This window comes from Paractinoplanes toevensis (assembly GCF_018332695.1).
Taxonomy (GTDB): Bacteria; Actinomycetota; Actinomycetes; order Mycobacteriales; family Micromonosporaceae; genus Actinoplanes; species Actinoplanes toevensis.
Genome location: NZ_BOQN01000058.1, coordinates 57,423 through 113,641 on the forward strand (window position 1 = coordinate 57,423; position 56,219 = coordinate 113,641).

The window sequence follows — 56,219 nt, forward strand, 5'->3', positions numbered from 1 at the left end:
GGCCGGGGCTGGCTGGCCGCCGTCGGCTTCGTGATAACGCTGGCCGCGGTGATAGGCCTGACCCGCTACGCCGAGCCCCAGCACCACCACGCCACGGCCCCGACCCGCCGCCCTGACCCGACAACGCCCTTGCGCACCGCCGCCACCGGCCGCTGACGCGCCCCACCGGCCCGCCGCGCCGCCGCGCAGCGCCGCCCCGCCGCGCCCTAACGCCCCGCCGCGCCCACCCGGGGCCGGTCGCGCCCCACCGGGCCCGCCGCGCCCCACCCGGCCCGCCGCGCCCAGCCGTGGCCGGTCGCGCCCAGCGGTGGCCGGTCGCGCCCAGCCGTCACCCTCGGCCCGCCGACAATGAGCGGATGCCTGGTCAGTTAGGGTGCCGGCCGGCTTCGCCGCCCGATCCATCCCCGCCATGCCCTCCCGCCGATCTTGATGATTTGACGTCCGCTGCGCGCAGCAACTCGACACTCTCGCGAGAGTTCCAGCAGCAGCGGGCGGATATAGGCGGCATGTCGGTTCCTGGGCGGCCGGAGTCTGCGTTGTGGGGGCCGGAAGCGGCGCCTTGCGCGATAGGCGCGTCGCGGGCTGTTGTTGCAGGTGGTCGCGCTGCTCGGTGGGGCGGGGTGGGCTTGGCGGGGCGGGGATCGCCGTACCGGAGAAGGGTTTGATCTTTGGGATTGATCCTCCTGGGGCGTGCGGGCGTAATCGTGCATGAGAGCAGGGGGGCTGGGTACATCTCGACCATGCCCATCAGGCGCTTATGTCCCGATTGACGGGAAGAGTGCGGGGAAAGACGGGGTGGGTCCTCGACGCGTGGAAATGCGAAGTGGGGACGTCTTATGCACAATGGAGCGATCATGTCGAGCGACGTCCGGCACCGGGTGGACAGCGCCGGGCCGTTTCCGCTGGTTCGGCTGGCCGGGGTGCTCGATGCCGGGAGCGCGCCCAGCGTGCGGTCCGCGCTGCTGGACGTGCTGGCCGGGCAGCCTGAGGCGATCGTCGTCGACGTCGGTGAGCTCGAGGTGCTCGACCGGGATGCCGTTGAGGTGTTGCGGGATCTGCATCGGGACACCGCGGACTGGCCGGCCGCCCGGCTCGTGCTCTGCAACCCGGGCGACCCGGTCGTCTGGCAGGCCGCCGAATGGCCGCTGCTGGCCGACCGGGAGAAGGCGTTCGCGCAGCTCGGGCCGCCTTCGGTCGATCATCGGGTGAGTATCGGCATGGAGCCTCTGGTCGGGGCGGCGCGGCGGTCGCGGGAGCTGATCAATGATGCCTGCACGCGGTGGGGTCTCGAGGAGGTCGCCGGGTCGGCCTGCATCGTGGTGACCGAGATGGTCAACAACGTGGTGCAGCACGCGCACACCTCGATGGTCGTGCTGCTGGCGCCGCATGACACGAGCGGGCTCAGCGTGGCTGTCCGGGACCGGTCGGGGACGATTCCGTCGTATACCGGAGCGCCCGCACCCACCTCCTACGGCGGCCGGGGCATGCTGCTGATCGATTCGGTGGCCAGCCGGTGGGGCAGCCTTCCGCTGTCCGACGGCAAGGTTGTGTGGGCGCTGCTCTCGGGGAGCATGACCGACCCGTTACGCGGGTAGATTGCGACCATGCGAGACAACGACTACCCGTCCGAGGTGTCCGACCCGGAAGCGTCCGGTCTTCCGGGGACGGCGGACGACGATTCCAACGCCTACGACTCCGTCGACAGCACCCGGTGGGCCGACGGCGCCGATCCGGCCGCGCTGCCCGGTGTCGGGCCCGGCGGGTCCAATCGGTTCGGCGACACGGCCGAGGAGGCGCGCGAGGGCGAGTCCCTCGACTACCGGCTCAGGCAGGAGACGCCGGACGTCGGCGCCGAAGATCCGCTGCCGGCCGCCCGCGACCCGTTCGACGAGACCGTCGACAGCTCCGAGCAGCGTGACTTCGACGCCGACGTGTGGGGTGCGAGCCCGACGTCGGACCCGAAGTCGCAGATCTCCCTCTACGACGACGGCCAGCTCGACGACGACAACCCGGAGTCGGTGGGCCGCCTGGTGGCGCCGGACGAGGGTTACGGCTTCGACGACGAGGCCGACAGCGTGGCGTACGACGCGGGTGCGGCCGGCGGCGGCGCGAGCGCCGAGGAGCTGGCCATGCACGAGACCAACGCCCCCGACTACGACTGAGAGCTCAGTCGATTCCCTGCTCGATCGCATAGCGGGTCAGCTCGACCCGGTTGTGCAGCTGAAGCTTGCCGAGCGTGTTCTGGACGTGGTTCTGCACGGTGCGGTGGCTGAGCACGAGACGCTCGGCGATCTGCCGGTAGGACAGGCCTTTCGCGACCAGCCGCAGCACCTCGGTCTCACGCTCGGTGAGCTTCGGCGCGGTTTCTTCCGGCTTTTCCTGGGAGAGCCGGCGGAACTCCCCGAGCACGAGGCCGGCCAGGCCGGGCGTGAAGACCGTGTCGCCGGCCGCCGTCCGCTCCACCGCGTCCACGAAATCCGACAGCGCCGCCGATTTCAGTAAGTATCCGTTCGCGCCGGCCTTCATCGCGTCGAGCACGTCCTGCTGCTCGCCGCTGGCCGACAGCATCAGGATGCGCACGGCCGGAAGCTCGGTCCGCAGCCCGTTGATCACCTCGACGCCCGAGACATCGGGCAGTTGCAGGTCGAGGATCACCACGTCGGGGCGGGCCGCGGCGGCGATCCGCACCGCCTGCCGCCCCTCGCCGGTGGTCGCGACCACCTCGTAGCCGGCCGCGGCGAGATCGCGGCTCACTCCCTCGCGCCACATCGGGTGGTCATCCACCACCATCACCCGGACCATCAGGTCAGCCTAGTCACCGTTATCTCCACCTCGGTGCCCTGGCCGGGGGCTGAAACGATGGTGACCGTGCCGCCCAGGTCGGTGATGCGGCCGCGGATCGACTGGGCCACGCCGAGCCGGCCCTGCGCCTCGGCCTGCACCAGGCGGTCGGGTTCGATGCCGCAGCCGTCGTCGCGCACGGTCACCACCACCTCGTCCGGCGTGTCCTCCACCAGGATGTAGACCTTGGTGCCGGGGTCGCAGTGCCGTTCCACGTTGTCCAGGGCCGCGGCCACGGCCGCGGCGATCTCCCGGGCCGTCCCGGCGGGCAGCCGGACCGGTTCGGCCGGGCCGGAGATGGTCACGTCGGGTGACTCGCGCGCACCCAGGAGGGTCATCAGGTCGGCGCCGTCCACGATCGGCACCGACCGGGCGGCGACCAGGCTGCGCAGTTTCGCCTCCTGCTGCCCGGCCAGCCGGGCCAGCTCGCCGGCCTCCCCGTCGAGCCCGGCCCCGCGCCGTTTCACCAGCGCCAGCACCTGCAGCACGGAGTCGTGGATGTCCCGGGCGAGCCGCTCCCGCTCCCGGGTGGCCGCCTCCAGCTCGATGGCGCGTTGCAGCCGTTCCTGGGCGACCTCGGCGATCCGCACGAGATAGCCGACCGCGATGGCTGCCAGCAGCATCAGCACCGAGCCGGTGAGCGCGGCCTGGTCCCAGTGGGCGCGCACGGTCAGGTCGGTGACCCCCATGGCCAGCGCGGCGGCGATCCCGCCACGGCGGCCGCCGGCCACCGCCCAGGCCAGCACCGGCGCCACGTGCCAGGCGACGGCGAGGGTGGGCTTGCCCTCCTCGAGCGCGATCCGGCCGACGACCCCCACGCTGGCGGCCAGGGCCGCCGCGGTGATCAGGAGGTCGGCGACCAGGAGGAGCGGGCGGCGGCGGGCCGGGTTGGCATAGGCGTAGGTCGTGAAAGCCGTCCAGCCGAGCATGACCGCCAGCACCGGCCAGGCGAGGACCGGTCGCGCGTAGTGGGCGACGTTGTTGATCACGAGGATCGTCGCGTACGTCAGTGCCGCGATCCGGTACACCGCGATGGCCCGCCACAGCGGTGCCTGAAAGCCGCTGTCCCGCATGCGCCGACCTTTCCACATCACACCGACCGGGCGAGCCCCGCCCTGCGGAAAGATCGGACGTCGCCTACGGTCGAGACATCAGCACCGAGGTTCTGCTCACCGAGATGTTCGACCGCAGCTCGATCACCGCGCTGCGGCACGCCGTCGCGTCCCGCGCCGCCGACGCCGGCCTGGGTGGCGACCGGCTCGACGACTTCGTGGTGGCCGTCAATGAGCTGTTGACCAACGCGGTCCGGCACGGCGGCGGTCTGGGCCGGGTCGCGCTGTGGTGCGCCGACGACGCGGTGGTGTGCGAGGTCAGCGACACGGGGCTGGGCCTGACCGACCCGGTGCCGGAAAAGCCGGTGCGACCTGCGACGACTCAACCGGGTGGCTGGGGTCTCTGGCTGGCCGAGGAGTTGACCGATACCTTTCAGTTGATCACGGGCGCCGGTGGGACGACGGTTCGGGTTTCCAGTCGGGTTTCCTTAAGGGAGTCTTAAAACTGCTGCCCCGATCTTGCGGGATCGGGCTCGTGTCAACAAAGTCGTGCCTGCTGTTACCTGAAGGGGAGTTCATGGTGCACGAGGCACGTCATCGGTCCAGTACGCCGGCGTGGATGTCCCGGCCGAGGACCGTGGCGGTTCTGGCGGTGGCTGCCGCGGGTCTGATGGCGGCCGTCTGGCTGCCCTCGCAGAACGACGTGGCCTCGGCCGACACGCACCACCGCAACCCCGCGCGCTACGGCCGGAGCTCGTTCTCCGACGACTTCACCAGCGGCGGCCTGGACATGTCGAAGTGGGCGCTGCTCAAGAACAACGGCACCCCGGTCGGCGACGGCGCCTCGATCTCCGACGGCGAGGCCCAGGTCACCCGGGTCCTGCGGTCGAAGCAGACGTTCACCGACGCGTTCGGGCACGCCGAGGCGCGGATCAAGGTGCAGCGCAGGAACGGCGTGTGGCGGGCGTTCTCGCTGCTGGACGCGGACGGCCGGGTGCCACAGGGCACGATCGAGACGATCGAGGGCGGCATCGACCCGACGTCCGGGCGCAACTTCCACACGTACGCCCTGGACTGGTCGCCGGAAGAAGTGGTCTGGACCGTCGACGGCAAGCCGAGCCTCCGGCTGGTGCGGCAGGACGACGGCGGGCCGTTGACGCTGGTGCTCAACCTGGCCAGCGACGGAGATTCGGCCGGGCGCATGGAGATCGACTTCGTGCAGGTCTTCACGTCGCCGAGCGGGCCGCCCACGGCTTCGCCGTCGGGGGAACCGACGACCGAGCCGACGACCGAGCCGACGAGCCCGCCGACCGAGCCGACCGCCGAGCCGACGACCCCGCCGAGCACTGAGCCGACGCCGACGCCGCCGACCGAGCCGACCACACCGCCGGCCACCACGACGCCGCCTCCGCCGGCCGAGACCACCCCGGCCGCCGCCGAGTGGGCCACGTTCACCAAGTACTCGGTCGGCGACCTGGTCCTCTTCGAGGGCGTGACCTACCGAGTGCTCGAGGCGCACACCTCGCTGCCCGGCTGGGAGCCCACGAAGCTGCCCAATCTCTTCGAAAAGGTGTAACTAGGGGCCGATTCCGCCGAAGCGGCTTGACCGACGACCGTCTATCTATAAAGACTGTTGCCGGTAACGCACGCCTCTTCCCCGGAGGAATCCCCCATGCGTAAGACCCGTTTCCTTCTCGCCGCGGCCGTGGTCGCGACGACACTCACCGCCGGTCTGTGGGCCGGCACCCGCAACGACACCGCCGAAGCCGCGGTCGGCCCGGTTACCTGGTCGGACGAGTTCAACGGCGCGGCCAACACCCCGGTCGACTCGTCGAAGTGGAAGTTCGACATCGGCGGCAGCGGCTGGGGCAACAACGAGCAGGAGTACTACACCAACTCGACCAGCAATGTCCGCCAGGACGGCGCCGGCCACCTGGCGATCACCGCCCGTAAGGAGAACCCGGCGAACTACCAGTGCCACTACGGCACCTGTCAGTACACATCGGGCCGCATCCTGACCGCGGACAAGTTCTCGCAGACCTACGGCCGGTTCGAGGCCAGCATCAAGATCCCGAAGGGTCAGGGCATCTGGCCGGCGTTCTGGATGCTGGGCGGCAACAACTGGCCCACCACCGGCGAGATCGACATCATGGAGAACGTCGGCAACGCGCCGAACACGGTCTACGGCACGGTGCACGGGCCCGGTTACTCCGGCGCGGGTGGCGTCGGCGGCAACCGGACGATCGGCTCGGCACTCGGCGACGCCTTCCACACGTACGCGGTGGATTGGTCTCCGAATCTGATCGTCTGGTATTTGGACGGTTCCGAGTACTTCCGGGTCACGCCGTCGAACGTCAGCGGCAACTGGGTCTTCGACCACAACTTCTTCATGATCCTGAACGTCGCGGTCGGCGGCTACTGGCCCGGTTACCCGGACGCCAGCACGGTGTTCCCGCAGACCATGCTGGTCGACTACGTCCGCGTCTCGGCGTGGAACAACGACAACGGCGGCGGCGGTACGGGCACCGGTAACGCGCTGAAGAGCAACTTCAGCGGCCGGTGCATCGACATCCCGGGGGCCAACCCGGTCGACGGTGCCCGCCTGCAGACGTACGACTGCAACGGCACCGCCGCCCAGAAGTGGACCGCCAACAGCGACGGCACCCTGCGGTCGATGGGCAAGTGCATGGACCCGGCCGGCGGTGCGCTGACCAACGGCACCCCGATCCAACTGGTGACCTGCAACGGCAACCCGGTGCAGCGGTTCACCCTGTCGGCGGCGGGTGACCTGGTCAACGTGTCGGCCAACAGGTGTGTCGACATCAAGGACCGGAACAGCGCGAACGGCGCGACCCTGCAACTGTGGGACTGCACCGGCGCGACCAACCAGAAGTGGACCAAGGCCTGATCGCTGCGATCGCCGCCGGCTTCTAGTCGGCGGCGATCCGGTACGCGTCGCCGTAGACCCGCCAGTTCAGCGGGCCCACCAGATCGAGGTTGCTGCGCTTGAGGAACTGCCGCTGGGCGGTGTCGACCCGGGTGGTGTCGCGATGCGCCTCCTCGGTGCGCATCTCGTCGGTCCGCGCGTCGAGGAACGCGTTCAGGTAGGTGATCTCGTCACCGCCCAGCTCCGGCGCCTGGCTCTCGCGCAGCGCCGCGGCCCGGATGCCGCGCAGCCCGGAGACCCCGTGCATGACCGCCGCGTCGAAGTAGGCGAACTGGCCGAGCGCGCGCAGCCCGTCGGCGTGGGCCAGGCGCATGGCCGGTTCGAAGTACATCCAGTCCCGCTCGTCCTCCTGCACCTTCTGGAAGATCGGGTCGCGGGCGGCCTGCTTCCAGGCGGCGGTGAAGCCCGGGTCGAGCCCGGCGTGTGAGTCCGAGCCGTCGACCGTGCGCAGCGCCGGAAGGTACGCCGACAGCACGTTGCCGGGCTTGCGGCGGGTGTACTCGTTGACCACTTCCAGCATGTCCGACGTGCCCGAGCAGAAGCCGACGATGCCGGCCGTGTAGCCGCGCCCGTCGCCGAGGTCCTCGATGTAGGCGTACTGCTCGCGCCAGCTCAGCGTGGAGTTCTCGGCGCTGGAGATCAGCTCGAGCGCGGTCTCCTTCTTCCGGCCGTCGTCCAGGCCGGCCGCCAGCGAGCCGCTCGCCGGGGTCACCGCGCGCAGCGGAGTGGCCTTCGGCCCGTACGCCTTGACCTCGAAGAGCGAGTAACCGCCCCGGTCGCGCCCGCGCTGGGTGGCCAGCACCCGGACGTACCGCCCGGAGCCGTCGAGCCGTTTCAGGTCGTCGGTGCCGCCGTCACCGGAGCGGGTGACGTAGACGTCGTTCCAGTTGGCACCGTCCACCGAGGTCTGCACGCGGTACGACTTCGCGTACGTCCGGTCCCACTTCAGCCGCACCCGATCGACCGCCTGCACCGCCCCGAGGTCGACCCGCACCCACTGGGTGCCCGGACCGTCGGTGCTGGCCCAGCGGGTGGACGAGTCGGCGTCGGTGGCCTTCCCGGCCACCCAGGCCGCGCCCCGGACCGAGGAGGCGATCGCGGCCCGGTCGCGGGAGATCAGGACGTCGTTGTTGGCGCTCGCGGCGACCGAGATCCCGAGCGGCACGCACAGCACGACCGCGATGCCTCCGCCGAGCGCGAGCGTCCTCCGGCGTATCCGCATCCTTCAACGCTAGGTCGGGCTCGCGGCCGACCGCCGCCTCTTTGCCGAAAATCAGCCCTTCTTCCGCCGCCCCCGGGCGATCAGGACGATCGCCAGCACGATTCCGGCGACCACCAGCAGGCAGCACAGGCCGCCGAGGAAACCGAAGAAACCGAACCCGCTGCGCCGCCGGCGGTACTTCGCCGCCTCGATCGCCACATCGGCCACACCATTGCTCGCGGCCCACGCGTGCACCGGAACCACCAGCGTGAGCACCGCACCGGTCACCGCCGCGGCGGCCCGGGACCACCATTTCACTACTGCAGACATGCGGTCCATCGTGCCCGACCTGCGCAAGTGCTTCACAGGCTGTCCGAATTGAGAACGATCGGGCAGGGTAAGAGAGCAGGCGGAACCGAGCAAAGGGGTACGGATGGACGCCGATCTGGTGGCATTGGCCGAGGAACACGGGGTGGCCACCTGGTACGAGGACTGGCACCGCAAGCGCAAGGACGTCGCCGCGGAGTCGGTCGTCGGCGTGCTGGGCCTGCTGGGAGTCGACGCCACCACGCCCGCGGCGATCCGGTCGGAGCTGGCCGCGGTCCGCGAGCGGGACGGGCTGGGCCGGTTGCCGGGGACGATCGTGGTGCGCGAGGGCTCCGGCCGGGAGCTGCCCGGCACCGGCACGATCGAGCTCGAGGACGGCGGCCGCCGGGAGGTGACCGGCGGTGTGCCGGACGACCTGCCGCTGGGCTGGCACCGGCTGCACCTCGGCGGGCAGGACGTCACGCTCGTGGTGGTGCCGGCCGAGCTGCCCGCCGCGCCCGAGACGTGGGGCTGGATGCTCCAGCTCTACGCCCTGCACTCGGACCGGTCGTGGGGCATCGGTGACCTCGGTGACCTGCGCACCTTCCTCGGCCATTCGGGCTCTCCCGGGCTCGTGCTGCTCAATCCGCTGCACGCGATCACGCCGACCCTGCCGGTGCCGGCGTCGCCCTATTCGCCGTCGAGCCGGCGCTTCGCCAACCCGATCTACCTGCACATCGAGGACACGGCCGAATACCGCCGGGCCGATCCCCCGCTGCGCGCCAAGGTCGACGCGCTGAAGCCGGCGCCGGGCAAGCTGATCGACTACAGCCGGGTCTGGCAGGCCAAACGGGCCGCGCTGGAGATCCTGTGGCCGCTGGCCGGCGAGATCGACCTCGAGTCCGATCCGGGCCTCACCGACTTCGCCCGGTTCTGCGCCCTGGCCGAGCTGTACGGCGCGAACTGGCAGGAGTGGCCGGCCGAGTTCCGCCGCCCGGACAGCCCGGCCGTGCGGGCCTTCCACAGCGACCGGATCGCCTTCCACGTCTGGCTCCAGCGGCTGCTGACCGAGCAGCTCACCGCGGTGAAGGAGACGGCCGCGGTGCAGGGCATGCCGGTCGGCATCGTGCTGGACCTCGCGGTCGGCACCGACCCGGCCGGCGCCGACGGCTGGCTGCTGCAGGACGTGCTGGCGGCCGGCGTGCACATCGGCGCGCCGCCGGACGCGTTCAACCAGCTCGGGCAGGACTGGGGACTGAGCGCCTGGCGGCCGGACCAGCTGATCGAGACCGGCTACGCGGCGTACCGGGACATGCTGCGGCGGATCTTCCGGAACGCGGGCGGCCTGCGCGTCGACCACGTGGCCGGGCTGTGGCGCATCTGGTGGGTGCCGCCGGGCATGCACGCCAGCGCCGGGACCTACATCCACTACGACCCGGAGGCGATGCTCGGCATTCTGGCCCTGGAGGCGACCCGGGCCGGGGCGGTGGTGATCGGCGAGGACCTCGGCACGGTGCAGCCCGCGGTGACCGAGGGTCTCGAACGGATGAACATGCTCGGGTCGGCGGTGCTCTGGTTCACCCGCGACTGGAAGGACCCGGACCAGCCCTTCTACCCGCCGGAGGAGTACCCGCGCAACGCGCTCGCCACGGTCTCCACGCACGACCTGCCGACCGCGGCCGGCTTCCTGGCCGGCGAGCAGGTGAAGGTGCGGGCCGAGCTGGGCCAGCTGGCCGGCTCGGTGGAGGACGAGCGGGCGAGCGCCGAGGCCGACCGGGCCGCGCTGAAGGCGGCGCTGCGGGCCGAGGGCCTGATCACCGCGGCCAGCACCGACGACGAGGTCGTGGTGGCGATGCACGAGTTCCTGGCCCGCACCCCGTGCCGCCTGATCACCGCGTCGCTCTACGACGTGCTGGGCGAGCTGGACCAGCCCAACCTGCCCGGCACCTACGAGGAGTACCCGAACTGGCGCATGCCGCTGCGGCTTAGCCTTGAGCAGATCGCCGCGGACCCGCGCATCGAGCGGACCGCCGAGATCCTGCGCACACGTTCGACCAAGGAGACCCGATGAGCTTCATGGACAAGGCCAAAGACTTCCTCGACAAGCACGACGAGCAGGTCGACCAGGCCCTCGAGAAGGTCGGTGACGAGGTCGACAAGCGCACCGGCCACAAGTACTCGGGCCACATCGACAAGGGCGTCGACGAGGCGCAGAAGCGCACCGGCGAGGGCGACACCCGCCCCTAGCCGGCTAGCCGGCCAACGGCTCCGGGCCCGGGTCGTCGTCCACGGCGAACAGCATCGGGTGCAGCGGGAGGAACTGATCGCGCTGCCGGCACAGGGCCGGTGGCAGCAGCGAGGAGCGGTGTTCCGGGTGTTCGCCACAGTGGCGCATGGCCCGGGACACCGCGTCGGTGTGGTGCCGGCCACCGCCGTACTCGCCGCAGCCCAGGCAGTCCCAGCGCCAGAAGAACTGGCCCTCCTCGGACTCGTAGCGGCGGATGCGCAGCGGCGCACCCGCCTCCTCCTTGGCCGCGGCCAGTATCGCGGGCATCGCACCGGTCGGTGGCGGCCCCGACGGGCGGCGCGGCTGATCGCCGATGATCTGAGCCAGCACGTTGCTCGTGGACAAGGCCTACCTCCGTACTCAAATAAGCTTTTCTCAGTTTAAAACGGTCTTCTGGTCGTTTTTGGCGGAATCGGGATGTTCGTGGGGCAGCGGAGAAGATCGGACCGGATCGTGGAGACGGTCGCGTCCGGAATCGCCGAGTTGATCCCGGACGCCGACCGGCCCGAGTCGTTCACGCTGCTGCTCGACGGCGCCCCGCAGTCGCACGTCGACCTCACCGACCCCACCCACCTGGAGTTCGAGTACATCCGGCGGATGGCCGCGGCGATCGACCTGATCGCCCCGGCCGGGCAGCCGTTGCGCGCGCTGCACCTCGGCGGCGGGGCGCTGACGCTGCCCCGCTACATCGCGACGACCCGGCCCGGCTCACCGCAGCGGGTGGTGGAGATCGACGGGCCGCTGGTGGAGATGGTCCGCCGCGAGCTTCCGCTCCCGGCGAAGGCCTCCATCCGGGTACGGGTGGGCGACGCGCGCGAGGCCGTCGAGGGCATGCGCGAGGCCGGGTACGACCTGGTGGTGCTGGACGTGTTCGCCGGCGCCCGGACCCCGGCCCACCTGGCGTCGGTCGACTTCATCCGGCAGGCGGCCCGGGTGCTCGCCCCGGACGGCCGGCTGATCGCCAACGTCGCGGACGGCCCGCCGCTGCGCTACGCCCGCGCCCAGGTCGCCACCATTCGCGCCGCCCTGCCCGAGGCCTGCCTGGTCGCCGACGCCGCGGTGCTGCGCGGCCGCCGTTTCGGCAATCTCGTGGTGCTCGCCGGCCGCACCCCGCTGCCGATCGCCGAACTCACCCGGCGAGCGGCCGGCGACTGGTTCCCGGGGCGGGTCGAGACCGATCTGGACCGATTTGCCGGAGGCGTGGCACCGGTCACCGACAGTAACGCCGTCGCGTCACCGATCCCGCCGGCGGGACTTTTCAGTAGCAGAAAGTAACCAAACGTCGGCCGAAGGTGCAGCAATTTCCGGCCTGTCGTGTAGTCGTCAACAAAACCGGTGTGAAACGCGGCCAGTGACTTGTCGCGGCCGATGTTACTCGGCTGTAATCGGTCCAGCCGCGTTCCACTCGCGGCCGCCGACTGGGGGGTAGGCGCATGACCGAGAAGTATTTCCTGGCCGCGCCGGGCAGCGCGACGACCGGCGTCGACGCCGGCTCCAGAGTGCTGTGGACCGGCCGCTGCGCCGTGGCGGAGTATGCGTTCGAGGAGCCCAGTTCGCTGCCGCGGTGGACTCTGCCGGAGGAGACCGAGGTCGTCATCACCGACGACCGGGTGATCTACCGGGACGTCGTCACCGGCGCCACCGGCGAGCTGCGCTGGCCGTGGCCGCAGCACCTGCGGGTGCAGCCGGGCAACCGGGACACCGGCCGGTCGGCCACCGTCACCCAGATTCAGCTGGTCTGCGCCGGCCCGGGCGGCACGTTCCCCGCGCTGGTCTTCGCGGGCGGCGACATCGCGACGGTCGGTGACGCCGACCGCCTGGCCAACGTGTTACGCCAGACGATCGCGCGTTACCGGGTGGAGCACGCGGCCGAGCTCGGCATCTCGGCGCCGCAGGGCCGCATGCTGTCCCGCCTGGTGATCGGCCCCGAGTTCAGCAACTACCAGGGCGGCGAGGGGCAGACCGTGACGCTGCTCGGCGCGGTCTCGGTCCAGGAGCCCGCGCCCCAGCCCCGCCCGCGCCCGGCCTACGCCGCCTCGGCGTCGGTGCCCGCCCAGCCCGCCGGCCTGCCGATGGCCGGGCACGCCGACTTCGGCACCACGCCACCGCAGATGCTGCGCCCCGGCTTCGACGACGACACCCGGTCCCAGCCGGCCCGCCCGGCCGACCACGCCACCCTGCACGGCACCCCCGACCTGGCCGCCCGCGCCGCGGACCTGGCCGCCCGGGTCGCCAACCTGGTCAGCGGCGGCCTCGGTCCGGCCGAGGCACAGACCGCCAACCTCAACGCCTACCTGGGCGGGCCGGACGACTCGGGCGACCGCGCCGAGCAGATCCGGCGCACCGGGGCCCGGCTCGCCGCCAACTCCGGCCGCGGCCGCGGGGTCGCCCCGCGCCGCCCGATCGACGACGAGATCGGCTCACGCACCCGCAACATCTGACCGGGCGGCGGCCGGGGTGTAACAGCGCCCGTCCGCCACCCGCTCGGTGTGCTCTGCGTGGGCCCGGTGGAGCAGCGCCATCAGCTCCTCCTCGGCCCGGATCTTCGCCCGGTACTTCTCCGGCAGGGCCTTGATGTTCGCCTCCTCGTCGAGCAGGCGGTGATAGATCTTGTCGCAGTACGTCGGGTCCTTCTCGATGTCGAGGAACTCGGTCGCGTGCCGGCGGGCCGCTGCGACATAGGTCTGGGCGCGTCCCTTCGGGCTCAGCAGCGACGCCACCACGGTGAGCAGCAGAATGCCGACGATCAGCCCGAGCGACAGGCCGGTGGAGATCTCGGCGGTGTGGATCGGCTCGCCGTCGTTGATGAACGGCACGTTGTTCTCGTGCATGGCGTGCAGGATCAGCTTCACGCCGATCAGCGCGAGGATCGCCGCCAGGCCGTAGGACAGGTAGACCAGCCGGTCGAGCAGCCCGTCGATCAGGAAATACAGCTGCCGCAGCCCGAGTAGGGAGAACGCGGTAGCAGTGAAGACCAGGTACACGTTCTGGGTCAGGCCGAAGATCGCCGGGATGGAGTCGAGCGCGAACAGGATGTCGGTCCCGCCGATCGCCACCATCACCAGGATCATCGGGGTCAGCACCCGGCGGCCGTTCTGATAGGTGAAGAGCTTGTCCCCGTCGTAGTCGTCGGAGGTGCGCAACACCCGCCGGGCCAGCCGGATCACGAAGTTGTCCGGCGACTCGTCGTCGTCGCCGCGCTGCTCCCGCAGCAGGTTGCCCGCCGTGACCAGCAGGATCAGCCCGAACAAATAGAACACCCAGGCGAACGAGTTGATCAGCGCGGCACCCAGGAAGATGAACCCGGTGCGCGCCACCAGCGACACGGCGATGCCGACGAGCAGCACCTTCTGCTGATCGGCCCGCGGCACCTTGAAGCTCGACAGCAACAGCAGGAAGACGAAGAGGTTGTCGACCGACAGCGCTTCCTCGGTGACGTAACCGGCGAAATACTCCGCGCCCATCTGCCCGCCACCGAAGATCGTGACGCCCAGACCGAACAGCAGCGCGATGCTCACGTAGATCGCCGTCCACCGGGCGGCCTCGCCCAGCGTCGGCACGTGCGCCTTGCGCACATGGAAGAAGAAGTCGAAAAGCAGCAGACCGACAATGCCCAGAACGGTCAGCAGCCACAGCATGCGCACATCCTAGGGAGTAGTGACCGCCGCGCGCAGTTGTGATCTTGTGAGAAACAGAGCATCAGCCAGGTTCGCGCCGCGCAGATCGGCCCCCCGCAGGTCCGCCCCGGTGAAGTCGGCCCGCCGCAGATCGGCCTCGCGCAGGTCGGCCCCGATCAGCAGAGCGCCGCGAAAGCTCGCGCCACGCAGGTCGGCACCACGCATCTTCCGGCCGATCAGGTTGGCACCCCGATGATCCTTGCGGGGCGTGCCGGCCCGCGCGAGATGACTGGCCTTCTGCAACAGCGGGTTGACCTTCCGCCGCTGCGCCTCCGCGTCTTCCGACGCGGGCGTTCCGCCCGCCAGGTGGTCGATCTCGGCGAGAGCCGCACGCAACTTACTGTGTACGGCGACCGCAGCGTCAATCTTGAGCGCCTCGGTCAGCAGCCACATCAGCTCATGCAGCTGCCGCATCGTGGACAGGTCGGCCCCGGGGTTCTCCTGGGTGATCCGCTGCCCCGCCCCGAAGCAGTCGAAGACCACGCAGCCGTGGAAACCCTTCTGGTCGAGCCGCTCGTGAATCCCGCAGAGGAAGTCAGAACCCAGGTTCGGACAGGGTTTCCCGGCCTCTTTGGTGATCGCAAAGTCTGACGATTTAACGAATGCCGGGACAATACAGCAGAGCCCGGCGCAGTTTGCGCAGTCCGCTTCAAGCACCCGTTCGCCCACCTGGCCCAGTCTCCCAGACGGCGTCCCCGGTGGGCGTCTTGGGACCGGAGATGCACTAGCACTGCCGGGGTAACGGGTGAGCCGGTTCACGCGAAATTCCCCCAGGAAATTGCCAGAAAAACCGCTCCAACCCTCAGGGGTCAGGGACCGGCGACCGATTCATCAGGTGTCAAGCGGTGAGCACGGAAGCCCACCGCACAAGAGCCGCGAGGGCGACAATCCGGATGGCTACGAAACAGGGGGAAATGATCCTATGCGTTCTCTTGGCATGCTTCAGATCGCCGGTGGAGTCGTCGCAGCTGGTGTTGTCGCCGCTGGCGCAACCGCAATGACCGGTTCCGGTGTCACGTGGGGTGGCTCCAACGGCGCCACTGCTTCGCAGTTCATCGGTGGCACGGTCGTGCAGACGGTGTCGGGCGCAAACATCACCAACGTCACCTACAACCGCGACGCCACCGGCGCCCAGACCAGCTCGATCGCCATCACTCTGACGTCGACGGTCGGCAAGGTCGTGACCATTACGCCTGCCGGCGGCGCCTGGAGCGACACGACCAACGTCCCCGCTGACGCCGCGGACGCTGACGAGTGGAGCTGCACCGACGGCTCGACCGTGGTCCTGCACGCCACCGCCCCGGCGTTCACGCTTGCCACGGCTACGTCCACCATCACCTGTTCAGCGGCTGACAGTGGAACCGGCGATGCGATTCAGGGCTTCAAGCGTGGGCTCACCGGCCTGTCGATTCAGGTCGCCTAACAGCGCGTAATCAGCGCGTCCGGCCATCCCGGGTGCGAGGCTAGCGATAGCTCATCGCACCTGGGGGAAACCGATTCAGCGTTCTCTACGCACGTACCTCGTGGCCGCCATCCTTGGGATGGCGGCCATCGGTGCTTGGGCGATCATGACGGAACGCGTCGGCTATGTCGTGACCCATGGCACCAGCATGAACCCCGTCTATTACCAGGATGACCTCGTCTTCGTCATGAAGGCCGATTCGTATCATGTCGGGCAAATTGCCGCCTACCATGGGGAAAGTCCCGGCCAGCGGGTCCTCCATCGCATCATCGGCGGGGACGGCTCCGCGGGATTCGTGATAAAGGGAGACAACAACGAGTCGGTCGACCCGCTGACCCCGACCACCGAGGACATGATCGGTCGTGCCGTCCTGCACATTCCCCACGGGGGAATTTGGCTCAAACCCCTGCTGGGCCCGAGCGGCCTGGGAATGCTCAGCTTTCTTGTCATCGGCGGCAGGGCCGCGACGGCACGAACGCGGCGGGAGATTCCGCGGGGACGCCGGAAGAAGAAGGTGAAGGCCATGTCGACGCGCCAGGGAGGCTCGTGGGCGACCGTAGTAACGGCCGTGACGGCGGTCAGACGGCTCTCCCTCATGCTGCGCGCCGCCGCGGTGGTCGCCGCGATCTTGACCTTGTGCGCCCTGACACTGGGAGTTCTCGGCTGGATGAAGCCTCTCGTCGAGACTCGGCCCGCCGCCGCGCCGGCACCCAGTCGATCGATTACCTATTCATATTCCGCGAAGGTGCCGAAGTCGGCCGCCTACGACAACACGACGGTCAACTCACCGGATCCCGTCTTCCGGAAGCTGGCTGACCGAGCCAACCTGAACGCCCGCTACGAAGGTCCGGCCGGTAGGTTCAAACTCGGTGCGACACTGACAAACGGCACTGGCTGGCACACGACCATGACGCTGGTGAGCGAGACGTCGTTCACCAGCACCACCTTTGATGCGACCGTGCCGCTCGATTTCTCCGCCCTGGTCGATCGGGCCGACAACGCCTCAAGAGCCATCGGCGCGTCCCCCACCGGAGCGGTGACGATCGCGCTCACCGCTCAGGTCTCGTCGCCCGGCTTGGCGACGTTGGCAGCCCCGCTTCAAATCGGCATCAACCGCTTCGCGATGACGCTCAGCGAGGGCAAATTCAAGACCGAGGCGGTGGCTGCAGTGGCACCGGACACCGTGGTGCCACGCGAGATAAGTATCTTGGGTCATTCATTCATGACGGCGTCGGTGGCTCGCTCCCGAGCTATTTTGCTCCTGATCGCCGCAGCAGCAGTCGCCGCAGCAGTCGCTCTTGCCGCTCTTCGTCGCTTGCCGGTTCGGACCCGGGCCGAGATCGAGCGCCGCTATCCCAACCTGCTGGTGCAGGTGGAACCGATGGCCAGTCCACCCGGTAAGCCGGTAGTCAACGTCGACAACTTCCCGGCTCTGGTGCGGCTGTCCGAGAAGTACGGTCAGATGATTCTCACCTGGCGGCGGCCGGACGCCGACGACTTCGTCGTGCGGGATGAGGGGATCACCTACCGCTACCGGGTGCCGCTGGATGACGAACCGACACTGCAGAACGTCGACTTCATCAATCGGACCACCTCGGGCACACATCGGCACAAGGCGCCCACTCAGGCCTCTTGACCGTCCCGGCAGACTGGGCCGGTGAAGCGGGCGCAACGACAGCAACTCATCGAGATCGACGAACGGCTCTCCGAGGAGGATCTGGCCGATCGTGCTCTCGTGCACTCCATGGTCCAGGCCGAGTGGTATCGGGCGCAGATGCGCCGTACGCATCAACGTTATGTTTTCTCGGAGTCCGGCGCGCTTCTCCTGGCCGGTGCCGCCACCGTGCTGGCGGCCTTGGACGCTCCGCCCTGGATCACCGCGATCGTGGCCGGGCTGGTCGCCTTTCTCGCCGGGCTGCGCCGCATCGTGTCCTGGCACGACGACTGGCTGGCCGCCTCCGAGGCGCGCGCCAAGGCCACCGCCGAGATCAGCCAGTACCGCCTGCTGCCGGTCGCCGAGCGCACCCCGCAGCGCCAGCGGGAGCTGGTCGCCGCCATCGACGCGCTGGTGCTGACCGAGACGCGCAGCTGGGGGCGTCGCCGACGGGAGAAACTGCAGACCGAACCGGCCGCGTGAACCGGCGGCCTACCCGGCCGCCTCCAGGCTCAGGATGAAGATCGAGCCACCGGCCGGGCCCGGTTCGTAGCGGATGTCGCCGTGGTTGGCCTGGGCCAGGCCGCGGACGATGTAGAGGCCGAGCCCGGCGCCCCGGACGGCGGTGGCGTCGCGGGCGGCCCGGGTCAGACGTTCGAAAAGCCGACTGCGAAATTCTTCGCGGGCACGGCCGCCGGTTCGGCACCAGCAGAGCTTGACGGTTTGTAGATCCGGCCCTCAGCAGCGCGTTTCAGCATCGGGCTCACGCGAACCCCGCAGAAAGCGAGTGGGCCGGATGCACACCCGAGGTACTCCCGCCAAGAATTGGATTTCGGCGACTCTACGCACGTTCTGGGACGGAATGATCTTCGCGGGCGCTTTCCACTTCGGGGTGGCGCTCAGCCGGCAGAGCCAGGGCTGGCAAATCTTCTCTCCGCCCTCGGAGCCCCTCGCGGCGCAACGAGAACGGAGATCCGATGATCATTAGCGCGGTGCACCCTCCGGTGGGCCTACTCGCCCCGGAGTCTGCCCTGAATCTGTTGCTACAGGTTGCCGTCCTGCTCGCGCTGGCCCTCGTGCTGGGCCGGCTCGCCGTTCGGGCCGGGCTGCCCGCGATCGTGGGTGAGCTGTGCGCGGGCGTCGTGGCCGGCCCGTCGGTTCTCGGACATCTCGCGCCGGCCCTGTGGAACAGGCTATTCCCGCAGGTGAGCGAGCAGTTCCACCTCCTCGACGCGATCGGGCAGGTCGGCGTCATCCTGCTGGTCGGCCTCACCGGCATGGAGATGGATCTCGGGCTGGTTCTCCGGCGCGGAACGACCGCGCTCCGCATCGGGGGCTTCGGTCTGATCGTGCCCCTGGGTCTCGGCGTCGCCCTCGGCCTCGTACTCCCCGCGGCTCTGCGCGGAACACACGTCGACCGCTGGAGTTTCGTACTCTTCATGGGCGTGACCATGTGCGTCAGCGCGATCCCGGTCATCGCCAAGACACTCGGCGAGATGGGCCTGACCCACCGCAATGTCGGTCAGCTCACCCTGGCCGCGAGCACCATCGACGACATCGTCGGCTGGCTGCTGCTGTCGATCGTCTCGGCGATGGTCACGGCCGGTATCAGCGGCGGCGCGCTCGCGCTCACCCTGGCCCGGCCGTGGCTGCTGATCGCCGGCGCGGTTCTGGTCGTCCCGCTGCTGGCGCGGCTGGTGCGGCGCTTCGACCGCAGACCGGGCGACGTCGTCCCGACCACCACCGGCGTGGTGACCATCCTGGTCGCCACGGCCGCCGCGGCACAGGCGCTCAAGCTCGAGGCCGTGTTCGGCGCGTTCGTGGCCGGCATCCTGATCGGCACGTTCGGCCGGATCGACCCACGGCGGCTCGCCCCGCTGCGGACCGTGGTGATGGCGGTGCTGGCACCGCTGTTCTTCGCCACCGCCGGGCTCCGCATGGACGTGGCGTCCCTGGCAACCCTGCCGGTCGCGCTGGCCGGTCTGGCGGTCCTGCTGGTGGCGATCGCCGGAAAACTGGGCGGCGTCTACGCCGGCGCCCGGCTGAGCCGGTTGAGCCCGGCCGAGTCGCTCGCGATCGGCGCCGGGCTCAACGCACGCGGCGTCATCGAGATCATCGTGGCACTCACCGGCCTACGGCTCGGCGTTCTCACCCCCGCGGCTTACACGATCGTGGTGCTGGTGGCCATCGCGACGTCGGTGATGGCGCCGCCGCTGCTGCGGGTCACGATGCGCCACGTGGACGAGTCCGCGGAGGAGGTGCTGCGCGCGCAGAACCGGGGCATCACCGACCCGGCAATGAGGTCTTGACTCCTCCGCCCGCGCGGCCCGGGTGGTTCCACCGGAACCACCCGGGCCGCCCTCGGTCACGCGGGGGACGCGACCGAGGCGAGGGGCAGGCCGCACCGGAAGACGTCGTCCCGGTCGTACGCCTGCTTGACGGAGGCCAGGCGGGCGTGACCGGCCTCCCCGAAGATGCGCCGCACGTCACCGGCTGTCTCGGTGCCGGTGACGAAGTTGACGTACGGGCCACCGGTGCCGTGCCGGCCGAGGCGTGTCCCGACCAGTTCGGCCCAGCTGTCCAGGTCGGCCGGGTCATCCGGCGCGGCGAGGGCGTGGGCCGCCACGTGGTGAGCCGCCCAGCGGTACGGCACCGCGCTCGCCGACGCGTCGACGTCGGCGATGGCGCCACCCATCAGCTGAATCTGGATCATGCTGAACGGTGACGGCGCCGAGCCGGCCGCCTCGATCAGATCGGCCACCAGTCCGTCGCCGAGGCCGGTGACGAACGCGCTGCGCCCGCGGGCCCGCTGCCGCCGCGGCACCCGGCCGGCCGGTTCCTGCAGTTCGGTGTAGCGGAGGGCCCGCGACAGCCGCACGATCGGCTCGCCGATCGCCGAGAGACCGTCGAGTTCAGCGGCGGCGTCGCCGAGGGCGGCCGCGACCACCATCAGAACCGGGCGGAACCGCCATGGCTCCGGCACGAAGGGGGCGGGTGGCGCGCTGCCCAGTGTCAGCCGAACCGCGACGGAGCGGGACAGGGTGGCGCATCGCACGGCGTACTCGTCCAGCCAGCTCTGCGCCCGGTCGAGCGGGTGCAGAGCGATCAAGCCGGTCAGCCGGCGCAGCGGATGGACGCGCAGCTGTAGGCCGGTCACGACGCCGAAGCTGCCACCGCCGCCACGCAGCGCCCAGAACAGATCAGGGTGACTCGCACGATCGGCCCGTACGGCGGTGCCGTCGGCCAGCACCACCTCGGCCTCGAGGAGATTGTCCGCCGTGAGTCCCGCGCTGCGCTGCAGCCAGCCGAGACCACCGCCGAGTGCGGTTCCGGCCACCCCCACCTCGGGCACGTCCGCGCCGGTGACGACCAGTCCGGCGGCTTGAGTCAGCTCGTCGACCGCTCCCCACCGGACGCCACCACCGACCCGGATCGAGCGGCCGGCCGCGTCCAGGCCGACGTGGGACAGCTCGCTGAGGTCGATGACCACCGCGTCGTCGGCCACGCCGAACCCGGCGTGGCTGTGCCCGCCGCCGCGGACCGCCACCGCCAGGCCGTTCGCGTGGGCGTGGCGGACCACCGACGCAACCTCGCCGGCGTCGGCCGGCCAGGCGATGAGAGCGGGGCGGCGGTCCACGTCGGCGTTCCACGTGCCGCGCCCCGCTTCGTAGTCCGGATCGCCTGGAGCGGCCAGACGGCCGTTCAGAGATTCGCGGAGCCGGGCCAGGCCGGCCGGTCGGGAAGTCACGATGGCACCTCTTACCGGAAATCGTCGGAACAATCGGCCAACGGACCCTAATCCTGATCGCTATAGAAGCGGTCAAATTCAATGTGTCCAGCACTGAAGAACTCCTGAAGGACCGCTGTAGCAAGCCGGGGTTGACCGCGGAGCGCAATCCGATAATCCTTGTTCCATAGCCGCCGCGACATTGAAGAACCGAGAAAAGAATGGGTGAATTCAAGCTCGACGAGCTGCTGGACCTGACCCGTAATCATGCGGGCGAACCCGATGACGTAGATCTTGACGAGCGCATCGTGGACGTGATGTTCGAACATCTCGGATATGACTCCGTCGCGCTTCTCGAGGTTCTGAGCCAGATCCGGTCCAGCTACGGAATCGATCTTTCCGACGACGTCATGAACCGGAACCGAACGCCGCGGGAAGTGCTCGACGCGGTCAATGCCGTCATCCAACGGAGGGGAAAATGACGCACCCGATACCGGACGACCTGCACGCCCAGCACCTGATCCTGCTGGCTTGCTCGAACCGGCTGTCCCAGATCGTCGAGGCCCTGGTTGAGCTCGACGTGGCCACCCTGCTCGCGGACGGCCCGCTGCCGATCGCGACGCTGGCCGAGAAGACCGCCACGCACGAACTGTCGCTGTACCGGCTGCTGCGCTGCGCCGCCGCGGTGGGCATCTTCGCCGAGGGCCCGCAGCAGGTGTTCGCCCTGACCCCACTGGCCGAGGGTCTGGTCGCCACCAACCCACAGGGCGTGCTCACCCTGGCCCAGTACAACCGGTCGGAGCTGACCAACGCCCCGTACCGGCACTTCATGCACAGCATCCGCACCGGCGAGGCGGCCTTTCCCCGGGCCTTCGGCATGCCGTTCCTCGAGTACCTGCACACCCATCCCGAGGTCGACGCCGGCTACGACCGGTTCATGTCGCACTGGAGCCGGCAGTTCGCCGAGGAGGAACTGCGCGAGTGGGGCTTCGACCGGTTCTCCAGCATCGCCGACCTGGGCGGCGGCGACGGCTACTTCCTCAGCCAGGTCCTTGCCCGATTCCCGCAAATGCGGGGTCACCTGATCGAACTGCCGTGGATCGCCGAGAAGGCGCAGACCCTGCTGACCGCCGAGGGCTTCGCCGACCGGGTCACCGTGCAGCATGCCGACCTGCTCGAACAGGCTCCCCCGGCCGGGTTCGACGTCTACTTCCTGAAGGCCGTCCTGCACGACCTGAACGACGAGGACGCCCGCACGGTGCTGGGCAATGTCCGCGCGGCGATCGGCGACTCCGGCGCCCGTCTGCAGGTCGTCGACTCGGTGCTCGATCCGGGCAACGGCTGGGACCACGGCAAGTTCCTCGACCTCGACATGCTCGTGCTGCACGGCGGCCGGGAACGGACCCTCGACGACTGGAACACCCTTTTCAGCGATACCGGGTTCCGACTGGTGTCGACGCCGATCTACCACTGGACCCTGCTCGAATGCGAAGCGATCTGAACGGAGGCGGAAAATGACTGCCCACACTGTTTCACGGGCCGACATCAACCGGATTCTCGAGGTGAATATCGGACTAGAACCCGATGTCATCGCGGACGCCGGCAGCGCGTCGCTGACCGACCTCGGAGTGGATTCCATCGGCATCATCGAACTGGAGAAGGTCCTTCTCGACGAATTCGGGATCGTACTGCCGGATGAAATTCCGGCGATGAGTATCGCCGATGTCCTGGCCCACGCGCAGAAAACGAAGGAGGAAGTCTGATGGCCGGCAGCACCGACAATTTCGTCATCATCGACGCGCCACTCGACGTCGTCTGGAAAATCACCAACGACGTCCGCGGCTGGCCGAACCTGTTCACCGAGTACGCCAGCGTCGAGGTGCTCGGCGAGACCGCGAACAGCGTGCGGTTCCGTCTCACCATGGTGCCCGACGACGACGGCACCGTGTGGAGCTGGGTCAGCGAGCGGGTGACCGATCCCGACCAGCACACCGTCTCGGCCCACCGGGTCGAGACCGGCCCGTTCGAATACATGTGCATCGGCTGGGACTACACCGCCGAGGGCGAGTCGGCCACCCGGATGCGGTGGCGCCAGCGTTTCTCCGCACGGCCCGAGGCTCCGTTCGACGACGAGGCGATGACCAAGCGCATCAACGACAACACCGTCATCCAGATGGCCGCGATCAAGGAGAAGATCGAGCGGGCCACGGCATGAAGACCCTGCACCGCTGGTTCGCCGACAGCGTCGACCGCGATCCGGAGGCGGTCGCGCTCGAGCTGTCCGGCGACCGGCTGACCTACCGCGAACTGGACGCGCTCGCCGCCGCCATCGCCGCCGTCCTGCGCGGCGGCCACCGGATCGGTCTGCACGCCAACCGCTCGCTCACCGCCTACGCGGGTTACCTGGCGATTCAGCGCCTGGGCGCCACCGTGGTGCCGATGAGCCCCGCGTTTCCCCCGGCCCGGCTCGACGCCGTGGTCGCCGCGGCCGGCCTGGACGCGGTGCTGACCGACGATCCCCGGTTCCGCTCGGCGGTGCCCGTTCACCTGGTCGACGACCCGCGCCGGCTCGGACCGAGCGAGTCGCCGGCGCTCGACGCGGACCTCGAGGACGACGCCTACATCCTGTTCACCTCGGGCTCGACCGGAACACCGAAGGGCGTGCCGATCCGGCACCGGCACATCTCGGCCTTCCTCGAGCACGTCATCGACCGGTACGAACTGGGGCCGGGCGCCCGGGTCTCGCAGACCTTCGACCTGACCTTCGACCTGTCCATGTTCGACCTGTTCGCGGCCTGGGGCTCGGGGGCGACGCTGGTCGCCGCGACCCGTGGTGACCTGCTCGCCCCGGCCCGGTACGCCGAACAGGCGCGGCTCACCCACTGGTTCTCCGTGCCGTCGGCCGTCTCGACGGCACGGCAACTGGGCCGACTCAAGCCCGGCTCGATGCCGACACTCCGGTGGAGCCTGTTCTGCGGCGAGCAACTGACCCTCCAGCAGGCGCAGGCGTGGCAGGCCGCGGCGACCGACAGCGTCCTGGAGAACCTGTACGGCCCGACCGAGCTGACCCTGGCCTGCACGCAGTACCGCCTGCCGGACACCGTGGAGGTGGTCACCCCGAACGGCACGGTGCCGATCGGCGAGCCGTACCCGGGACTCGACGTGCTGATCGTGGACGCGGACGGCCACCCGGGTGACGAGGGCGAGCTGTGTGTCCGCGGGACACAACGGTTCGCCGGCTACCTGAACCCGGCCGACAACGATGGCCGGTTCCTCCACCTCGACGCCGGCCGCGCGACCTCGGCCGGCCCGCTGACCACGGTGGACGCCGATCTCTGGTACCGCACCGGCGACCTGGTGCGTCGTTCCGGCACGGGCCTGGTCCACCTCGGACGGCTGGATCATCAGGTCAAGGTCCAGGGCTACCGGGTGGAGCTGGGCGAGATCGAGGCGGCCTTGCGAGACATCGCCGGGGTACGGGATGTGGTCGTCCTGGCCCGAACCGCCCCGGGCGCGCCGACCGTGCTGCACGCCGTCTACACCGGCGTCGAGCTCGACGACGCACTGCTGCGGGAGACCCTGCGCGGACGGCTGCCGCATTACATGGTTCCCCGCTCCACCGAACACCGCGAACAGCTTCCGCTCAACGCCAACGGCAAGTTCGACCGGCGGAAGCTGGCCGAGCTGACCGCCGCACGCTGACCACGACAGGACCGCCACCATGCAGCGCGTCATCTTCATCGACCGGATGCCGACCGACAACGCCGCCGCGGTAGCCGACGCCTGGAGCGAGCACGACCGCACCGATCTGCCCCGGCTCATCGGGGTCCGGCGGCGCTCGCTCTACGCCTTCCACGGTCTGTACGTCCACGTGGTGGACGGCGCCGAAGGGCTGGAACAGGACCTGACCGAACGGATCCTCAGCTCCCGGGCCGACCCGTCGTTCGTCCGGATCCGCGACCGGCTGGGGCGGCTGCTCACGCCGTACCGGTCCGACACCCGCAGCCTGGCCGACACCCGGGCCGAGGAGTTCTACCGCTGGGAAGCACCGGAGGAGTTCTGATGACCGTACTTCGCAAGGTCGCCATGGGCGAGATCGCACCCAGCCGCCGCCTCGGCGCGGAGATCCGATTTCTGCTGACCGCCGGCACGGTCGGAGCCCGCAGCGGGTTTCTCGGCACCATGTCGATCCGGGACGGCGAGTTCGTCGCCGCCCACCTGCACCCGTACTCCGACGAATTCGTCTTCCTGGCCGACGGCTCGCTGCGGCTGACCCTCGACGGCGAGGAGTACACCCTCGAGCGGCACGAGGCGATCCTCATCCCGAAGGGCACCGCCCACCGCATGCACAACGTGTCCGGCGGCCCGGCCCTGGTGGTCTTCGGTGTCACACCGCTGGCCCCCAGCCCCGAGCAGGGTCACGTCGAGTTGGAGGCCCTGCCTGATCCGGACGCGGCGCCGCCCCGGGTGGGTGCGTAACCATGCGACGAGCAGTCATCACCGGCATCGGCGTGATCGCGCCCGGCGGCGTCGGCGCCAAGAACTTCTGGGACCTGATCACGTCCGGCCGGTCGGCGACCCGAATGGTCACCATGTTCGACGCTTCCCGATACCGGTCCCGGATCGGCGGCGAGGTCGACTTCGACCCGCTGGCCGCGGGCCTGACCGCGGAGCAGTCGTCCGGTCTGGACCGGATGATTCAGTTCGCCCTGGCCGGGCTCGGCGAGGCCTGGCAGGACGCCGGGCTCGACGGCACGGCTCCACCCGCGGGCCGTACGGCGGTCAGCGTCGGCACGGCGGTCGGCTGCACGATGGGCCTGGAGAGCCAGTACGCCGCGGTCAGCGAGCACGGGCAGCGCTGGCTGGTCGACCACACCAGGGCCGCCGATCACCTCTTCGACTTCTTCGTACCGTCCTCGCTGGCCCGCGAGGTCGCCTGGGCGGCCGGCGCGGAAGGCCCGGCGGCGGTGGTCTCCACCGGTTGCACCTCCGGTCTGGACGCCGTCGGTTACGCGTTCGACCTGATCAAGGACGGACTCGCCGACATGGTCGTCACCGGGGCCTCGGACGCACCGCTGTCGCCGATCACCTACGCCTGCTTCGACGCCCTGCGGGCCACCTCGCCCGACAACCACGACCCGGCCGGCGCCTGCCGCCCGTTCGACCTGACCCGTAACGGCTTCGCGCTCGGCGAGGGCTCGGCAATCTTCATCCTGGAGGAGCTGGAACACGCCCGCCGCCGACAGGCATCGATCTACGCCGAGCTGACCGGTTTCGCGACCCGCTCGAACGCCTACCACATGACCGGCCTGCGGGCCGACGGACAGGAGATGGCCGAGGCGATCACCGCGAGCCTCGATCAGTCCCAGCTCAACCCCGAGGACATCGACTACATCAACGCTCACGGATCGGGCACCCGGCAGAACGACCTGCACGAGACCAACGCGTTCAAACGCGCGCTCGGCCACGCCGCGTACGGCATCCCGATCAGCTCGATCAAGTCGATGATCGGGCACGCGCTCGGCTCGGTCGGATCGATCGAGATCGCCGCGTGCGCCCTCGCGATCCACCACGGCACGATCCCGCCGACGGCGAACCTGCACGAGGCCGACCCCGAGTGCGATCTCGACTACGTGCCCCTGATCGCCCGTACCGGCCGGTACGACTCGGTGCTCACCGTGGGCAGCGGCTTCGGTGGCTTCCAGAGCGCGGCCGTGCTCCGGCGTTACACCGGGGGTGCCTCGTGACCGTGGTGATCACGGGGATGAGCGCGATCGCGCCGAACGGGCTCGGTACCGACGAATACTGGGCGGCCACGCTGCGGGGACGCTCCGGTATCCGCCGCATCAGCCGATTCGAGACCGACTCGTACCCGGTGAAGCTGGGCGGCGAGATCACCGACTTCCAGCCGCGCGAGCACGTCCCCGGCCGGCTCGTCCCGCAGACCGACCGGGTCACCCAGTACGCCCTCGCCGCCACCGGCTGGGCCCTGGCCGATGCCGGCACAGAACCCGAGGAGACCGACCCGTACGACTTCGGGGTCCTCACCGCCAGCGGTTGCGGCGGCTTCGAGTTCGGTCAGCGGGAACTGCAGAAGCTGTGGAGCGAGGGCCCGCACCGGGTCAGCGCGTACCAGTCCTTCGCCTGGTTCTACGCGGTCAACACCGGCCAGATCTCCATCCGGCACGGCGCTCGCGGGCACAGCTCGGTGCTGGTCACCGAGCAGGCCGGCGGCCTCGATGCGCTTGCCGCTGCCCGACGCCACCTGCGCCGCGGCACGATGCGCACGGCGATCAGCGGCGGCCTGGACGCACCGCTGTCGCCGTGGGGTCTCACCGCGCAGATCCCGAACGGCCTGCTGAGCACCGCGGACGACCCGGCCACCGCGTACCGGCCGTTCGGGTCCGGAGCCGGCGGTTACGTGGCCGGCGAGGGCGGAGCCATCCTGGTCCTGGAAACCAAGGAGACCGCCCGCCGCCGCGGCCGGGACGGCTACGCCGAAGTGGCCGGGTACGCCGCCACCTTCGACCCGTCGCCGCGCTCGGGCCGGCCGTCGAATCTGGCGGCCACCATCCGTGGCGCGCTCGACGACGCCGGATGCGCGCCCGGCGACGTGGACGCGGTCCTCGCCGACGGGCTCGGCACCACCGGTGGGGACACGGCCGAGGCCGCGGCGATCACCGAGGTCTTCGGCGACCACCGCGTTCCGGTCACCGTCCCCAAGACGCTCACCGGGCGGCTGTACGCCGGCGGCGCGGCGCTCGACGTGGTCTGTGGGGCACTGATGCTGCGCGACCAGGTCATCCCGGCCACCCACAACGTCACCGAGGTACCCGGCGAATACCGCATCGACCTCGTCCGCGGATCGCACCGTGAAACCCCGGTCCGCAGTGTGCTGGTACTGGCCCGGGGCCACGGCGGATTCAACTCCGCGCTCCTGCTGCGCGCGGTCCCGACCGCTCACTGAACGGAGACTCGCATGGGCACCATCCGGATCGACGACGACTACTACACCCTGATCAACATCTTCCGGGTGAAACCGGGCGACCAGCCGCGCATCTATGCCGAGGTCCTCGGCGCGACCGAGATCATCCAGCACTTCCCCGGCTTCGTCTCGGCCAACGTCCACCTCGGCGACGACGGCACCACCGTCGTCAACTACGCCCAGTGGCGCAGCAAAGAGCTGTTCGACGCCATGCAGCGGCACACGTCGGTGCAGGAGCACTTCCGTGCCTGCCGGGAGATCGCCGAGATCGACTCGGTCTTCTGCCGCGCCCGCTACACCCACCAGCGGGAGGCGGCGCTATGACCGTCACCGACCGGCCGACCCGCCGCTGGATCTCCCGTTTCGGCGGGAACGACGACAGCTGGGTGCGCTGCGGCGGTTGCCACCACTCGATCTATCAACGCCGCCTGGAACGCAACACCATGGTGTGCCCGGAGTGTGGCCACCACTTCCGGCTCACCGTGCGGCAGCGCCTCGACACTCTGCTCGACCCGGGCAGTTTCGCCCGGTTCGGCGCGGACGTCGCCGCCCACGACGTGCTGCGGTTCCACGACACCAAGCCCTACTCGCAGAGACTGGCCGAGAGCCGGCGCCGCACCGGCAACCAGGCCGCCGTCGTCTGCGGCACCGGCGCGATCGAGGACCATCCGGTGGTCGTCGCGATCCTCGACTTCGGATTCCTCGGTGGCAGCATCGGCACCGCCGGCGGTGAGCTCATCTGCATGGCCGCTCGGGAGGCGCTCCGGCGGCGGCTGCCACTGCTCATCCTGGCCGCCTCCGGGGGTGCCCGGATGCAGGAGGGCGTGCTGTCGCTCATGCAGCTGGCCCGCACCAGCCAGGAGCTCGCCCGGCTGCACGAGGCCGGCATCCTGGTAATCAACATCAACACCGATCCGACGTACGGCGGTTCCACCGCCTCGTTCGCCTCCCTCGGTGACCTGATCATCGCCGAGCCGGGCGCCCGCATCGGCTTCGCCGGACCCGCCGTGATCAGCCAGACCATCCATCAGGCCCTTCCCGCGTCCTTCCAGACCGCCGAATACCTGCACCGCAACGGGCAGATCGATATGGTCGTGCCGCGCGAGGCGCTGCGCCCGACGCTGGGCCGCCTGCTGCGGATGCACGCCACGTCCGTTCCCGTCCCGGCGACGGGCCAGTCGGATACGGTGCTGATCACCGACGCCGCCCGCCTGTCGCACCGCACGGCGTCCGACGTCGTTGCCCGGGCCCGGGACACCGCCCGCCCGACCACGCTCGACCACTGCGCCGGCATGCTCGAGGACTTCGTGGAGCTGCACGGCGACCGGCTCGGCGGCGGCGACGACCCCGCCATCGTCGGCGGCCTCGGCCGGCTGGCCGACCGGACCGTTGTGGTCATCGGCCACCAGAAAGGCCACGACATCGCCGAACTGACGCGGCGCAACTTCGGGATGCCGCAACCGTGGGGTTACCACAAGGCCCTGCGCCTGATGGAGTACGCGGCCCGCTTCGGCTTCCCGCTGGTCACGTTGGTCGACACACCCGGCGCATACCCCGGCGTCGAAGCGGAGCAGCGCGGCCAGTCCTACGCGATCGCCCGGTGCATCCAGCGAATGACCACGCTGCCGGTACCGGTCGTCACCGTCGTCACCGGGGAGGGTGGCAGCGGTGGCGCACTCGCCCTGGCGGCGGGCGACCGCTTGCTGATCATGGAGAACGCGTACCTCTCGGTGATCAGCCCGGAGGGCTGCTCCACGATCCTGTTCGGCGACGCCTCCTCCGCCGCCCGCGCCGCCGGCCTGCTCGGCCTGACCCCGGCCGACCTGCTGGCCGCGCGGCTGGTCGACGGCGTCATCCCGGAGACCGGCGAGTCCACCGGCCCAACGCTGCGGGCCGCCGTCATCGCCGCCCTCGACGATCTCGCCGGTCTCGGCCCCGCCGAGTTGCGTGACGCGCGCTACCGCCGGATCGCCGCCTTCGACGGCGGGCTCGGCACCCGCTGACCCATTGCCCGCTAGCGAAGAAAGGCCCGCGCATGGAGCCGTTAGCAGAACTCGGGAAGATCGCCGAAATGGTCGTCGACCGGCTGCCGCCCGGAGTCACGCGGCTGAGCGTCCGCTCCGGCGACTGCCAGATCGATGTCGACTGGGAGCCCGGCCAGTCCCGCCCGGAGTCGGTGGTCACGCCCGCGGCCCCCGCCGAGCCGGCTCCCGCGCAGACCGGCCTCAGCACGCTCAAGGCACCCATGGTCGGCACCTTCTACGCCCGCCCGGAACCCGATGCCGCGCCGTTCGTCTCGCCCGGCGACCGGGTGAAAGCCGGTACCCAGGTGGCCCTGATCGAGGCGATGAAGCTGTTCGCCCCGGTCGCCGCGCCGGCCGACTGCGAGATCGTCGCGATCCACCCGGCCGACGGCGACATGGTCGAGTACGACGAGGTCCTGATGGACTTCGTCACGCTCGAAGGCTGAGGCCACGATGTTCGAGCGCCTGCTGATCGCCAACCGCGGTGAGATCGCCGTACGCGTCATCCGCGCCTGCCGGGAGTTGGGCATCAGCCCGATCGCGGTGTACTCCGCCGCCGATGCCGACTCCCTGCACGTCGAGCTGGCCGATGACGCCGTGTGCATCGGGCCGGCCGCCGCGAAGGCGTCCTACCTGCACATCCCGAACGTTATCGGGGCGGCGGTGAAGTCCGGGGCACAGGCCATCCACCCCGGGTACGGGTTCCTCTCCGAGGACCCGTACTTCGCGGAGATCTGCGCCGAGAACGGCATCGTCTTCATCGGGCCGCCGCCCGACGTCATGGAGTCGGCGGGCGACAAGGCGATCACCCGGCGGGTGATGATCGAGGCCGGCCTGCCCGTGCTGCCCGGTACGAGCGAGGCCGTCGCCTCCCTCGACGAGGCGCTCACCATCGGAGGCCGCATCGGCTATCCGGTGGTCGTCAAGGCAGCGGCGGGCGGCGGCGGCCGCGGTATCGCGGTGGCCCGCGACCCGCACCAACTGCGAACGGCCTACCTGGAGACCCGCCGCAACGCCCAAGCGATCTTCGGCGACGGGCGGGTATATCTGGAACGGTTCCTCGACGGCCCCCGGCACATCGAGGTCCAGATCCTTGCCGACGACTACGGCAACGTCATCCACCTGGGCGAACGCGACTGCTCGGTGCAACGGCGGCACCAGAAGCTGATCGAGGAGGGGCCGTCCCCGGCCCTGACCGCCGACCGGCGCGCGGAGATCGGCACGGCCGCCGTCCGCGCCGCCGAGGCGATCGGTTACCGCGGGGCGGGCACCGTCGAGTTCCTGCTCGAGGACGACGGCCAGTTCTGGTTCATGGAGATGAACGGCCGCATCCAGGTCGAACACCCGGTCACCGAGGCGATCAGCGGCGTCGACCTGGTGGCCGCGCAGATCCGGATCGCGGTGGGCGAGCCGCTCGCGCTGACCCAGGAGATGGTCAGCCTGACCGGGCACGCGATCGAATGCCGGATCAACGCCGAGGATCCCGGCCGGGACTTCGCCCCGACCCCCGGCGTTCTGACCGCGTACCGGCCACCGGACGGGCCCGGCATCCGGGTCGACTCCCACTGCCGGCCGGACGCCCGGATCTCGCCGCACTACGACTCCATGATCGCGAAGCTGATCGCCTGGGGGCCGGACCGGGACACCGCTCTGCGCCGTATGCGCCGGGCCCTGGACGAGATGCGGCTCGACGGCCCCGGACTCCGCACCACGATCGACTTCCATCGCGGTGTCCTGGACGACCCGGTCTTCTGCCGCGGCGAAGCGCACACCGATTTCCTCACCCGGCGACGGCCCGCATGATCACCGAGAGCGCCACCGGCCCCGCGCTGCCCGGCGGGCCTCCCGCGGCAACCGCCCGTCACCTGCTGTTCTGCCTCCCGCCCGCGGGTGGCGGCGCGACCGCCTTTCTGCCGTGGCGCCGGCTCCTGCCGGACGACGTCTGGGTGCAACCGATCCAGCTGCCCGGGCGGGAGAACCGGGCCGCCGAGCCACCCGAGTTCACCGTGGCCGAGATCGCCGGAATCCTGCGAGGCGCCGCCGACCGCCCGTACTCGATCTATGGCCACAGCATGGGTGGCGTCCTCGCGGTCGCCGTCGTGCCGGAACTCCTCCGGCTGGGACATCCCGGCCCGGAACGGCTGTTCGTGGCCGCGAGCCGGCCCGGCTCGATGGGCGGCCACTGGCTCGAGTCGTGGCTCAGCCTCGGCGACGACGAACTGCTCGACCGCTTCGCCGCGCTGGGCGGAGTGCCCGCGGTGATCCGCGAGCATGCCCGCACCCGGCGCCGCTTCCTGCGGGTGCTGCGCTCCGATCTGGGCTGGTTGAGCAGTCAACCGGTCACACCGCCCGGCCGGCCCGCGATGCCCGTGGTCGCCATCGCCGGGACGGGCGACCCGCTCGCCGGCCCGTCGGTGATGTGGCGCTGGGGCAGTGGCCCCGGCGGTCCGTTTCACCTGCACACCGTGCCCGGCGGCCATCTGTTTCACCATGCCGATCCGAGCGAAGTCATCCGCGTCCTGAGTGCCTATCTCGGCCTGGACGGACCAACCCCGAAAGGAAACCGCAGTGACTGAGTCGTACGACGTGATCGTGGCCGGTGGCGGACCGGCCGGATCGACCACCGCCGGTCTGCTGGCCCGCCAGGGCCTGAGTGTTCTCCTGCTGGAAAAGGAGAAGTTCCCGCGTTACCACATCGGCGAGTCCCTGATCACCGGATGTGTCGGCGTCCTGGAGGAGCTGGGCATCCGGGAACGGGTGGAGGACCTCGGCTTCATCCGCAAGCGCGGCGGCTCCCTGGTGTGGGGCAAGAAAGGCCGCTGGTCCTTCACCTTCGCCGAGGGCGAGCCCGAGTTCCCGTACGCGTTCAACGTGCGGCGCGCCGACTACGACGCCCTGCTGCTCACCCGGGCTCGCGAGCTGGGCGTCACCGTCATCGAGGAGACCACCGTCAAGTCGGTGATCGAACACGACGGCCGGGTCACCGGCCTGCGCTACGTCACGCGTGGCGGTACCGAGACCGAGGCCGACGCCCGGTTCGTGGTCGACGCGTCCGGGCAGTCCCGAGTCGTCGGACGCGCCCTGTCCGAGGTGAACTGGCACGAGAACCTGCGCAATCTCGCGGTCTGGGCGTACTACCAGGACTGTGCGCCGCTGACCGGCGAGGAGGAGGGGAACATCTTCATCGAGCACGTCCCGGACGGCTGGTTCTGGTACATCCCGCTGTACGACGGCACGCACAGCGTGGGTTACGTGTCGTCGGTGAAGGCCGCCGGCGAGGCCGGCACCGACCTGAACCAGCTGTTCGAGCGGAAGGTCGCCGAGTCCACTCATCTCAAGGCCATGCTCACCGGGCCCCGGGTCGGTGCGTTCCGGTCGGCCCGCGACTGGTCGTACGCCTCGGAGAAGTTCGCCGGGCCCGGCTGGGTGCTCGTCGGTGACGCCGCCGCGTTCGTCGACCCGCTCTTCTCCACCGGAGTCACCCTGGCCATGCTGGCCGGCAGCGCGACAGCGAAACTGATCGTCGCGCTCCTGGCCGATCCCGCCCATGAGGCGCAGCTGCTCGAAAGGTACGAGGAGTCGTACAAACGGTTCCTGGCCGACATCATCTCGTTCGTGACGTTCTTCTACGACGCCGGACTCGACCGCGAGGCCTATTACGAGTACGCCCAGGCCCTGATCGACCCGGCCAAGCTGTTCTTCCCGCGCAAGGACTTCATCACCCTGATCTCGGGACTGAACTCGCTGCAGCCCATCTTCGATCTGGGGCTGACCCCGGCCCGGTGACCCGGCCGAGCCGCCCGGGTGAAGATGCCCGGGCGGCTCAGTACACGGAGATGACCCGCCGTTCGTACTCCGCACCGGTCGCCACGTCGAGCAGGGCGTACGCCAGCTTCCACCGCGACAGCACGGCGTCTCCCGGCACCCGGCCGTCCAGACTCACCCGGTAGCGGACATCGCGCGAGTCGCCGTGCAGGTAGGGCGCGCGCACCACGGTCCATCGCCGATCGGAGCCGGCCAGAGCGCCCTCCATCAGCCGGATGTCACGGTAGACCGGCTCGAGGAAGAACGGTTTCAGGATGTGCCGGTACAGCCGGCTGTCGCCGTCCTGCGGACGAACACCGCTGCTGGAGAGCACGACCAGCCGCTCCACGGCCGCGCTCCGCATCGCCTCGATGATCGCGCGGGTGCCGGCGGAGTAGACGTCCGTTCCCCGCCGGGCCTGACCCAGCGACGAGACGCCCAGCGCGGAGATCACCGCGGTACAGCCCCTCAACGCGTCGGCCAGGGCCGGCGCGTCGGTCAGTTCGGCACCCACCACCCGGATCCGCGTCTCCCCGGCCAGCGCCTGCGGCCGACGAGCTACCGCTACCACGTCGAGCCCCCGTCCGACCGCCTGCTCGATCAACAGCCGGCCGGTCGCCCCGGTGGGGCCGAACACGGCGATGGTGCCGGACATCAGGCGATGTGCCGCAGCGCGGCCACCGGGGTCACGGTCTCGTTCTTGGCCGACAGGAACAGCCGCACCGTGCGCAGCAGGTGATAGCGCGCCTCGTCCTGCCGGCGGTCGGCCAGCAGAAGTCCGCCGTCGAGTGCCTCGGCCAGCCACGTCTCCACCAGGTCCTGCGGAAGACCGATCAGCTCCCGTACGCCCCCGGCCGTGAACCACTCCGGCGCGGTCCGGGTGATCCCGCCCAGCACGTGCTGGGCGCCACCGGACAGTTGTTGATAGGACCGCTCCAGTCCGGCCTGCAGATCCAGATCGCCGGACTGCAGTTCGGCCAACCGGCGCTCGCCGATCTGCAGGCGCGCCAGCTCACGCTCCACCGTCAACCCCGGGGTGGTCGCCAGTTTCGCCCCGATCGCTCTGATCGCGATCGGCAGGCCGTCGCACAGCTCGGCGATCTGCCGGGCCGCCGGCATCTCCCGTTGGCGCAGCGAGATGCCGGCGACCTTCGCCAGCAGGGAAACACCGGCGTCGGGGGACATCGGGTTCAGCACGAACCGGCGGGCACCGCTCAGTTGCGGCAGGGACGAGCGGCTCAGCACGAGAACCCCGCACTGCGAACCGCCGGGCAACAGGTGCCGAACCGACTCGGCGCGCGTCGCGTCGTCCAGCACCAGTAGCACCTTGCGGTCCGCACACCAGCTGCGGAAGAGCTGGCTGCGGCCCTCGAGCGTCGGTGGCACCTGGTCCGCGAAGAAGTTCAGCGCGCGCAGAAACTCACCCAGGACCGCGTACGCCTCGACCGGTTGCACGCCGCCGGCGGTCAGCGATGCGAAGAACTGGGCGTCGGGAAACTGGCGGCGCAGCCGATGCCCGAGCCGTATGCCCACGGCGGTCTTGCCGACACCGGCCATGCCGGACAGGATGACGACCCGCGTTCCGGCGCTCGACGTTTCCCGGTTGAACGCCATCTCCAGGTCAACGAGGTAGTCCTCCCGGCCGACGAAGTCGTCCAGGTCGGCCGGCAGCTGGGCCGGCGAGGTGAGTACGCCGCCGGCTCGGGTGGTCTCGCGGACCGGGTCGAGGGCCGGGTCCGCGGCGAGAACGGCCCGGTGCAGACGCTGAACCGCCCCGGAAGGTTCGACCCCGAGGTCGGCCACCAGCGTCTTGCGCAGCTGGGAGTACGCGTTGAGAGCCTCGTGGCGGCGGCCGGAGCGGTGCAGGGCCAGCATCAGCTTGGCGTGGAAGCCCTCGTGCAGCGGGTTGGTGATGACCAGCGATTTGAGCTCGCGGATCACGTCGAGCTCGCGTCCCAGCCGCAGGTCGGCCTCGATGCGCATGTCGAGGGCCTGCAGCCGGGCCTCCTCGAGCTGCGCGGCGTAGGCCTGCAGGATCGGGCCCTTGGGGACATCGGCCAGCGGCTGGTTACGCCAGAGGGAGAGGGCCGACGTCAGGGCGTTGGAGGCCGACTCGTAGCGGCGCTCCCGCAGGGCCTGTTTGCCCTGGTCGAAGAGCCGGTCGAAGACGGTTACGTCGAGCTTCTCCGGGCCGATCTTCAGCTGATAGCCGGAGCCGACCGTCCGCAGGATGACACCCCCGGAACCACCCCGGGACGACTCCATCAACATCTTGCGCAGTTGATAAACGTACGTCTGAATGGTCGAGACAACGGTCGTCGGGGGCGACTCCTGCCAAATCTCGTCGATCAGGTTGCTGGTCGGCACGACCTCGTCGTGCAACGCCAGGAGGAGTGCGAACGCGGTGCGCAACTTCGGTGCGAGGGACACATGTCGTTCCTGTCCACGCGACACACGGAGATCGCCTAGTAGTCCAAATTGCATCCCGCTGCTCCCCCGAGGCAAATTGATCTAGAAAATGGCACGGCGGCACCGAAAGCTGGTGGAACGGACCGATTTAGCGTCGACGTACAGTCGGAGTTACATGCTTGTTTCCTGTGAGGATTCTGTATCACAAGAAGTAGCTGCATCCGCGGTTCGAGCGTTCTCCCTAGCATCGCTCGGTTATTCGATGCTAGCCGCACTTGGAGCCGAGCCGCAAGGCCGCTCCGGGAACACGCGAGATCACCGCACATCGCGCGGGAGTCCATCCTGGACGGACGGGTTGCCGCTGGCCCGGGTGGGATGGACCGACTATCGCGATCGCTCCCATCCGGACCCAACGGCCGCATACCTATTGATTAATGACGATATCTCCTACAGGATTGAAATATTCCATCGCACCGATCACCACGGCACCAAGCCATCGGAACCGAGGAACATGCCGGTCGGACCGTCGTCCGGAAGCAGGGCTGCGGCAACCACCGGAGCGGCACCCTCCTCGGCAGTCAGCAACTTGACATGATCGCGGGCCGGCATTTCGGCCGCCATGTCGGTCTCACAAAAGCCCGGATTGACGGAATTTACTTTTATCGCCGTGTCTCGCAACTCCTTGGCGTAGGCCACCGTGATCGAATTCAAGGCACTTTTGGACGAGTTGTACGCCAGCAGATTGACCCGGCCGAGCGAGGTCGCCGGATCGCTGATCAATAAGACCGAACCCAGCCGGCTCGAGACGTTCACGATCCGCCCGGCCGCCGAGCGCCGCAGCAGTGGCAACATCGCGTTGATCACGGCGACCGGGCCGATGACGTTGGTCTCGTAGACCTCGCGAAGGAGCTCGGCGGTCATCGCGCTGGGCGGTGTCCGCCATTCCCGCACCGGTGCCGCCGCGTTGTTGACCAGCACGTCGAGCCGGCCGAAGGAGTTGTCGATCCAGGCGGCCGCGGCAGCCACCGAGGCCCCGTCGGTCACGTCCAGGACGACCAGGTGGGCATCCGTGCCGGCGTCTCGCAACGAGGCGACGGCCGCCTCGCCGCGACCCTTGTCGCGGGCGCCGACCAGGACGGTTCCGCCGATCAGTCGGGCGGCGGCGAACCCGATCCCCTTGTTGGCGCCGGTGATCAGGCTGATCCGGGAATCCGTCATGGAGCCACCCCCGCCAGCCGGTCGTCCAGCACGTCGGCGAGCAGCTCGACCTGGGCCGGGTCGGCCGACGCGGGCAGCATGATCAGCTCGTCGACGCCCGCGGCCGCATAGGTCTCCAGCGCGGCCGGCAACGCCGCGGCGCCGGTGATCGCGGCACCCATCACCTGGGCGGCCACCTCGGACGAAAAGGCGTAATAAAGGTCCAGGTAGCGACGTACGTCGTCGGCCCCGGTGCTACCGAGCCCGAAATAGACCAGCGCCTGCACCCAGGGCCGATCCGTCCGGCCCGCCTCCTGCCAGGCCTGGTGCGCGTTCATCCGGCCGTAGCCGGCGCCCTCCGGACCGTTGGCCCCGCCGATCCACCCGTCCCCCCACCGTGCGGCACGGCGGAACGAGCGCGGGGCGAACCCGCCGAGAATGAGCCGCGGACGCACCTCACCCAGCGGGCCGATACCGCCGGCGCCGGTCCACACCTCGGACATCTCGGTGAGCATGGTGTCGAACGCCTTACCCCGGCCGCGGAACGGCACCGGCGAGGTGAGGTAGTCGTCCGCCCGGCCGCCCGGGGCCAGGCCGAGGGTCAGTCGACCGCCGGACAGCAGGTTGAGCGAGGCCACCTGCTTGGCCAGCACGGCGGGATTCGCCCGGCTGGGCGCGATGACGACCGCGGTGACCAACCGGATCCGGCTGGTCACGGCCGCAGCGGCCGCGAGCGCGACCAGGGGTTCGTAATTGTCGAAGACCAGGCGGTCGATGGCCGCGAGGCTGGCGAACCCGCGCGCCTCGGACCGGCTCGCCCACTCCACCAGCTGGCTGCCGGTCGCGCCGGGCACATGCGCGGGCAGCCCTATCCCGATTTCCATGGACATCTCCTCTGCACGGAGGCGCCACCGCGAGGGCCTCGCGGTGGCGCCTCGTCGGGGTGGTTCAAGGAACGAGCACGACACGGCCCCGCAGACCGCCCTTGAGCATCGCGGCGTGCGCCTTGGGCGCGTCCTCGAAGCTGAAGGTCTCCGCGACCCGCAGGGTGAGGTGGCCCTGCCCGACCAGTTCCGCGAGGGCGCGCAACTGGCGGCCGTCGCTCTGGGCATGCGCCCGGTAGACCCGGATGCCCCGTTCGGCTTCCGGCGTCTTGGGCGGGGTGAGACTGACGAAGACGCCGCCGTCGCGGACCGCCTGGATCATCGACGGTCCGATGGTCGCCGCGTCGAGCACCGCATCCACACCGTCCGGATACCGGTCGTGCAGCGACCGCACCGGATCGTCGGACCGAGGCACGAACGTCGCGCCCCGGGTGACCAGGAATGGCTCGTCGCGGCTCGCACTGATCGCGACGACCTTGAGGCCACGCTGCCGGGCCAACTCGACCGCGTAGCCGCCGACGGCGCCGGCCGCGCCGGTCACGGCCAGCGTCTCACCGGCCTGCAGCGCAGCCAGATCCAGACTCTGCAGCACGGTGAGCGCGTTGACCGGCAGAGTCGCGGCCTCGATCAGGCTCACGCCCGAGGGTGCCGGGGCGATCGCGGCGGTGTCGAGTACGACGTACTCGGCCTGCGTGCCGGCCTTGGTGTCGAGCCAGTCGGACATGCCGATGACGGCGTCGCCCACCGCGTACCCGGTCGTTCCGGCGCCGAGCGCGTCGACGGTGCCGGCGACGTCCCAGCCGAACACGTACTGCGGCCCGGCCGGAAGCATCGGGCCCAGCCAGCCGGCCCGGGCGACCAGGTCGAAGTTGTTGACCGCGGCCGCCGCCACCTTGATCCGGACCTGACCGGCGCCGGGTTGCGGCACCGGCAGGTCCACCACGCTGAGAACATCGGGTTCGCCGAATGAGGTGATCGCTACTGCCCGCATGCGGGTTCTCCTTTCACAGCGCTCCGGCCGGCACGGTGACCAGCGCGTCGGCGAGCAGTTCCGGCGGAGCCGAGTCGAGGATGGCGAGAATCGCCCGGGCCAGGGCCCGCGCGGTGGGAACGTCCAGCTCGACCGCGACCCGGGCGCCGGGCCCGATCGCCGGGTTCAGGAGGTCCACGTTCAGCGAGTGGGCCAGCTGCGCATGCTGCGGGTGGTCGAAGTAGACGGACACGTCCGTGACGTCGAACCAGCCGTCGGCGCCCTTGGCGCTGCCCTCGCCGGTGAACTTCTCGGTGATGTAGGTGCACATGGCGGTCAGCCCTTCTGCCCGGACAGGTGCGTACCGAAGAAGTCCCGGATCCGGTTCCAGCCCTCGCCGGCGGCCTTCGGCCGGTAGCTCTTGCGATCCACATCGAAGAAGCCGTGCCCAGCGCCCTCGAACGTGTGGAACTCGTGGGTCTTGCCGTGGCGGTCGAGTTCGGCGGACAACTCCGCGCTCTCGGCCGGCGACGGCGTGGTGTCGTCGGCGCCGAACAGGCCCAGCAGCGGGGCGTTCAGGTTCTTGCTGAGGTGGACGATCGGCTCGATCTGCAACGGCATCCCGGCCGGTGGCTTGCCGACGACGAACGCGCCGTAGCAGTCGACCGCCGCGTCGAGCGGAAGGCTGCACGCGGCGAGAAAGGACTGGCGGCCGCCGGAGCAGTAACCGATGACCCCTACCTTCCCGTTCGACGACGAGAGTTCGCGAAGATAGTCGGCCGCGCCCTCGACGTCGCCGACGAGGCGCTCGTCGGGCACCCCACCGACCGCGCGGGCTGCCGCGGCGGCGTCGTCGGGGTCCGCGCCGGGCGCCTCGCGGTGATACAGATTCGGGCAGACAGCGAGGAAGCCGTACGAGGCGAACTTCCGGGTGATCTGCTTGGTCCCGGCGTCGTAGCCGGGCATGTGGTGGATGACGACCACGGCGCCGTGCGGGCCCGAGTCGAGCGGCCGGGCGGAGTAGGCCTCGATCTTGTCGCCGTTCGCGCCGCGGATGGTCACGGTCTCGGCGAGCAGTGCGTCGTACACGATCTTCTCCCTGCGAGTGGACGGGCCGGGTCAGGCCGGCTGGGTCACGATGTGGTCATAGGCGACATGGCTCGGCATCGAGTCCACCTTGCTGATGATCTTGCTGACCTCACGGAAGTAGGTCTGCAGGTCGGACCGGGCGCGCATGGCCGTGAAATCCGCCTCGGTCTCCCAGACGGTGGTACTGATCAGCTTCGTACCGTCATCGGTGACCTCCATGGTCACCGAGACGCAGCCGGGCTGTTCGCCCATGGTCACGGCGCCGCCGGACATCAGTTCGAGCAGTCGGTCCTGGTGTTCCGGCGAGGTGTGGAAGACGTTGACGATCGCGAACTTGCGGTCGGTGGGCGGAATGACGGACATCGGGGTTCCCTTCTCAGTTCTTGTCGTTCGTGTAGGCGACCCGGCAGGCGATCAGATCGACCGATTCGACGAGGCCGCGTACCTGCTGGAAGTGCTCCTTCCGGTCGGCGCGGCCCCGCATGGCCTGGAAGTCCTTCTCGTCGAGCCATTGGGAGTAGCCGATGACCCGCTCGCCGTCCTCGCCGAGGTGCAACGTCGCCGAGACGAGCCCCGGGAAGCCGGCCAGTTCCTCCTCGCCCTCCCGCAGAAGTGCGTACAGCTCCTGCTGGTTCTGCGGCTTGGCACGGAAGACGCTGATGGTGGTGAAGTAGTCGTTGTCCGGGGACAGGTCAGCCACGGTGCTCCTCCTCATCGGGCAGTTGGTGTCCGGTGACGGCGGCGAGCACCTGGGCCGGCCCTTCGGCCGGCCGGTCCTCGGTGCGCCAACAGACGAAACCGTCGGGACGTACGAGAACCGCGCCGCGGGCGGTGATGCCGGCTGCCGACGCGAACGCCTCTCCCGGGTCGGTCACCGTGCCGCCGTCCGCGGCAAGGGGGTACGCCGCCAGCGGTATCCCTGCCCGGCGCGCATCGGCGACCAGCTCGGGGATCCAGTCGGCCGCCTCCGCCCCACCGATCAGGGCGAACTCCGGCCCGGCCAGGTCGACCGACGAGATCGGGTGGCCGTCGCGGGTCAACCACACGTGGGGTACCCGGCTGCCCGGACGCCCGTCCAGGGTCATGGTGGCGGCGAAGACCTCGTCCGGGGCATCGCCGAGGATGACCGGCGAGCCGTAGCGGTACCCGGTGGTCACCACTGTCTGATCCCGCTGCTCGAAGTCCCCGGCCGGTGGTCCGCTCCAGCGCATGTGCCGCATCCAGGCCTGGTCCGCGGTTGCCTGGCCGACCGGGCGGCGTTCCGCCTGGTAGCTGTCCAACAACCCGTCGCCACCCCAGCCGTGCAGAACGGCGGCCAGCTTCCAGGCCAGGTTGCTGGCGTCCTGCACCCCGGCGTTCGCGCCGAACCCACCGGTCGGGGGCAGTACGTGACAGGCGTCGCCGGCCAGGAAGACCCGCTGGTCCCGGTAGGCGTCGACGACCTCGTGGGCCATCCACCAGCCCATCGTGAGTTGCAGGTCGATCGGGAAGTCCGGGTCGACGCCGGTGGCGGTGCGGATGAGCTCGAGGCACCGCTCGGCCGGCACCGCGTTGTCGACGATCTCGTCCGGTCCGCAGAACCAGCCGAAGATCCACCGCTCGTCGTCGAGCTTGAACAGCATGCCCGGCGCCTGTTTGCTGGTCAGATACAGGATCAGGAAGCGCCGGCCACCCAGGACCGTGTCCAGGTCGGCCTTGAACAGCATGTTGAGTACGTGGCCCACGGTTCCGTTGCCGCGCCGCTCGATGCCGAGCTGGGTGCGCACCGAGCCGCCGGCGCCGTCGGCGCCGATCAGGTAGTCGGCCCGTACCGTGCTGGTCTTGCCGGTGGCCCGGTCGCGGATCCGGGCGGTGACACCGTCCGGGTCCGGGGCGAAGGACACCAGGTCGGTGGCGAAGCGTACGTCGGCGCCCTTCCGCACGGCCTCGGCCAGCATGATCGGCTCGACCCGATCCTGGCCGCACCAGACCGGCTCGCACGGGCCGACGTCGGTGAACTGGTTGGCGCCCTCCTCCATGACGATGGCGTCACCGGAGACCACGTCGGCGAGTGAGCCGGCCCGCAGGATGGCCCGGGGCAGCTGGTGCGGGGGCAGGTTCGTCTCGGACCAGAGCCGGCCCGGCACGACCTTCTCGGCCACATCCCATACCGCCTGTTGAATACCGACGGTACGGAACAGCTCCATCGTCCGAGGGCTGACGTGCGTGGAGCGCAGCAACTGGGACGTTGTCGTGTTGCGCTCGACCAGTGTGCAGTCGACGCCGTGCTGTCGCAGGAAGAGCGCGGCTGCCAGACCGGTCAGTCCCCCTCCCACGATCAACACGGGAACGCGGATGTCGGTCACATCGCCTCCATCAAGATCAATCGGGATGTACGCGCTGATTCGATGTCGCCAGAAGGCTTGCCGGACCCGCTATTGAACCGCTGAAGATTCGGCGAAGGCGCACGTCATGCAGCGCATACGCGTCGCAAAAAATCATTTGAAGATCGACAACTTGGCATGCCGGGAGCCGGTTTTCACCTGCGGTGTTACACAAGCGGTCGACGAGATGCGCCGCCACGCCGAGCAGGAAAAAGAGGGAGGTAATGGCCGGCGTACGGCCCGCGACTCGACAATGCCCTAGCATTGCTAGACAGTCCCTAGCGGTGCTAGTCTGACCGCATTCGTGAAGCCCGGCTTACCGACGAGGAGTTCCGCCAAATGGCTAGCTTCAGCTCCGCGAAGGAGCACGGAACCAAGACAATCGAGACCGAGGTGAACAACAGCTGGTGGCCGCTCGTGGCGATTGTCACCGCGGTCTCATTGCTGATGATGAGCGCAACGATCGTGGCCGTCGCGCTGCCCGACATTCAGCGTGATCTCAACGCTGACCTCACCGATCTGCAATGGATCATCAACTCGTTCACGCTCGCAATGGCGGTTTTCCAACTCGTCGCGGGCACCCTGGGAGACCGCTACGGCCGACGCCGCACCTTCATCATCGGCATGGTGCTGTTCGCGCTCGCCTCGCTCGCATGCGGGCTGGCAACGACACCCGGGCTACTCATCGCCGCCCGCACGGCGCAGGGTCTCGCCGGCGCCATCATGTTCGCCACGTCGCTCGCCCTGGTCGCCCAGTGCTACAGCGGCCAGAAACGCGGACTGGCCTTCGGCGTCCGGGGTGCGGTGGCCGGTGTGGCGGTCGCCCTCGGCCCGCTGCTCGGCGGCGCACTGATCGCCGCGGTGAACTGGCGCTGGGTGTTCTTCATCAACCTGCCCTTCGCCGTCATCACGATCGCCATCGCGATGGCCAAACTGCCCCGCCACGAGGAGCTGCGCCGCGGCCAGCGGCTCGACTTCGGCGGCCTGATCACCTTCACCGGATCGCTCGTCCTGCTGATGCTCGCGCTGCTGCAGGGCAACGACCATGGCTGGACCAGCACCCGCATCCTGACGATGTTCGGCGGCTCGGCCTTACTCCTGGTGATCTTCCTGATCATCGAGACCCGGCACCCCGAGCCGATGCTCAAGCTCACGCTGTTCCGCAACCGGTCGTTCACCGGCACCCAACTGGCCACGGTCGCCACCCACGGCAGCTTCTTCGCCCTGCTGGTCTACCTGTCGCTCTTCCTGCAGAACGACCTCGGCTACTCGGCCTTCAAGACCGGTCTCTGCTTCCTCGCGGTCAACATCCCGATCCTGCTGATGGGACCGGTGGCCGGTGGATTCATGGACAAACTGCCGGCCTGGCTGCTGCCCGCGCTCGGCCTGCTCTTCGTCGGCGGCGGCCTGCTGGTCATGCACCGGCTCAACAACGACTCGTCGTGGACCGACTTGGCGGTCGGCATGGCCATTGTCGGCCTCGGCCTGGGTATGACCCTGCCGGCCCTCGGTTCGCTGTCCATGGAGGTCGCTGACCAGCAGTACCTCGGTATGGCGGCCGGCACGAACAACACCTTCAGCCAGGCGGGCATGGCGATCGGCGTCGCCGTCTACGGCGCCCTGCTGGAGAACGAGATCACCGCCTCGATGACCCAGAGCCTCGGCGGCACCGGCGCGCCGGTCGAGGATCTCGCCCACGCCGCCGCCAACGGCCAGATCGCCCAGGTCCTCCCGCACCTGCCCGAACAGTACCGCGACACCGTTGTACAAGCTGCTCACCAGGCCTTCGTCACCGGCCTCAACCACCTCTTCCTGATCGCCGCCGCGGTGGCGTTCGCCGGGCTCGTCCTGGCGGTGACACTGATCCGGCAGCGGGTCACGACACGGGTCTGACCCGGTTCCGCCATCGTCTCCAACGGCGACCGGGCCAGGGCACCAGCAACGCCCTGGCCCGGGCCGGCCGCCCGATCTCTGGGAGCGAGCAGTGCCCGATCTGGGACCAAAGCTCAGAGCCGATCTAGTCGATGTGCCCGCCTACGAGACGGCGATCCGCGTCGACGACCACTCCGGATACCGGCTGCACCGCAACGAGAATTCGCAACCACCGCAGGGCGGCGTACTCGCCCGCATCTCCTCGGCCGCCATGATCTGCCACCGCTATCCCGACGACCGCAGCGGCGAGCTCACCCGGCGCATCGCCGACATGATCCAGGTCTCCCCCGACCACGTCGTCGTCGGCGCCGGCACCACCGCCATCTGCCAGCAGATCCTGCTCGCCACCATCGGGCACGGCGACGAGGCTGTCTTCCCCCACGGCCCCGAGCGTTACCTCACCCTCAGCCGGGTGGCCGGTGCGCGGGCGATGCAGATCCCGCTCGACGGCTACCGGCAGGATCTCGCGTCCATGGCCGCCGCCGTCACCGACCGCACCCGGGTGATCTTCGTCTGCAGTCCGCTCAGCCCCACCGGCACGGTGATCCGCGAGCCGGAGATGCGAGCGTTCCTGGCTCACGTCCCCGGCGACGTCCTGGTGGTGCTGGACGAGGAATACCGCGACTACGTACGCGAACCCGGCGCCGTCGACGGCATCGAACTGCATCGGGAATATCCCAACGTCGCCGTCATGCGCACCTTCTCCAAGGCGTACGGGCTGGCCGGTCTCCGCGCCGGGTACGCCATCTCCGGCGCACGTGTCGCCGAGGCGATCCGGACCACCGCCCTCCCGTTCGGCGTCAGCGTCACCGCGCAACTGGCCGCCACCGCCGCAGTCCAGGCCGGTGACCAGGTGCGCCGCCGGGTCGACACCCTGGTCTCCGAACGCAATCGCCTGCAGCGTCTGCTGCGCTCCCAGGGCTGGCCGGTGCCGGCCAGTCAGGCCAACTTCGTCTGGCTGCCGCTCGGCGAAGCGGCCGACGACTTCGCTCTCGCCTGCGCCGACCACGGCCTGCTGGTCCGGCCCTACCCCGGCTGGGGCGTCCGGGTCACCGTCAGCGAGCCGGCGGTCAACGACCTCATCGCGTTCATCGTCGCCGGATATCCGCCGCCGTGACCGGGCCTGCCCATCTCTTGAGCAATCCATCACCGGCGACGCACAGCATGGCCCCATCAGCCCGTACAGTTGCCGGCCGCCAGGGCCGCAAAGAGGGGGAGACGCATGTTGTCCACCACGGACCTCGCGACGGTCCTAGACACCGCGAGCGGATTCTTCCGCTCCCAGGCACTGTTCGCCGGCGTCGAGCTGGGCCTGTTCACCGTGCTGGCGGAGCGACCGGCGACCGCGGAAGAGATCAGCGACCGGCTCGGGCTGCACCCTGCCGCAGCCCGGGACTTCCTGGACGCGTTGGTGGCGCTCAGCCTGCTGCGGCTCGACGGCGAGCGGTACGCCAACACCCCGGCGAGCGCGACCTACCTGGACAAGGAACGCGGCGCGTACGTCGGCGGCTTCCTGATGTTCATGAAACACGCGCTCTACCCGGCGTGGGGCCGGCTGCCGCAGTTGCTGCGCACCGGCCAGGTGCAGGAGGGCGACGACTCGTTCGCCGAGTTCTACCGCGATCCCGACCGGGTTCGCGGCTTCATGGCAGCGATGGACGGCGCTTCCGCCATCGTCGCGGAACAGCTCGCGACCACATTCGACTGGTCGGGCTACAGCACCTTCGCCGACCTCGGCGGAGCCCGGGGCAACCTCGCCGCGACCATCGTGAAGGCGAACCCGCAGCTGAGCGGAGTCTGCTTCGACGTGCCGCCGCTACAACCGTTCTTCGAGGAACACATGCACCAACTCGGCACCGCCGATGCGGTCGCGTTCCGCGCCGGGGATTTCCTCACCGACCCGTTGCCCGAAGCCGACGTACTGATCTTCGGACATGTCCTGCACGACTGGGACGAGACTCATCGGGCATTGCTGATCCGCCGGGCTTATGAGGCCATCAAGCCGGGTGGCGCGCTGCTGATCTACGACGAAATGATCGATGACGACCGGCGCGGTCCGGCGCACAACCTGCTGATGAGCCTCAACATGAAGTTGGTGCGCTCGGGTGCCTCCGAATACTCCGCCGAGGATGCCCGATCCTGGCTCAGCGACGCCGGCTTCACCGACTCGTCCGTGCGTTCGCTGACCAGCACCGAAAGGCTCCTGGTGGCGCACAAGAAATAGGCTGCACCGGCCCGCACGGGCGGCGGCCGGGCACCCCCGGCCGCCCGCCCGTCATGGCCTGGACGGCAGTGACGTCAGTTACCATTCAGGTCTCGCGAGCACGCAACTCAGCGGCACGCCCCCGTGACCGGTGAGCCACCGTGCTGGCAGGAATGGATGGGGCTATGAAAAACAATCCGCGCAACGGAAAGCTCAGATTCCGGCCCAACCCCCAGGGGCTGTGGTCCGAACACGCCGGAGACCCGCCCCTCACCCGCCAGCAAATCATCCGCGTCGCCCTCGCCCTGCTCGAGGGCGAGGGATTCGATGCATTCAGCATGCGGGGTCTCGCCACCGAGCTGGACATCAAGTCCCCGTCGCTCTACCACCATTTCCGCAGTAAAGAAGAACTGTTCGACCTGGTCGTCGACACCGTGCTCGGCGAGTGCGAACTGCCCGCGGACGACGGCACCGACTGGCGGGAACGGTTGGCCGAGGTCGCCCGCGAACTGCGCCGCGTGCTGATGACACACACCGAGGCCGCCCGTCTCATCACCGGCCGCGTTCCGCTCGGCCCGAATTGGCTGCGGGTAGCCGAATATGTCATCGGGACCCTGCGCAAGGCCGGCTTCAGTGACCAACTGGCCAACTACGCATACCTTGTCCTGATCTATTACGCGATCGGTTTCGTCAGCCAGGAGATCGCGTTCGGCGGCCCCGAGGTGGCCGGCCGTCGCCTGCAGGAGATGCACGATTTCGTCCGCACCCTGCCGCCCGACCGCTACCCCAACCTCGTCGCGGTTACCGGCCTGAACGACCGTGGCCTCACCGACCGATTCGAATTGGGCCTGTCCGGCATCCTCGGCGGTTTCGCCGACGAACTGGCCCGCAGCGGCGCCACCACCCCGTAAGATCCGATTCTCGGCGCGGCTCGTGACTATTCGCCGGCGATCAACGCGCGGCCCAAATTATGCAGAGGCCCCCCACCCGGATGGGTGAGGGGCCTCTGATCTGCAACTTCTCTGTAGCGGGGACAGGATTTGAACCTGCGACCTCTGGGTTATGAGCCCAGCGAGCTACCGAGCTGCTCCACCCCGCGTCGGTCTCTAAACCATACATGGGGGTGCGGGGTAGCGCGCAGCGGGGGTCGAACTCCTCAGGCCAGCACCGCCGAGAGCGGAATGTAGCGGCCCAACATGGCGTCGCCGGCCGCGTTCGGGTGGTAGCAATCGTTGCGCAGGTCGGCGATCATCACGGTCGGGTCGGCCGGGTCCCGCAGCACCGCGTCGAAGTCGAGCACCTCGTCGAACACCCCGCTGGTCCGGATCCACTCGTTCACGGCGAGCCGGTTGTTCTCCTTGTCGCTGCCGGCCGCGTTGCACATCGGCAGGATGGTGGCGCCGACGATCCGCAGGTGCCGGCCGTGCACCCGGTCGGCGATGCCCCGCATGGCGCCGATGACCTGCGCTGACGAGGCCGGTGGGGCGTTGTCGCCGCCACCGAGGTCGTTCGTGCCCTCGAGCAGCAGCACCGTGCGCAGGCCGGGCACCGAGAACACGTCCCGGTCGAGCCGCTGCGGCGCCGGCGGCCCGCAGCACTGGCCGGTCGGGTCGTACGGATTGGGTTGCACGCTCACGGTGTTGCCGGAGATCCCGGCGTTGGCCACGGCCACCCGGGCCGAGGCCGGCAACGCGTTGAGCCGGTCGGCGAGCACGTCGGTCCACCGCTGGCCGGGAGGCCCGGACGCGTTGTAACCATCCGTAATGGAGTCACCCAGGGTGACCAACGTCCCCTTCGCCGCCGGCCGGTCGGCGGTGACCAGGTCCAGCCACCAGGTCTGCCCCGGGTGATAGCCGGCCGCCGTGCTGCTGGTGTTGCCGGGTATCACCGGATACCCCGGGAAGGACGCGTCCGACGGATCGGCTGCAGTGTTCCCACCAGTGCCGATGTAGGAAGCGGGCGGGTCGTAGGCGAACGGCGGGAAGGTGTGGTCGTTCACCGGCGAGCCGGGCGCGTAGATACTGACCGCGACGTCCTGCTGCGCCTGCACGGTGACCGGCACCGAGTCACTGATGACCGACTGTCCCGGCGCGATAGTGACACTGCGTGCGCCGCGGAAGGTAAGCCGCTTGTTGCTGCCGTTGACGAGTTTCGGCGCACCGGGCGCGATCGGCCGGCCCAGCCAGGCTTCGCGAACGACGACGGGCGTGGAGCCGAACGGGTTGCCGAGGCGGACCCGGATGCCGCTGCCCGGCACCGAGACCCGAGCGATCTGCCGGACGGTGGCGTCCGGCGAAACGCCGTGAACGCCTTCAAGGGACGCGGACCAGACCCCAGCGGCACCGTGAGCAACGGCGGCTCCGCCAACGGCACCGGCCGAGTTGGCCGCACTGAGAGTCGGAACGGTGACGAGGGCAACCAACAGGCCCGTAATCCACCGGCGAGAAACAAAACGCACAGTGACCACCTCCATAGATCCCCGTCATATTGACACAGATCCATGGCCACGAGGCCCCTACCGCACCCACCAAGATGCTCGGCTCCACGGCCCACAGCGCGACGCCACCAAGCGCAAGCCACCCAATCCCCCTGCTCCACAGGGGGTAGGCGCAACCACGGCAGGGGGTGCGGCGCAACCAATCTCGAAAGCGCAACCACCGCAACGCGGGGCGTCCGGGGGCTCGGCCCCCGGAGCAGAAATGCGAAGAGGCCCCCGGTCCGCGCTTTCCGCAGACAGAGGGCCCCTAGGACTCGTAGCGGGGACAGGATTTGAACCTGCGACCTCTGGGTTATGAGCCCAGCGAGCTACCGAGCTGCTCCACCCCGCGTCGGCTCGTTAACACTAGCGCAACCCGGAGGCCGTCTCCAAACGGCCCCCGGGTCACGCACGTCACGTCAGCCCGTTGCGCTCGGCGCGGGGCTGGCTGGGGTGGATGCCGCGGGCGCGCTGGGCGACGTCGAGCCGGACGGGCTGGTCGTCGGGGTGGCGGTCGCGGTCTTCTGGACGTTCTGGAACTTGGTCATGGCCGCGTCCAGGGCTTGCAGCGCTTCGCCGTACTTGGCGAAGTCACCGGACTGCTGGGCCGCCTTGACGTTGGCGATGGCCTGGTCGAGTTCGGTGGCGGCCTGTTCGAGCTCGCTCGGCAACGTGGCCGGTGGCGTACCGCCGTTGTTGTTGTTGCCGGTTTGGCCCGGGTCCTCGCCGCTGGTGTTGCCGGCCTGTTTGCCCTGGTTGACAAGGGCTTGCAGGCCCGATTTCAGGTTGTCGGCCAGGACCACGTAGGTGCCGCCGTCGCCGTACGACATGAGGACCTTCTGCAGCAGTGGGGCCGCGTTTTCCTGGTTCCCGGTCTTCACGTAGACCGGTTCGACGTACAGGATTCCGCTTTCCACCGGCAGTGAGATCAGGTTGCCGTAGAGGACCTGAGCCTGGCTGTTGTTGGTCGACAGCAGGCTCAGCTGCTGTCTGACCGCGGCGTTGTTGGTCATCTTCTGATGGACCTGGACCGGTCCGGGGATGACCGTCTGATCGGGTAATTCGAGCACTTGCAAGGTGGGCTGGTTGTTGATGTAGGACCCGGATATCAGCGCGGCCATGTTCTCCCGGTTGGCCGGTGTGACGCTGGCGGTGAGCTGGAATCTGGTGTCGGTCTGTTCGGGCAGCTGGATGTTCAGGTAGTACGGCGGCTGTTTCACGTTGCTCGACGGCGAGTCGGGTGCGTTCGGCACCTGCCAGAAGTCCTGGCCGGAGAAGTACGCCCGGGGCTCGGTGACGTGGAACTTGGTGAGCAGGTTGCGCTGCACCTTGAACAGGTCCTGCGGGTACCGGAAGTGCTGCGCGAGGTCGGCCGGCGTTTCCGCCTTCGGGATGATCAGGTCGCCGCCGAAGGCCTTGTTCCAGGCTTTGAGGATCGGGTCCTGGTCGTCGAACTCGTACAGCTTGACCGTGCCGTCGTACGCGTCGACGGTGGCCTTCACCGAGTTGCGCATGTAGTTGACGTCGTCCCGGGCCAGCGCGAACGTACCCTGCCCGGTCAGTTCGTCCTTGGTCTCGTTGGCCAAGTTGATCTTCTGGGAGTACGGGTAGCTCGCCGACGTCGTGTAGCCGTCGAGGATCCACACGATCTTGCCGTCGACGGCGGCCGGATAGGGGTCACCGTCTATGGTCAGGAACGGCGCGACCTTCTCCACCCGGGAGCGCGGGTCGCGGATGTACATCAGCTTCGAGTCTTTGTTGACCGCGTCGGAGAGCAGGAAGTTGCTCTCGGTCAGCTTGATCGAGAAGACCAGCCGGCGGAGGAACGAGCCGACCGGCACGCCGCCCTTGCCGTCGTAGGTGTACAGCTCCTCGGCGTTGTTGTTGCTCTCCTGCGGCCGGTCGAACTCGACCTTCTTGTTCTTGTCCGTCTGACCGACGATGGCGTACTCGGTGGACTGCTCGCCGTAGTAGATGCGCGGCTGTTCGACCGGGATCTGGTCGCTCGCGGACGAGCAGTTGGCCTGCCGGTCCTCGTCGCCCAGGAAGCCGGAGACGAAGTACGGCAGACCGCCGCAGACGACCTGGTTGGCCGGGGCCGCCACCAGGCCGTAGCCGTGGGTGTAGACGGTGTGCCGGTTGAGCCAGTTCCGCTGCTGAGTGGTCAGCTTGTCGTCGTTGATCTCACGGGCGCCGACCACGTAGTCGGAGGTCTTGCCGGCCACCGTGTACCGGTCGACGTCGAGCTTCTTGCCGAAGTCGTAGAAGCCGCGGGACTGCTGCGACTGGGTGAATGCCTGGGACACGAGTTGCGGGTCGACGAGCCGGGCGTTCTGAGCGCTGATGTCGCTCGTCAGCCCGGCCTGTGGCGTCACCTGATTCGCCTGATATTGCGTGACTTTGGTGGTATCCAGCCCGAACGCGTTGCGGGTCGCGTTGATCGATCGCTGGATGTATGGCGCTTCCTTGTCGGCCAGGCTGGGCTTGACCGAGAAGTTCTGCACGGCCAGCGGGTAGATGCCGCCGATCGCGACGGCCGAGATGGCAAGCAGGCCGAGCGAGACGCCCGGCCACACCAGGTTTCGCATGCCGGCGTTGGAGAACACGATGATCGCGATGGCGACCACCACGGAGATGTACGCGAGGATCTCCTTGGCCGGCAACAGCGCGTTGACGTCGGTGTAGCCGGCGCCGTAGAGCCCCGGTGACACGTGCTGCTCGAGCAGCAGCGCACGCCGGTCCAGGATGTAGGCGACCGCCTTGAACAGCACGAACACCGCGACCAGCGTGGTCAGGTGGGCCCGCGCCGCGGTCGTCATCCGGTCGCCGACGCCCTGCAGCCGCACTCCGCCGAAGATGTAGTGGACGGCGAGCGCGCCGAGCACCGACAGCACCACGACGGTGAAGGCGACACCCAGCAGGTAGCGCCAGAGCGGGTAGTCGAAGACGTAGAAACCGATGTCCACCTTGAACTGCGGGTCGGTCACGCCGAACTTCTGCGAGTTCTGGAAGAGCATCCATTCTTTCCACCGGCCCTGTGCGGACAGTCCGGCGAAGAACCCGATGATCACGCAGAGGACGGTGATCCAGGTGCCCAGGCGCGGGCCGATCACCATCCGGTAGCGCTCGAGGGTGGCCTGCTCGGCCGAGTGCGGCCGCAGCAGGGGACGAAGTCGGTAGGCGAGGTAAAGGTTGGCTCCGATGACCAGCGCGACGGCAAGACCGACGGCCAGGAACAGCAGAACCCGTGTTATGAGTACGCCGGAGAAGACGTTCACGAAGTCGACCTCGTTGAACCAGAGGTAGTCCGTGTAAGCGTCGATGCCCCAACCGAGCAGTGTGAATAAGAGGAAGACCCCGACCAGGACGCCGACGGTGACGCGACCGCGCCGGCTCATCCTCGGAAGAGGGCTGTTACGCATGACCAACGTGGGCTCCACACATCATTTGGGGTGGCGGTGTCTCACATTACGACATCTGTCACGAAGCCGAGCACGGCTTCGGGGTGCCGCCGGAGGTGAAGGTCTTGAGTGCGGTGAGCGCGTCGTCCACCGTGGCCACCTCGGCCATCGGCAGACCGTCCACCGCGTTCTTCAGAGCTTCGGCGCAGTTGTCCTTCGGCACCAGGAAGATTTGAGCGCCGGCGCTCTTCGCACCGACCAGCTTCTGCGGGATGCCACCGATCGGGCCGACGTTGCCGTTGTCGTCGATCGTGCCGGTCCCTGCAATGATCTTGCCGCCGGTCAGGTCCTCCGGCATCAGCTTGTCCATGATCCCGAGCGTGAACATGAGACCGGCGCTCGGGCCGCCGATCTTGTCGAGGTCGATCTTCACCTTGAACGGGTACGGCTGCTTCTTCTCGATCTCGATGCCCAGGCGCGGCGTCTTGCCGTCGTCACCGGCCTTCGTGGTGATCTGCGCGGTGCCGGCCTTGCCCGAGCGGGTGTAGGCGAGAGTGAAGGTGGTGCCGACCGGCTTGGCCCGGATGACGTCGGTCAGCTTGGTCGGGTCGGTGATCTTCGTGCCGTCCACCGCGGTGATCTGGTCGCCGGCCTGCAGCAAGCCGGTGGCCGCGCCGCCCGCGGTCACGCTCTTGACCCAGGTCTGCTCCGGGTAGCCGAGCTTGGTGAGCGCGACCGTGACCGCGCTCTCCTGCGACGCGGTCCACTCCTGCGCGTTCTGCTGCTCGACCTGCTTCTCGGTGGTGTCCGGCGGGTAGATCAGGGCGCGCGGAACCACCGCGTCCTTGTGGCTGAACCAGCCGCTGATCGCCCAGACGAGCTCGACCTGCGACTGGACGTTGACCGTGGTCAGCCGCAACTGCCCGGCGGAGGTCGTCGTCTTCGCGTCCGTCACCTGGATGACCTCGGTACCGTTGCTGGAACCGAGCGTGTTCACCGTGGGCCCCGGCTTCAGCACGACATACGGCAGGGGTGCCGCCATGACACCGACTGCCAGCAGTGCGGTGAGCAGGGCGCCGAGGATTACGGTGACACCGCGACGTCTCATGCGCGTGAGACTATCGCCCCACCCTGAGTTCTCTCTGAGCTGACACCGCCATCCGTCCGGAGCGGGCGTTTCGCGCGTACGGTTGACTACGTGCCTGATATCCCGTTCGGCTTCTCACTGCCGGGCGCCCAGCCGCCCGACCCCTCCGACCCGCAGCAGATGCAGCAGTTCATGGCGCAACTGCAGCAGATGTTCGCCGGTGGCCCCGACAACGGCCCGGTCAATTGGGACCTGGCCCGGCAGGTCGCGGCCAGCCAGCTGTCCGGGTCCGGCGACCCGGCGGTGACCATGTACGAACGCCACCACGTCGAGGAGGCACTGCGCCTCGCCGACCTGTGGCTCGACCCCGTCTCGGCGCTGCCCAGCGGCATCCGGACCGCAGCGGCGTGGAACCGCAACGAGTGGATCTTCAACACCCTCGACGTCTGGAAGAAGCTCTGCGACCCGATCGCCGGCCGGATGGTCGGCGCGATGGGCGACCTCGTCCCCGATGAGGCGAAAGCACAGCTCGGCCCGATGCAGTCGATGGTCGCCACGCTCGGCGGCGCACTCTTCGGTGGTCAGCTCGGGCAGGCGCTCGGCCAGCTCGCCGCCGAGGTGCTCTCGGCGGGCGACATCGGGCTTCCGCTCGGGCCGAGCGGCACGGCCGCGCTGGTCCCGGCCAACATCAAGGCGTACGGCGAGGGCCTCGAGATCCCCGAGGACCAGGTCCGGCTGTATGTCGCTTTGCGCGAGGCGGCCCACCAGCGGCTGTTCGGGCACGTTCCGTGGCTGCGGGCGCACGTCCTGACCGCCGTGGAGACCTACGCGAACGGCATCACGGTCAACCGCGAGGCGATCGAGGAGGCGATGAGCCGGGTCGACCCGAGCGATCCCGAGTCGATGCAGGCCATGGCACTCGAGGGCATCTTCACGCCGGAGGACACGCCGCAGCAGAAGGCGAGCCTGGCCCGGCTGGAGACGGCGCTGGCGCTGATCGAGGGCTGGGTCGGCCACGTGGTCGACGCGGCCGCCGGTGACCGGCTGCCCAGCGTCGTGGCGCTGGGTGAGGCGTTCCGTCGCCGCCGCGCGGCCGGCGGTCCGGCCGAGCAGACCTTCGCCGCCCTGGTCGGCCTCGAGCTGCGCCCGCGCCGCCTGCGGGAGGCCGGCGTCCTCTGGGCGGCGGTCACCGAGCAGCGCGGCATCCAGGGCCGGGACGCCCTGTGGGGCCACCCCGACCTGCTGCCCACCGACGAAGACTTCGCCAACCCGCAGGTCTTCGCCCAGGGCAGCACCGACTGGGACATCAGCGAGCTGGACGACCTCGACAAGGGCGATAACCCCGAGAAGTAGAGCATCAGGTGTGGCGGCGGCTCTCCCGGAGTGGAGGGCCGCTGCTTTCATCCGCCGAGCAGTGCCCGGGTGTTCTCCCAGCCCTCCAGGGCCGGGTCGAGCGTCGCCAACTCGGCCGGGCTGCGCAGCCGCCGCCACTCCGGCGTGCTGGTGACGTCGCCGGGCTGCGGGGCCGTCCTGCGCAGGAGCTGGGCCGACGCCCCGTCGAGATCGTGGTCGACCAGCCACTCCGGCGCCGGCAGGCTGGTGGCGACGCCCATGAGCCCGTTTCCCGGCCCGCCCGGCGCGACGGTCACGGCTTTGTTCTCCAGTGGGCTCAGCAGTTTCCCCAGGATCATCCCGGGCACGTCGGCGGCGTCGGCCGCGATGACGGCGGCCTGGTCGAACCCGTCCGCCGCGGCGGCCGCGAACACCGGCAGGTAGGTCGCGGTCGGCACCTGGTAGATCCGCATCCCCGGCCAGGCGATCTCCTCGGCCAGTTCGCGGTCCTCGGCGGTGGCGGCGATGGCCGCTTCCGCCTGGGCGAGCCGCGCGAGCAGGTCGACCACGTCCTCGGCGAGAGCGGCCCGCCACGCCGCGAGATCAACGCCAGGAGGACTCCACTCGACCGGCACCAGAAGCACCGCAACCACGCGTCGGACCACGCGCCAACCCTAGTCGTCGCCGAGGACCAGCCCGGTGGCGGCGGAGATGCCCTCCAGGTAGCCGCGGGCGCGCTCGGCCCTCGGATAGCGGCTGACCAGTTCCCAGAAGTCGGCGCTGTGGCTGGGGACGACCAGGTGGGCCAGCTCGTGCAGCAGCACGTAGTCGATCACCCAGTCGGGCATCTCCTGGATGCGGTGGGAGATGCGGATCGTGCCGTCGTCGGGCGTGCAGGAGCCCCAGCGG

Annotated in this window: 56 protein-coding genes, 2 tRNA genes and 2 pseudogenes (2 of these 60 cut by a window edge); 34 read left to right on the plus strand and 26 right to left on the minus strand. The window is 69.3% G+C overall.

The features are described 5' to 3' along the window. The 3 genes from Ato02nite_RS21765 to Ato02nite_RS21775 all read left to right on the plus strand — a co-directional run. On the plus strand, positions 1–156 hold the final stretch of the coding sequence (locus Ato02nite_RS21765; protein ID WP_213008498.1) for a hypothetical protein. It extends 711 nt beyond the left edge of the window; the window shows 156 of its 867 coding nt (coding positions 712–867); its start codon lies beyond the left edge, outside the window; its stop codon occupies positions 154–156. 698 nt (positions 157–854) lie between these two features. Continuing rightward, positions 855–1,595, plus strand: a complete 741-nt coding sequence (locus Ato02nite_RS21770) for an ATP-binding protein (RefSeq protein WP_246607295.1) — start codon at positions 855–857, stop codon at positions 1,593–1,595. A 9-nt stretch (positions 1,596–1,604) separates the two neighbouring features. After that, entirely contained in the window at positions 1,605–2,162 is a 558-nt protein-coding gene (locus Ato02nite_RS21775; RefSeq protein WP_213008439.1) for a DUF5709 domain-containing protein, read from the plus strand. Positions 2,163–2,166: 4 nt separating this feature from the next. Here Ato02nite_RS21775 and Ato02nite_RS21780 read toward each other — a convergent pair whose 3' ends face one another. After that, positions 2,167–2,802 (minus strand): response regulator, encoded by a 636-nt coding sequence (locus tag Ato02nite_RS21780; RefSeq protein ID WP_213008440.1) that lies wholly within the window; start codon positions 2,800–2,802, stop codon positions 2,167–2,169. Then, a complete protein-coding gene (macS, locus tag Ato02nite_RS21785; protein WP_213008441.1) occupies positions 2,802–3,914 on the minus strand; it encodes a MacS family sensor histidine kinase in 1,113 nt (370 codons plus the stop codon). The genes Ato02nite_RS21780 and macS overlap by 1 nt, the downstream gene beginning before the upstream one ends. 104 nt (positions 3,915–4,018) lie before the next feature. Between macS and Ato02nite_RS21790 the strand changes: the two genes are divergently transcribed. The 3 genes from Ato02nite_RS21790 (at position 4,019) to Ato02nite_RS21800 (ending at position 6,801) form a co-directional block, all read left to right on the plus strand. Beyond that, a complete protein-coding gene (locus Ato02nite_RS21790) occupies positions 4,019–4,396 on the plus strand; it encodes an ATP-binding protein (protein ID WP_213008442.1) in 378 nt (125 codons plus the stop codon). A 149-nt stretch (positions 4,397–4,545) separates the two neighbouring features. After that, positions 4,546–5,469 carry a carbohydrate-binding protein gene (locus Ato02nite_RS21795; RefSeq protein ID WP_213008443.1) on the plus strand — a complete coding sequence of 308 codons (924 nt, stop codon included), beginning with the start codon at positions 4,546–4,548 and terminating at the stop codon, positions 5,467–5,469. A 96-nt stretch (positions 5,470–5,565) separates the two neighbouring features. Next, positions 5,566–6,801 carry a glycoside hydrolase family 16 protein gene (locus Ato02nite_RS21800; RefSeq protein WP_213008444.1) on the plus strand — a complete coding sequence of 412 codons (1,236 nt, stop codon included), beginning with the start codon at positions 5,566–5,568 and terminating at the stop codon, positions 6,799–6,801. Between the two features lie 22 nt (positions 6,802–6,823). On the opposite strand, the gene Ato02nite_RS52560 is transcribed toward Ato02nite_RS21800, so the two are convergent. Both Ato02nite_RS52560 and Ato02nite_RS21810 read right to left on the minus strand, forming a co-directional pair. Next, the gene (locus tag Ato02nite_RS52560; RefSeq protein ID WP_213008445.1) at positions 6,824–8,062 is read right to left on the minus strand and encodes a chitosanase; all 1,239 of its coding nucleotides are present in this window, start codon (positions 8,060–8,062) and stop codon (positions 6,824–6,826) included. A 51-nt stretch (positions 8,063–8,113) separates the two neighbouring features. Next, positions 8,114–8,371, minus strand: a complete 258-nt coding sequence (locus Ato02nite_RS21810) for a hypothetical protein (protein ID WP_213008446.1) — start codon at positions 8,369–8,371, stop codon at positions 8,114–8,116. Between the two features lie 103 nt (positions 8,372–8,474). Between Ato02nite_RS21810 and malQ the strand changes: the two genes are divergently transcribed. Both malQ and Ato02nite_RS21820 read left to right on the plus strand, forming a co-directional pair. Next, positions 8,475–10,418: a 4-alpha-glucanotransferase gene (gene malQ / locus Ato02nite_RS21815; protein ID WP_213008447.1), complete on the plus strand. Its 1,944-nt coding sequence runs from the start codon at positions 8,475–8,477 to the stop codon at positions 10,416–10,418. Then, entirely contained in the window at positions 10,415–10,594 is a 180-nt protein-coding gene (locus tag Ato02nite_RS21820; protein WP_213008448.1) for an antitoxin, read from the plus strand. The genes malQ and Ato02nite_RS21820 overlap by 4 nt, the downstream gene beginning before the upstream one ends. Positions 10,595–10,598: 4 nt before the next feature. Here Ato02nite_RS21820 and Ato02nite_RS21825 read toward each other — a convergent pair whose 3' ends face one another. Continuing rightward, on the minus strand, positions 10,599–10,979 hold the full coding sequence (locus Ato02nite_RS21825) for a hypothetical protein (RefSeq protein ID WP_213008449.1): 381 nt from the start codon (positions 10,977–10,979) through the stop codon (positions 10,599–10,601). Positions 10,980–11,057: 78 nt separating this feature from the next. On the opposite strand from Ato02nite_RS21825, the gene Ato02nite_RS21830 reads away from it, so the two are divergent. After that, on the plus strand, positions 11,058–11,909 hold the full coding sequence (locus Ato02nite_RS21830; RefSeq protein WP_213008499.1) for a spermidine synthase: 852 nt from the start codon (positions 11,058–11,060) through the stop codon (positions 11,907–11,909). Between the two features lie 158 nt (positions 11,910–12,067). After that, positions 12,068–13,075: a translation initiation factor 2 gene (locus Ato02nite_RS21835; RefSeq protein ID WP_213008450.1), complete on the plus strand. Its 1,008-nt coding sequence runs from the start codon at positions 12,068–12,070 to the stop codon at positions 13,073–13,075. Positions 13,076–13,303: 228 nt separating this feature from the next. Here the strand turns inward: Ato02nite_RS21835 and Ato02nite_RS21840 are convergent. Together Ato02nite_RS21840 and Ato02nite_RS21845 are read right to left on the minus strand one after the other, a co-directional pair. Continuing rightward, positions 13,304–14,272: pseudogene (locus tag Ato02nite_RS21840) on the minus strand (TerC/Alx family metal homeostasis membrane protein); the annotation flags it as partial. Between the two features lie 9 nt (positions 14,273–14,281). After that, positions 14,282–14,980 (minus strand): pentapeptide repeat-containing protein, encoded by a 699-nt coding sequence (locus Ato02nite_RS21845; RefSeq protein WP_246607296.1) that lies wholly within the window; start codon positions 14,978–14,980, stop codon positions 14,282–14,284. A 268-nt stretch (positions 14,981–15,248) separates the two neighbouring features. On the opposite strand from Ato02nite_RS21845, the gene Ato02nite_RS21850 reads away from it, so the two are divergent. The 3 genes from Ato02nite_RS21850 (at position 15,249) to Ato02nite_RS21860 (ending at position 17,910) form a co-directional block, all read left to right on the plus strand. After that, positions 15,249–15,734 (plus strand): hypothetical protein, encoded by a 486-nt coding sequence (locus Ato02nite_RS21850; protein WP_213008452.1) that lies wholly within the window; start codon positions 15,249–15,251, stop codon positions 15,732–15,734. A gap of 100 nt (positions 15,735–15,834) precedes the next feature. Continuing rightward, positions 15,835–17,409 carry a DUF5305 family protein gene (locus Ato02nite_RS21855; RefSeq protein WP_213008453.1) on the plus strand — a complete coding sequence of 525 codons (1,575 nt, stop codon included), beginning with the start codon at positions 15,835–15,837 and terminating at the stop codon, positions 17,407–17,409. A 21-nt stretch (positions 17,410–17,430) separates the two neighbouring features. After that, positions 17,431–17,910, plus strand: coding sequence for an SLATT domain-containing protein (locus Ato02nite_RS21860; protein ID WP_213008454.1), 480 nt, complete (start codon positions 17,431–17,433; stop codon positions 17,908–17,910). A 9-nt stretch (positions 17,911–17,919) separates the two neighbouring features. Here the strand turns inward: Ato02nite_RS21860 and Ato02nite_RS53040 are convergent. Next, a pseudogene (locus Ato02nite_RS53040) lies at positions 17,920–18,114 on the minus strand (ATP-binding protein); the annotation flags it as partial. A 290-nt stretch (positions 18,115–18,404) separates the two neighbouring features. Here Ato02nite_RS53040 and Ato02nite_RS21870 point away from each other — a divergent pair. Further along, a complete protein-coding gene (locus tag Ato02nite_RS21870; protein ID WP_213008455.1) occupies positions 18,405–19,736 on the plus strand; it encodes a cation:proton antiporter in 1,332 nt (443 codons plus the stop codon). 56 nt (positions 19,737–19,792) lie between these two features. Here Ato02nite_RS21870 and Ato02nite_RS21875 read toward each other — a convergent pair whose 3' ends face one another. After that, positions 19,793–21,175, minus strand: coding sequence for an FAD-binding oxidoreductase (locus tag Ato02nite_RS21875; RefSeq protein ID WP_213008456.1), 1,383 nt, complete (start codon positions 21,173–21,175; stop codon positions 19,793–19,795). 200 nt (positions 21,176–21,375) lie between these two features. Here Ato02nite_RS21875 and Ato02nite_RS21880 point away from each other — a divergent pair, with 200 nt between their 5' ends. From Ato02nite_RS21880 to Ato02nite_RS21945, 15 genes are read left to right on the plus strand one after another with little or no spacing between them, the layout of a single operon-like run. Next, on the plus strand, positions 21,376–21,636 hold the full coding sequence (locus Ato02nite_RS21880; RefSeq protein WP_213008457.1) for an acyl carrier protein: 261 nt from the start codon (positions 21,376–21,378) through the stop codon (positions 21,634–21,636). Further along, positions 21,633–22,655: a methyltransferase gene (locus Ato02nite_RS21885; protein ID WP_213008458.1), complete on the plus strand. Its 1,023-nt coding sequence runs from the start codon at positions 21,633–21,635 to the stop codon at positions 22,653–22,655. Before Ato02nite_RS21880 ends, Ato02nite_RS21885 begins: the two co-directional genes overlap by 4 nt. A 13-nt stretch (positions 22,656–22,668) precedes the next feature. Further along, entirely contained in the window at positions 22,669–22,917 is a 249-nt protein-coding gene (locus Ato02nite_RS51775; protein WP_246607297.1) for a phosphopantetheine-binding protein, read from the plus strand. Further along, positions 22,917–23,369 (plus strand): SRPBCC family protein, encoded by a 453-nt coding sequence (locus tag Ato02nite_RS51780; protein WP_246607298.1) that lies wholly within the window; start codon positions 22,917–22,919, stop codon positions 23,367–23,369. Before Ato02nite_RS51775 ends, Ato02nite_RS51780 begins: the two co-directional genes overlap by 1 nt. Next, the gene (locus Ato02nite_RS21895) at positions 23,366–24,856 is read left to right on the plus strand and encodes an amino acid adenylation domain-containing protein (protein ID WP_213008459.1); all 1,491 of its coding nucleotides are present in this window, start codon (positions 23,366–23,368) and stop codon (positions 24,854–24,856) included. The genes Ato02nite_RS51780 and Ato02nite_RS21895 overlap by 4 nt, the downstream gene beginning before the upstream one ends. 19 nt (positions 24,857–24,875) lie before the next feature. Continuing rightward, positions 24,876–25,217, plus strand: coding sequence for a TcmI family type II polyketide cyclase (locus tag Ato02nite_RS21900; protein ID WP_213008460.1), 342 nt, complete (start codon positions 24,876–24,878; stop codon positions 25,215–25,217). Then, positions 25,217–25,633: a cupin domain-containing protein gene (locus Ato02nite_RS21905; RefSeq protein WP_213008461.1), complete on the plus strand. Its 417-nt coding sequence runs from the start codon at positions 25,217–25,219 to the stop codon at positions 25,631–25,633. Before Ato02nite_RS21900 ends, Ato02nite_RS21905 begins: the two co-directional genes overlap by 1 nt. Before the next feature lie 2 nt (positions 25,634–25,635). Next, positions 25,636–26,901 (plus strand): beta-ketoacyl-[acyl-carrier-protein] synthase family protein, encoded by a 1,266-nt coding sequence (locus tag Ato02nite_RS21910; protein ID WP_213008462.1) that lies wholly within the window; start codon positions 25,636–25,638, stop codon positions 26,899–26,901. Next, a complete protein-coding gene (locus tag Ato02nite_RS21915; protein WP_281419770.1) occupies positions 26,898–28,121 on the plus strand; it encodes a ketosynthase chain-length factor in 1,224 nt (407 codons plus the stop codon). The genes Ato02nite_RS21910 and Ato02nite_RS21915 overlap by 4 nt, the downstream gene beginning before the upstream one ends. Positions 28,122–28,133: 12 nt before the next feature. Then, entirely contained in the window at positions 28,134–28,463 is a 330-nt protein-coding gene (locus tag Ato02nite_RS21920) for an antibiotic biosynthesis monooxygenase family protein (protein ID WP_213008463.1), read from the plus strand. Then, positions 28,460–30,142, plus strand: a complete 1,683-nt coding sequence (accD, locus tag Ato02nite_RS21925) for an acetyl-CoA carboxylase, carboxyltransferase subunit beta (RefSeq protein WP_246607299.1) — start codon at positions 28,460–28,462, stop codon at positions 30,140–30,142. Before Ato02nite_RS21920 ends, accD begins: the two co-directional genes overlap by 4 nt. Before the next feature lie 32 nt (positions 30,143–30,174). Beyond that, entirely contained in the window at positions 30,175–30,609 is a 435-nt protein-coding gene (locus tag Ato02nite_RS21930; protein WP_213008503.1) for an acetyl-CoA carboxylase biotin carboxyl carrier protein, read from the plus strand. A 7-nt stretch (positions 30,610–30,616) separates the two neighbouring features. Then, positions 30,617–31,966, plus strand: coding sequence for an acetyl-CoA carboxylase biotin carboxylase subunit (gene accC / locus Ato02nite_RS21935; protein ID WP_213008464.1), 1,350 nt, complete (start codon positions 30,617–30,619; stop codon positions 31,964–31,966). Next, positions 31,963–32,739, plus strand: coding sequence for a thioesterase II family protein (locus Ato02nite_RS21940; protein ID WP_213008465.1), 777 nt, complete (start codon positions 31,963–31,965; stop codon positions 32,737–32,739). The genes accC and Ato02nite_RS21940 overlap by 4 nt, the downstream gene beginning before the upstream one ends. Then, positions 32,732–33,949, plus strand: a complete 1,218-nt coding sequence (locus Ato02nite_RS21945) for an NAD(P)/FAD-dependent oxidoreductase (RefSeq protein WP_213008466.1) — start codon at positions 32,732–32,734, stop codon at positions 33,947–33,949. The genes Ato02nite_RS21940 and Ato02nite_RS21945 overlap by 8 nt, the downstream gene beginning before the upstream one ends. Before the next feature lie 37 nt (positions 33,950–33,986). Here Ato02nite_RS21945 and Ato02nite_RS21950 read toward each other — a convergent pair whose 3' ends face one another. The 10 genes from Ato02nite_RS21950 to Ato02nite_RS21995 form a co-directional block, all read right to left on the minus strand. Further along, positions 33,987–34,622: an NAD(P)-dependent oxidoreductase gene (locus tag Ato02nite_RS21950; RefSeq protein WP_213008467.1), complete on the minus strand. Its 636-nt coding sequence runs from the start codon at positions 34,620–34,622 to the stop codon at positions 33,987–33,989. After that, positions 34,622–36,397 carry an AfsR/SARP family transcriptional regulator gene (locus Ato02nite_RS21955; protein WP_213008468.1) on the minus strand — a complete coding sequence of 592 codons (1,776 nt, stop codon included), beginning with the start codon at positions 36,395–36,397 and terminating at the stop codon, positions 34,622–34,624. The genes Ato02nite_RS21950 and Ato02nite_RS21955 overlap by 1 nt, the downstream gene beginning before the upstream one ends. Before the next feature lie 456 nt (positions 36,398–36,853). Continuing rightward, positions 36,854–37,594: an SDR family NAD(P)-dependent oxidoreductase gene (locus tag Ato02nite_RS21960; protein ID WP_213008469.1), complete on the minus strand. Its 741-nt coding sequence runs from the start codon at positions 37,592–37,594 to the stop codon at positions 36,854–36,856. Continuing rightward, positions 37,591–38,457 (minus strand): LLM class flavin-dependent oxidoreductase, encoded by an 867-nt coding sequence (locus Ato02nite_RS21965; RefSeq protein WP_213008470.1) that lies wholly within the window; start codon positions 38,455–38,457, stop codon positions 37,591–37,593. The genes Ato02nite_RS21960 and Ato02nite_RS21965 overlap by 4 nt, the downstream gene beginning before the upstream one ends. A gap of 64 nt (positions 38,458–38,521) precedes the next feature. Further along, positions 38,522–39,448: an NADP-dependent oxidoreductase gene (locus Ato02nite_RS21970; RefSeq protein ID WP_213008471.1), complete on the minus strand. Its 927-nt coding sequence runs from the start codon at positions 39,446–39,448 to the stop codon at positions 38,522–38,524. Positions 39,449–39,461: 13 nt separating this feature from the next. Beyond that, the gene (locus Ato02nite_RS21975; protein WP_213008472.1) at positions 39,462–39,758 is read right to left on the minus strand and encodes a DUF6295 family protein; all 297 of its coding nucleotides are present in this window, start codon (positions 39,756–39,758) and stop codon (positions 39,462–39,464) included. A gap of 5 nt (positions 39,759–39,763) precedes the next feature. Then, positions 39,764–40,516 (minus strand): dienelactone hydrolase family protein, encoded by a 753-nt coding sequence (locus Ato02nite_RS21980; protein WP_213008473.1) that lies wholly within the window; start codon positions 40,514–40,516, stop codon positions 39,764–39,766. 30 nt (positions 40,517–40,546) lie between these two features. Continuing rightward, positions 40,547–40,879 (minus strand): antibiotic biosynthesis monooxygenase family protein, encoded by a 333-nt coding sequence (locus Ato02nite_RS21985; RefSeq protein WP_213008474.1) that lies wholly within the window; start codon positions 40,877–40,879, stop codon positions 40,547–40,549. A 13-nt stretch (positions 40,880–40,892) separates the two neighbouring features. Continuing rightward, entirely contained in the window at positions 40,893–41,216 is a 324-nt protein-coding gene (locus Ato02nite_RS21990; protein WP_213008475.1) for an antibiotic biosynthesis monooxygenase family protein, read from the minus strand. Beyond that, positions 41,209–42,861, minus strand: a complete 1,653-nt coding sequence (locus Ato02nite_RS21995) for an FAD-dependent monooxygenase (RefSeq protein ID WP_213008476.1) — start codon at positions 42,859–42,861, stop codon at positions 41,209–41,211. Before Ato02nite_RS21995 ends, Ato02nite_RS21990 begins: the two co-directional genes overlap by 8 nt. 357 nt (positions 42,862–43,218) lie before the next feature. Between Ato02nite_RS21995 and Ato02nite_RS22000 the strand changes: the two genes are divergently transcribed. The 4 genes from Ato02nite_RS22000 (at position 43,219) to Ato02nite_RS22015 (ending at position 47,925) form a co-directional block, all read left to right on the plus strand. Further along, complete coding sequence (locus Ato02nite_RS22000) at positions 43,219–44,772, plus strand: MFS transporter (protein ID WP_213008477.1); 1,554 nt, start codon at positions 43,219–43,221, stop codon at positions 44,770–44,772. A 91-nt stretch (positions 44,773–44,863) separates the two neighbouring features. Further along, positions 44,864–45,928, plus strand: coding sequence for a histidinol-phosphate transaminase (locus Ato02nite_RS22005; RefSeq protein WP_281419771.1), 1,065 nt, complete (start codon positions 44,864–44,866; stop codon positions 45,926–45,928). A 105-nt stretch (positions 45,929–46,033) separates the two neighbouring features. Beyond that, positions 46,034–47,035 (plus strand): methyltransferase, encoded by a 1,002-nt coding sequence (locus Ato02nite_RS22010; protein ID WP_213008479.1) that lies wholly within the window; start codon positions 46,034–46,036, stop codon positions 47,033–47,035. A gap of 164 nt (positions 47,036–47,199) precedes the next feature. Then, complete coding sequence (locus Ato02nite_RS22015; protein WP_213008480.1) at positions 47,200–47,925, plus strand: TetR/AcrR family transcriptional regulator; 726 nt, start codon at positions 47,200–47,202, stop codon at positions 47,923–47,925. Positions 47,926–48,039: 114 nt separating this feature from the next. On the opposite strand, the gene Ato02nite_RS22020 is transcribed toward Ato02nite_RS22015, so the two are convergent. From Ato02nite_RS22020 to Ato02nite_RS22040, 5 genes are all read right to left on the minus strand, one after another. After that, positions 48,040–48,113 (minus strand) — tRNA-Met (locus tag Ato02nite_RS22020). Between the two features lie 57 nt (positions 48,114–48,170). Continuing rightward, entirely contained in the window at positions 48,171–49,436 is a 1,266-nt protein-coding gene (locus tag Ato02nite_RS22025) for a GDSL-type esterase/lipase family protein (RefSeq protein ID WP_246607300.1), read from the minus strand. A gap of 332 nt (positions 49,437–49,768) precedes the next feature. Then, positions 49,769–49,842 (minus strand) — tRNA-Met (locus Ato02nite_RS22030). A gap of 67 nt (positions 49,843–49,909) precedes the next feature. After that, positions 49,910–52,888, minus strand: a complete 2,979-nt coding sequence (locus Ato02nite_RS22035) for a UPF0182 family membrane protein (protein ID WP_213008482.1) — start codon at positions 52,886–52,888, stop codon at positions 49,910–49,912. An 82-nt stretch (positions 52,889–52,970) separates the two neighbouring features. Next, on the minus strand, positions 52,971–53,999 hold the full coding sequence (locus tag Ato02nite_RS22040) for a YlbL family protein (RefSeq protein WP_213008483.1): 1,029 nt from the start codon (positions 53,997–53,999) through the stop codon (positions 52,971–52,973). Positions 54,000–54,089: 90 nt separating this feature from the next. Between Ato02nite_RS22040 and Ato02nite_RS22045 the strand changes: the two genes are divergently transcribed. Further along, complete coding sequence (locus Ato02nite_RS22045; protein WP_213008484.1) at positions 54,090–55,331, plus strand: zinc-dependent metalloprotease; 1,242 nt, start codon at positions 54,090–54,092, stop codon at positions 55,329–55,331. Positions 55,332–55,378: 47 nt separating this feature from the next. Here the strand turns inward: Ato02nite_RS22045 and Ato02nite_RS22050 are convergent, their stop codons facing one another. Together Ato02nite_RS22050 and Ato02nite_RS22055 are read right to left on the minus strand one after the other, a co-directional pair. Then, positions 55,379–55,975, minus strand: a complete 597-nt coding sequence (locus Ato02nite_RS22050; protein WP_213008485.1) for a hypothetical protein — start codon at positions 55,973–55,975, stop codon at positions 55,379–55,381. A gap of 9 nt (positions 55,976–55,984) precedes the next feature. Next, positions 55,985–56,219, minus strand: partial view of a M48 metallopeptidase family protein gene (locus Ato02nite_RS22055; RefSeq protein WP_213008486.1) — the final stretch only. 299 nt of this gene lie beyond the right edge of the window; 235 of the gene's 534 nt are visible here — the last part of the coding sequence; the start codon falls outside the window, past its right edge; the stop codon is at positions 55,985–55,987.

Bases quoted from the DNA above. Each gene is read 5' to 3' on its own strand.
- Ato02nite_RS21770 (WP_246607295.1), top strand. From the start codon at position 855: ATGTCGAGCGACGTCCGGCACCGGGTGGACAGCGCCGGGCCGTTTCCG.
- Ato02nite_RS21775 (WP_213008439.1), top strand. From the start codon at position 1,605: ATGCGAGACAACGACTACCCGTCCGAGGTGTCCGACCCGGAAGCGTCC.
- Ato02nite_RS21780 (WP_213008440.1), bottom strand. From the start codon at position 2,802: ATGGTCCGGGTGATGGTGGTGGATGACCACCCGATGTGGCGCGAGGGA.
- macS (WP_213008441.1), bottom strand. From the start codon at position 3,914: ATGCGGGACAGCGGCTTTCAGGCACCGCTGTGGCGGGCCATCGCGGTG.
- Ato02nite_RS21790 (WP_213008442.1), top strand. From the start codon at position 4,019: ATGTTCGACCGCAGCTCGATCACCGCGCTGCGGCACGCCGTCGCGTCC.
- Ato02nite_RS21800 (WP_213008444.1), top strand. From the start codon at position 5,566: ATGCGTAAGACCCGTTTCCTTCTCGCCGCGGCCGTGGTCGCGACGACA.
- Ato02nite_RS52560 (WP_213008445.1), bottom strand. From the start codon at position 8,062: ATGCGGATACGCCGGAGGACGCTCGCGCTCGGCGGAGGCATCGCGGTC.
- Ato02nite_RS21810 (WP_213008446.1), bottom strand. From the start codon at position 8,371: ATGTCTGCAGTAGTGAAATGGTGGTCCCGGGCCGCCGCGGCGGTGACC.
- malQ (WP_213008447.1), top strand. From the start codon at position 8,475: ATGGACGCCGATCTGGTGGCATTGGCCGAGGAACACGGGGTGGCCACC.
- Ato02nite_RS21820 (WP_213008448.1), top strand. From the start codon at position 10,415: ATGAGCTTCATGGACAAGGCCAAAGACTTCCTCGACAAGCACGACGAG.
- Ato02nite_RS21835 (WP_213008450.1), top strand. From the start codon at position 12,068: ATGACCGAGAAGTATTTCCTGGCCGCGCCGGGCAGCGCGACGACCGGC.
- Ato02nite_RS21850 (WP_213008452.1), top strand. From the start codon at position 15,249: ATGCTTCAGATCGCCGGTGGAGTCGTCGCAGCTGGTGTTGTCGCCGCT.
- Ato02nite_RS21870 (WP_213008455.1), top strand. From the start codon at position 18,405: ATGATCATTAGCGCGGTGCACCCTCCGGTGGGCCTACTCGCCCCGGAG.
- Ato02nite_RS21880 (WP_213008457.1), top strand. From the start codon at position 21,376: ATGGGTGAATTCAAGCTCGACGAGCTGCTGGACCTGACCCGTAATCAT.
- Ato02nite_RS21885 (WP_213008458.1), top strand. From the start codon at position 21,633: ATGACGCACCCGATACCGGACGACCTGCACGCCCAGCACCTGATCCTG.
- Ato02nite_RS51775 (WP_246607297.1), top strand. From the start codon at position 22,669: ATGACTGCCCACACTGTTTCACGGGCCGACATCAACCGGATTCTCGAG.
- Ato02nite_RS51780 (WP_246607298.1), top strand. From the start codon at position 22,917: ATGGCCGGCAGCACCGACAATTTCGTCATCATCGACGCGCCACTCGAC.
- Ato02nite_RS21895 (WP_213008459.1), top strand. From the start codon at position 23,366: ATGAAGACCCTGCACCGCTGGTTCGCCGACAGCGTCGACCGCGATCCG.
- Ato02nite_RS21900 (WP_213008460.1), top strand. From the start codon at position 24,876: ATGCAGCGCGTCATCTTCATCGACCGGATGCCGACCGACAACGCCGCC.
- Ato02nite_RS21905 (WP_213008461.1), top strand. From the start codon at position 25,217: ATGACCGTACTTCGCAAGGTCGCCATGGGCGAGATCGCACCCAGCCGC.
- Ato02nite_RS21910 (WP_213008462.1), top strand. From the start codon at position 25,636: ATGCGACGAGCAGTCATCACCGGCATCGGCGTGATCGCGCCCGGCGGC.
- Ato02nite_RS21920 (WP_213008463.1), top strand. From the start codon at position 28,134: ATGGGCACCATCCGGATCGACGACGACTACTACACCCTGATCAACATC.
- accD (WP_246607299.1), top strand. From the start codon at position 28,460: ATGACCGTCACCGACCGGCCGACCCGCCGCTGGATCTCCCGTTTCGGC.
- Ato02nite_RS21930 (WP_213008503.1), top strand. From the start codon at position 30,175: ATGGAGCCGTTAGCAGAACTCGGGAAGATCGCCGAAATGGTCGTCGAC.
- accC (WP_213008464.1), top strand. From the start codon at position 30,617: ATGTTCGAGCGCCTGCTGATCGCCAACCGCGGTGAGATCGCCGTACGC.
- Ato02nite_RS21940 (WP_213008465.1), top strand. From the start codon at position 31,963: ATGATCACCGAGAGCGCCACCGGCCCCGCGCTGCCCGGCGGGCCTCCC.
- Ato02nite_RS21950 (WP_213008467.1), bottom strand. From the start codon at position 34,622: ATGTCCGGCACCATCGCCGTGTTCGGCCCCACCGGGGCGACCGGCCGG.
- Ato02nite_RS21960 (WP_213008469.1), bottom strand. From the start codon at position 37,594: ATGACGGATTCCCGGATCAGCCTGATCACCGGCGCCAACAAGGGGATC.
- Ato02nite_RS21965 (WP_213008470.1), bottom strand. From the start codon at position 38,457: ATGGAAATCGGGATAGGGCTGCCCGCGCATGTGCCCGGCGCGACCGGC.
- Ato02nite_RS21970 (WP_213008471.1), bottom strand. From the start codon at position 39,448: ATGCGGGCAGTAGCGATCACCTCATTCGGCGAACCCGATGTTCTCAGC.
- Ato02nite_RS21975 (WP_213008472.1), bottom strand. From the start codon at position 39,758: ATGTGCACCTACATCACCGAGAAGTTCACCGGCGAGGGCAGCGCCAAG.
- Ato02nite_RS21985 (WP_213008474.1), bottom strand. From the start codon at position 40,879: ATGTCCGTCATTCCGCCCACCGACCGCAAGTTCGCGATCGTCAACGTC.
- Ato02nite_RS22000 (WP_213008477.1), top strand. From the start codon at position 43,219: ATGGCTAGCTTCAGCTCCGCGAAGGAGCACGGAACCAAGACAATCGAG.
- Ato02nite_RS22010 (WP_213008479.1), top strand. From the start codon at position 46,034: ATGTTGTCCACCACGGACCTCGCGACGGTCCTAGACACCGCGAGCGGA.
- Ato02nite_RS22015 (WP_213008480.1), top strand. From the start codon at position 47,200: ATGAAAAACAATCCGCGCAACGGAAAGCTCAGATTCCGGCCCAACCCC.
- Ato02nite_RS22035 (WP_213008482.1), bottom strand. From the start codon at position 52,888: ATGAGCCGGCGCGGTCGCGTCACCGTCGGCGTCCTGGTCGGGGTCTTC.
- Ato02nite_RS22040 (WP_213008483.1), bottom strand. From the start codon at position 53,999: ATGAGACGTCGCGGTGTCACCGTAATCCTCGGCGCCCTGCTCACCGCA.